The sequence below is a fragment of the Rhabdaerophilum sp. genome (assembly GCF_046092605.1).
Classification (GTDB): domain Bacteria; phylum Pseudomonadota; class Alphaproteobacteria; order Rhizobiales; family Beijerinckiaceae; genus Rhabdaerophilum.
Window position 1 is genome coordinate 1 of record NZ_JBJTDY010000008.1, and the last position, 56,309, is coordinate 56,309.

Consider the following 56,309-nt stretch of genomic DNA (forward strand, 5'->3'; position numbering starts at 1 on the left):
CCGGGCGGCTGCTCGCGTTGCACCCAGAGGGGTCAAGGTTCGATGCCGATCAGGGGTTAATGTTCAATGCTGATTGACACCCTGGCGGCGCGGCCGAGCGCCCTGAAGGTCGACCTGGTCCTTTCGAGGGGGCCGTTCATAATGGGAAGTCGAATGAAAATGCACTATGCTGCTGCGGTCACTCTCGCCCTTCTGGTGTCTCAGACGGCACTGGCCAGCCCGGAGTTGGCCCGGAGCAAGAATTGCGTTGCCTGCCATCACATGGAACGTAAGATGATCGGGCCAGCCTACAAGGCCATCGCCGAGCGCTACGCCAAGGATGAATCAGCCGCCAAGGCCTTGAATGAAAAGGTGATCAAGGGCGGCGTCGGAAACTGGGGCCAGACGCCGATGCCCCCGCAATCAAGTCTGACGCCGGCAGAAGCCGAAACTCTGGTAAAGTGGATTCTTTCCCAGCAGTGACAGGTTGTCGGGTCTGCAAGCCTCTGAAATCTCGAACTCTCCGGTAGGAATTGTCGTGTGTGGACGGCTCCCTTGGTTCAGGCCTTGGGTTTGGCTTTGAGTCGAGACAGGGATCGGGGGTCGAGACAGGGACCGGCCATTTGTCGGGCCTGTCGATGCGGGTGATGACCGTTAGCCCCCATGGGGATCGCTTGCCCGCCGGGGCACTGTCAGACGAACCAAAAAAGTCTCGGAAGTCCTCTACCCGCGCATGGATCGGGCCGCGCAAAGTTGACGCCATTCATTGAGAGTGGCGGCTGGGGTGATCCATCGCAGCCGGGACAAGCGCGACTTCGAGCGCGATTTCGGGCGTGATATCGCAGAAGGCTTCATCAAGCCGGAAGCCGCGTCACCCCTGCACCACCTCGATGCCGTTGCACATGGCGAGAGCATCGACCTTGCGCAAGAGCGCGAGAAGATCCGGGTTCATCAGGCCTCCAGCCAGGTTTGAAGCGCGTCGAAAGTGGGTTCGGGGCTTTCGAGGGTTGGCAGGTGTCCGGCATCCTCGATGATGACGAGACGCGATTGCGGCATCAGCCCGTGCATCGCCTCGTGGCGTGGAAGCGGGCAGAGCCGGTCATGCCGGCCCATCAGCACGAGGGCGGGGCCGGCGAACCGCGAGAGCGTCTCTGTCTGATCCGGCCTGTCACGCAAGGCGCGCGATTGCCGGGCGAAGATCTTCGGGCCGAGGCCGAGCGCCATCTCCAAGCAGAGATCGAGCACCGCCGCATTGCGTGGGCCGGGCGCGAGGTAATGCGGTTTCATCTCGTCGCGCATCACGTGTCGGAGATCGCCCGAAAGCGCGCGATCGATCTGCGGCTGGCGGCGCTGGCGGATGGTCTCGCTCTCCGCGAAGGGGTTGGTATCGAGCAGCGCGAGCCTTTCGACGCGCTCCGGCGCCTGCCGGAGGATTTCCATCGCCACGATCCCGCCCATGCTGAGGCCCGCGAGGGCGAAACGCGGCGGCGCCCCGGCGAGGATCAAGCCCGCCAGTTCCGCCATCGTCTCGCCCTCCGTGCAGGGCGCGTGGATCACCATGCGCCGCGCGAGCCGGGCCGGCAGGTCGCCCCAGAGCCGGGCGTCGCACATCATGCCGGGGATCAGCACCAGCGGGGTCATTGCACGCGCCGCGCGCCCTCCTTCAATGTCGCGAGCTTCGCCCAGGCGATCTCGGGATCCACCGAGCCGAAGCCCGCGAAAGTGCCGAAGCCGCAATCGGAGCCCGCGATCACGCGATCCTTGCCGACGATGTCGGTGAAGCGCTCCAGACGCTGGCGCACGAGTTCCGGATGCTCGACGAAATTCGTCGTCGTATCCACCGCGCCGGGCACGAGGATCTTGTCCTCGGGGATGTCCTGCGCGCGGTCGCGGAACACGGTCCATTCATGGCCGTGGCGCGGGTTCGCGGTCTCGAACAGGATATAGCGCGCGGGCACGGCCATCAGCAGCGGGAAGACCTTGGCCATGTCGATATCGCAGCAATGCGGGCCTTCGTAATTGCCCCAGCAGATGTGCAGCCGGATGCGATCCTGCGGGAGGCCCGCCACCGCATGGCGCAGGGCCTCGACATGCAGGCCCGCGACCTGAAGAAAATCCTCGTCCGTGAGATGCGTGAAGAGCATGTGGCGCGAGAGCGCGAGATCGGGGCAATCGAGCTGCAGATCGAGCCCCGCCTCGATGATCGTGCGATATTCCTCGCGCATCGCCTCGGCGAGGGCTTCGAGATAGGCCTCGCGGGAGGGGTAATGCACGTTCTGCAGGAAGAGCGAAATCACGCCCGGCGAGGCGGCATTCATGAAGCCGCGCGCCACGCCATGCACGGCCATCGCGGCCTTCAGCGCGGCGATATCCTTCTGCAATTCGCCCTGCCCCTTCGAGACGACGGGCCCCACGCATTGGGGCCGCGCATATTTCGGCGTGCCGCCCTCGCGCGCGAGGCGTTCGAGATAGGTGGGAAAGAGCTTGAGGTCCGCCGGCGCGTTGCGGGGGCTGTCGCCGGCGAAGCCCGTGTAGCGGTCCTTCACGTAGGTCGCGTAGGAGATCTTCGAGGTCTCGCCATCGGAAACGATATCGACGCCGGCCTCCTTCTGCCGGCGCACCAGTTCCATCACGGCCTCGGTCATCGCGGCATCGAAGGCGGCCTGATCATAGTCCTCGCCGCGCTCGCGGGCGAAGAGGAAATCCACGATCCTTTGCGAGCGGGGCAGCGAGCCGACATGGGTCGAAAGCAATGTCATGGCGCGGCCCTCACAGCAGGCGGCCGGTCGCGCCGGCGGGATCATCGGTGTTGCGCACGCGGTAGAGCGAGGCCTCGCCCGTCATCGAGGGCGCAAGGCTGTGCTGGAGGCCCGGCGGAATGGCGGCGGTATCGCCGGGGTTGAGCACGGTCGAGCCACCCGCCCAGCTCAACCGCCAATGCCCGCGCATCGGCATCAGGATCTCGTGGCGGGGCGTCGAATATTCGTCCGGCGAAATGGAATTCCGCGACAGCAATTCCACCTCGAAGCCCGGCCGATCGCGCAGCCTGCCTTCCGCGCCGATCACCTTCGCGGGCTGGCGATCCGAGAGTGCCACCAGGTCCCAGTAGCGCGCGACGTGGTGGGGGATGACATCCGCCGTGGTTGGCTCGGGATAGGCCTTGAGTTCCGCCTCGGTCAGCAGCGGCATGGGCGGAACATCGGGCGGAAGGCTCTGGCCCTTCCTCGTGTCGTAGAGCTTGCCGTTCCTGCCCAGCACGAGGCCATGATCCTTCGCATCCTCGATGACCTGCGGTGCCCAGATGACGCCGCCGCCGGCATCATCGCCGCCGAGAATGGCCATGATCATCCCGTAATCCTTGCCGATATTCTCGAAGCCGCGGAAGATGCCGGTGGGGATGTTGAAGATGTCGCCTTCCTCCAGCACCACCTCGCCCGCCTTGCCCCAGCGCCCCCAGAAGAAGCGCCAGCGGCCCTTGAGCACGAAGAAAACCTCCGCCGTGCGGTGCGAATGCAGCGAGTTCCGGCATTTCGGCGGCTGGCCTGCCGCGCCGATGTTGAAGCCCGGCGTCTCGCGGATATGCACATGCTGATCGGGGCTTTCCGAAACACCCGCGCCGATGATCGTGAAGTTCTCCTTCTGGTCCGAGCCCGGCGTATGGGCATCGATGAAGGCCGTCTTGCACGGCTTCAGATCGCCATAGCGAACGATGCGGGATTCCATCTGCTGCGGGGTCATCGATTGCGGGGTCATGCGTCACCTGTGTGGAGGAGGATCTGCTTCCAGATCGCGATTTCATCGTAGAGCGCGAATTCCCGGCGCAGCCCGATGCCCTCCGGGCCGAAGGGGCCGAATTCGGCATGGCTGATGCCCATCACATGCACCGGCGCGCCGGTGGGCCGGCCGAAGGCGCCCCAGCCCTCATGCTTGCCGGTGAGCGACCAGCGGATCGCGGCACGCGGGGAGAGCATGTCCGCCTCCATGCCGATCTGATGGTGGATCTCGAAGGTGGCGGAGGGGAAGGAGGCGCGCAGGCCCACCCAGAAGGCGGCCACGGCCTTCCGGCCCAGGGCCTGTTGCGCACCGGGATATTCCCCGATCACCGCGCGATCGTAATGGGTGTGGATGTGGTTGAAATCCGCCGCCATGATGCGCGTGAGCATCCCGGCATAACGAGCGCCCCAGGGGTTCGCATTGCCCCGGCCCCGGTAGACATCCGGCGGATCGGTTTCCGGCGTGAGCGGGCGGCTCGCCTGCTCGATGCCGCCCTCGCGGCGGATCAGCATCCGCGCATATTCCTCCGGCACCATGCCGAGCTGGCGCACGATGCCGCCATAATCGCGCACGAGCCATTCATCGTGGATCGTGTCGTTCCTTGCCGCGCAATCCGCGATGATCCGGATCTGGAAGCGCTTGCTGGTCGCCGGGCCGAAAGCGCCGTCGGCGAGATGCGTGCCGGTGGAGATGATGCGATGCGAGGAGAGAAACCCGTGGGCTTCATCCGCGGAGAAGATCACGTCCTCCGCGAAGAGCTGGCGATCGGGGAATTCGTTCACGGTCGCCATGGTCGCGGCGATCACCGCCTGGTTGCCCCGGCTCACGCCCATGGGCGAGCGCACGGGAATATCGGGCGCGTAATAATGGTTCAGCGTGCCGATGCCGCGATCTTCCCAGATCTCCTTCGTGATATCGATGATGTAATCACGGAAATCCGGCCAGCGGTTCGAAAAAGCGGTCATGGGCGGTATCCTTCGGGAAGACGGGCGGAGCGGCGGATGACGAGCGGCCCATCGATGCGGTGATGATGCGGCTCGGAATCGCCCTCGATCTGGCCGAGCAGGGTCGCGACGGTGGCATTCACCATCGCTTCCACCGGCTGGCGGATGGTGGTGAGGCTGTAGGCGCCCCAGCCGGCCATGGGCACATCGTCATAGCCGACGATCGAGACATCCTCCGGCACGCGAAGACCCATGCGATGCACCAGCTCGTCGATCACCGCGAAGGCCATGTGATCATTGCCGACGAAAATGGCATCTGGCCTTTCGGGCTCGGAACACATCGCGCGGGCGACTTCGGCCGCGCGCTCGCGGGAATATTCGCCATCGACCATCGCGAAGGGTTCGAGCCCCGCCGCCGCCATGCCCTCGCGGAACCCCTCCGCGCGGTCGCGCCCGGTGGAGGAACCCTGCCAGCCCATGATATGCGCGATGCGCCTGTGCCCGCCGGCGATCAGGAATTCCGCGACACGCCGCCCGCCGGCGCGATTGTCGGATGTCACCTCGCTGAGGCGCGGATCGTTCTGCCCGCGATTGAACATCACCACGGGAATGCCCGCGGCCTGGCAGCGCGTGGTGAGATCATTTGTCATCGCGACGGAAGCCGTGATGATGCCATCCACCTGATAATCCAGCAATTCGCCGAGCACCTGACCGACATTCTCCGCCGCGTTCCCCGCCATGAACATGAGGATGTGATAGCCCCGATCCTGCAGCGCGCTCGAGAGCCGCTCCAGCGCCACCGGGTAGAACTGGTTTTCGAGATAGGCGACCACCAGCCCGATGATGCGGCTGCGCCCGGTGATCATCGCGCGGGCCAGAACATTGGGCCGATAGCCGAGGCGTTCGGCAGCCGCGCGCACCTTCGCGGCGGTCTTGGGCGAGGCCGAGGCGCCGGGCGTGAAGACGCGCGACACCGCCGATTGCGACACGCCCGCGAGCCGCGCGACATCGGCGCTCGTGACCTTTTCGAGGGGGCGGGAGCCGGTCATTCCGCGGTCCAGCCTCCATCGATGATGAGATGCGTGCCGGTCATCAGCGCCGAGGCATCGCAGGCAAGGAACAGGATGGGGCCCATCAGATCCTCGATCTCGCCCACGCGCCCCAGCTTGATCTTCGTCAGGATCCACGCCTTGCGCTCGGGGATGGCGAGGGTTTGTTCGGCCAGCGGCGTGCGGATGAAGGTGGGGCAGAGCGTGTTGACGCGGATGCCATGCGCGGCCCATTCCAGCGCCATCGCCTTGGTCATGCCCTCCAGCGCGTGCTTGTTCGCGCAGTAGACCGCGCGATCCGGCCCGCCGATATGGCCCATCTGCGAGGAGACCTGGATGAGCGAACCCGGTTTCTTCGCCGCGATCAGCCCGCGCGCCACCTCACGCGTGAGGAAATAGGCCGCGCGCAGGTTGAGGTTCATCGCGGCGTCGTAATCCTCGGGCGTCGTGTCCAGCGCGGGCGCGTGGCGCGCCATGCCGGCGGAATTGACGAGCACATCGAACGGCCCGGCCTGCGCCACGAAGGCGGCCGTCGCGGCAAGATCGGTGATGTCCAGCGCCTGCGCCTCCGCCTTGCCGCCCGCATCGCGGATGGCCGTTGCAACGGCTTCGAGTTCATCGCGCCGCCGCGCGACCAAAGTCACCGCTGCGCCGGCCTCGGCGAGCGCTGCCGCCGCGCCAAGGCCGATGCCGGAGGAGGCGCCGGTGACGAGCGCGCGCCGGCCGTCGAGCCGGAAGGAGGGGGTGCGGGGAAGCAAAACCGTGCTCATCATTCCGCCGCCACGCCGTAGGGCACGTTCCGGCGGCCATATCTCCGCACGCGGATGTTGCATTGCTCGGCATGGCCCACGAAGCCCTCGAGCATGCAGAGCCGCGAGCCATATTCGCCGATCAGCGCCGCCGCCTCATCCGTGGTGACACGCTGATAGCTGTGCGTTTTCAGAAACTTGCCGACCCAGAGCCCGCCCGTGTAGCGCCCGGCGCGCCTGGTGGGCAGCGTGTGGTTGGTGCCGATCACCTTGTCGCCATTCGCCACATTGGTGCGCGCGCCGAGGAAGAGCGCGCCATAGGAATGCATGTTGGTTAGATACCAGTCATCGCGGTCGGTCATCACCTGCACATGCTCATAGGCCATGTCGTTCGCGACCTGCAGCATCTCCCCGTGGCTGTCGCAGAGGATCACGTCGCCGTAATCGCGCCAGCTGATGGCGGCGGTCTCGGCGGTGGGGAGGATTTTCAGAAGCCGTTCCACTTCGGCCAAAGTGCCCTCCGCGAGGCGGCGCGAATGGGTGATGAGGCAGGCCGGCGAATTGTAGCCATGCTCGGCCTGGCCGAGCAGGTCGGTCGCGCAGAGCTCGGCATCCACCGTGTCATCCGCGATGACCATGGTCTCGGTCGGCCCCGCGAAGAGATCGATGCCGACGCGGCCATAGAGCTGGCGCTTCGCTTCCGCCACGAAGGCATTGCCGGGGCCGACGAGCATATCCACCGGCTTGATCGTCCCGGTGCCGAGCGCCATCGCGCCCACGGCCTGGATGCCGCCGAGCACGTAGATCTCATGCGCGCCGCCCAGATGCATCGCCGCGACGATGGCCGGATGCGGTTCACCATTGACCGGCGGGGCCGAGGCGATGATGCGCGGCACGCCTGCCACGGAAGCGGTGAGCACCGACATATGCGCGGAGGCGACCATCGGGAACTTGCCGCCCGGCACGTAGCAGCCGACCGACTGAACCGGAATGTGCCGATGCCCGAGGATGACCCCCGGCAGCGTTTCCACCTCGATATCCTGCATGCTCGCGCGCTGGGCCTCGGCGAAACGCCGGATCTGCGCCTGCGCGAAGCGGATATCCTCCATGTCGCGCGGGGCGACCCTGGCCATGGCCGCCTCGATCTCGGAAGCGGTGAGGCGGAAGGCGGGAGGCGCGTAATGGTCGAATTTCAGCGCGAGTTCGCGCACGGCAGCGTCGCCACGTGTTTCGATATCCCTCAGGATCGCCTCGACGGTGGCGCGGACCTTCGCATCGTCCTCGTTGCGCTGGTCTGCCGGCTTGCCGGATTTCAGGGAAATGATCGCCATGAACTGCTCCTGGAATGCCTGCCCTCAGAGGGGGTTTTCCGGCGGGGCCGGAGGAATGCGCTCCGCGCGATCGAAGGCCTCCCAGCCCTCGCCCGCGAAAACGTCGCGCCCGAGTTGCGCCAGCACGGCGGCGAAATCGACGAAAACCGGATTATCGGCGATGCGGCCGTCCTCGACCCGCCAGAAATCCATGTAGGAGATGATGACGCGCCTGCCCGTGGGCGGAATGCCCATGAAGGCGCCGGAATGCGTGGCCTCGATCTGCCCGAAGCAGGAGGCCCAATCGCCATCGGCGAGGAACTTTTCGGTCTTGTAGATGCGTTGCGTGAAGGCCGCGCGCAGGGGCAATTGCCAGTTCCGCCGGAATGCCGCGAGCCCCTGCTTCACCCCGCAGCCCACATTGCCGCGCCAGGTGAAATCGGCATGGAAATGCTCGTCCATGCGGTTGGAATTCGCAGCCAACGCCGCTTCCATCCGCTGGATCACGGCAAGCGTCTCGCGCGAACGGGCAAGATGGGCTTCCGCCTCGCTCCTGGCTGGCTTGCTCATGGTCGGCTTGTTCATGGTCGGCTTGTTCATGGCCGGCCTCCCAGCCGCTGGCCGCTGGTCGCATCGAAGAGATGGCAAAGGCCGGCGGGCACGCGGGCCGACAGCGTCGCGCCGATCCGCGCCTGGAAATCCTTCGGCGTCTTGATCGCCGCGAAGGCCCCTCCTCCGAGTTGCAGCGTGACCATGGAGGAATCGCCCAGCAATTCCATCGAATAGACCGGCGCCGTGATCTCGCCCGACACCGCCACCTGCGCGTCCTCGGCGCGGAAACCCAGCGTCACCGGTCCATCCAGCGCAAGCAGGCCCGGAACAGCGATGCCCGGCGCGGTGAATGTGCCGCCCTGTATCCGGCCGGGAATGAGGTTCATCGCCGGGTTGCCGATGAAGGAGGCGACGAAAGTGTTCGCGGGCCGGTCGTAGATCTCGAGCGGCGTGCCCACCTGCTGCACCTCGCCCTTGTTCATCACCACCACCCGATCGGCGAGGGTCATCGCCTCGATCTGGTCGTGCGTCACGTAGATGGTGGTGGTCTTGAGTTCGTGGTGCAGGTTCTTGATCTGCGCGCGGGTGGAGACGCGGAGCTTCGCATCGAGGTTCGAGAGCGGCTCATCCATGAGAAACACCTTCGGCTTGCGCACGATGGCGCGCGCGAGCGCCACGCGCTGGCGCTGGCCGCCGGAGAGCGCCGCCGGCTTGCGATCAAGCAGTTCGGTGAGTTCCACGGTCTTCGCCGCGCGCATCACGCGGTCATGGTGGTCGGCCTCGGGGATCTTCCGCACCTTCAGGGGGAAGCGGATATTCTCGTAGACCGTCATGGTTGGGTAGAGCCCGTAGGACTGGAACACCATGGCGATGTCGCGATCCTTGGGGTCGAGATGGTTCACGAGGCGGTCGCCGATGCGGATCTCGCCTTCGGTGACATCCTCGAGGCCCGCGATCATGCGCATGGTCGTGGTCTTGCCGCAGCCCGAGGGGCCGAGCAGCACGAGGAATTCGCCATCCGCGATATGCAGGTTGCAGCTCCTGACGCCCGTGACCGCGCCCCAGCGCTTCGAAAGGTTGACGAGCCGGATTTCAGCCATGGCTTACACCCTCGCGCCCTGTGCATTTCCCGGAAAACGCATCGAAGATTCATCATCTTGTTTTCGCATGCTTTTCGCGAAAAACCGGTGTCCACTTTTTCGCAGCATGCTCATCCTTTCACCGCGCCGGCCGTGAGACCGGAGACGATCTGGCGCTGGAAGAACATCACCAGCAGGAAGAGCGGCGCCGTCACCGACACGACCGAGGAGACCGCGAACATCACGTTGCCCTCGGTCTGCGTGGTGCCGAGGAAGCTTGCGATCTTGGGGATCATCGTCTGGTTCTGCTTCGAGAGCAGCATCGAGGTGACAACGAAATCGTTATAGGCGAGCAGGAACGAGAACAGCCCCGTGGTGATCACCCCCGGCCACATGACGGGGATGATGACATGCCGGAAAGCCTGGAACGGCGTGCAGCCATCAACCCGGGCGCTTTCATCCAGATCCTTGGGGATGTTGCGGAAAAAGGCCGTGAGCATCCACAGGGTGAAGGGCTGGTTGATCGCCACCAGCACGATGATCGCGGTGGGAAGGTGGCCCCAGAGGTTCCACTGGTAGAAGGGCAGCAGATAGCCCGAGACGAGCGTCAGCGGCGGCATGGCCCGGAAGACCAGCGCCAGAAGCAGCAGCCAGAAGGCGTAAGGGTAGGTCGAGCGGCTGAGCGCATAACCGCCCAGCGTGCCGAAGGTGAGCGAGATCACCACCACCAGGACCACGACGATGAGCGAATTCAGCGCCGCGCGCCAGAATTCCTCCTGCACCCAGGCCCCGTGATAGCCCGCGCCGGTGAAGGCGCTGCCATGTTCGAGGCGCGTCAGCGGGCCGAACAGCGCGTTCTGCCAGCTCGCTTTCGAGAAGAAATCACCCTCGACCTTGAAGCTTCCCCAGAGCGTCCAGGCAAAGGGGAAGATCGCGATCAGAAGCCAGAGGATCAGGAACCCGCCGAGCAGCAGGTTCAGGGTCGCGGGGCGTTTCCGGGCAAGTGCGGCCATGGCTTCCTCCTCACGCCTTGCCGAACTGGCGCCAGGTGCGCACCAGAGCGGGGGATAGCAGAGCCAGCACGCCGGAAATCGTCAGCACCGAGGTCGCCGCCGCCGAGGAGAGCAGCCGCGTCTCCCCGCCGAGATCGGAATAGATGAAATAGGAGAGCGACTGCGCATGCGCGGCCGCATTGAAGCTGACGATCGGCTCGAAGACGCGGAAATTGTCCATGATCTTGATGAGGAACATGAACACCGTCAGCGGCGCGAGATGCGGCAGCACGATGTAGCGGATGCGCTGCCAGCGCGTCGCGCCATCGAGCATCGCGCTTTCCAGCGAATCCTGCGGCACGGTCTGCAGGCCGGCATAATAGACCACGAAAGCGAAGGGCGCGGTGGACCACGTGCCATAGACGATCAGCATGATCCAGGTCAGCGGCGTCGAGGCTTTCAGCGAGAGGTTCGGGTCATTCGCGAGCCATTGCACCGCCGCGCCGATGATGCCGCGGGAATCGACCATCCAGAACAGGATCAGCGCGCCCACGAGCGGCGTCACGATCATCGGCAGCAGCGAGAAGAAGATCACGGGTCCGCGAAAAAGCCGCGGAATGGCGTTCACCGCCACGGCCACCACGAAGCCGAGCAGGATCGAGAGCGGCGTCACCAGCACCATGTAGGTGAGCGTGAAGGCCAGCGCCCGGTAGAAGGGCAGGTTCATCACCCGGGCGAGGAAATCGCCAATGCCCCGCGCGCCGCTCCACGCCTCGCCGATCTCCGCGAAGGCGAGATGCGAGCGATCCGTGTAGATCGCGAGGCCGACGAACCGCCCGAGCGGCTTCTCGTCGCGCAGCTTCTGCGTGGCAGCCTGGTCGATCACGGTGGATTTCGTGCAGCCGAAGGGCGTGCAATTCTCCACCTCCACCACGACCCGGTCATGTGGGACATGAACCGACTGGATCAGCACCGAGACAATCGGCAGCGCGATGAACAGCGCCATCGCGGTGGCGGTGGGCAGGAAGAAGCGCAGGAATGTCGCGTGTTTCATGCCTCCTCCTTCGCGCCGAAAGAGGCGCGGTCACATTGGCGCGGTCACAGTGGTGCGGTCACAGTGGCGCGGTCACAGTGGTGCGGTCACATTGGCGTGGTCACAGGCGCGCTGTCGCAGTCGTGCGGCAGCCATCCGGCGATGGCCGGAACAGGGCTGAACGGAGGCGATGACGGGCGAGCCCGCCATCGGCCATCGGCGGGGCTTATTTCAGGAAGCCCTTTTCCTTCGCGGCCGTGTTATAGGCCTTTTCGATATCGGCGAGCGTCGTCGCGGCGTCCTTGCGGCCCTGCAGGAAAGGCGCGATGCCATCGCCGAGCGCCGTATGCAGCAAGCCCATATAGGGCAGCATCGGATAGGGCCTCGCGCCCATCGCCATGGTCTGCATCACGCCCTGGTTCACCGGGGCGGGCTTGTAGCCGGCGATCATCCACACGGCCTGGCCCATGGTCTCGTCATTGAGGATGGCGGGCGAGATGCCATTCTTCATCGCGAGGAAAGTTGCGCGGGCATCCTCGTCCGGGATGTTGCGGGCCACCGTCCAGCCATCCCACCAGAGCGTGGTGGCCGGCGTGGCGCCCCCGCCCACGGTCATCGGGGCGCCGACGGCGGTGTTCTCGGCCACCTTGGGATCATTGCCTTCCCTCGCCATGAGCACGCCGGTGCGCGAGCCCCACATGTTCATCATCGCAACGTTGCCGCTCTTCCATTCGGCGCTCGTCTCGTTGTTGTCATGGGTCAGGAAATCCGGGTGCATCAGCTCGGTCAGCGCCTTCATGGTGTTCAGCGCCGCGATGCCCCGGGGATTGTTGATGGCCACTTCCGCCGAGCCCGGCTTGAAGAACTCGCCGCCATGGCCGGTATACATGTTCACGAATTCCTGTGCGAGCGACCAGCCCGCCTTGTAGGCGCCGCCGATCGGGTTCTTCAGGATGCCGCGCTCGCGGATCAGCCTGCCGATGCGGATCATGTCCTCATAGGTCTTGGGCGGCTCGGCCCCGACCTGGGCCAGAATATCCTTCCGGAAAACGAGGTGCTGGGAATTGGCCATGAAGGCCACGGCCATTACCTTGCCGTCGATGGTGATGAGCTGGTTCCGGGGGATGTCCTGCCCGTGAGCCGCAACAAGAGCATCCAGCGGGCGGATGACATTCTCGTTGATGAGCGCCACGATCGACGAGGTGGCGATGATGGCGGACGTGTATTCCGCCGGGTTGCCCTGCATGCCGGGCAGGTTGATGCGTTGGTGATTGGCCGTGAGATTCGATTTCACGGTCAGGTTGCCGGTCTGGCATTTCGCGGCATTGGCGGCGACCGTCCTGATGGCCGGGAATTCGTTGCCGACGATGTTCACGCGGCCGCTGGTGGCGCCGCAATTCACCTGCGCCTGGGCTGCGCCCGCCGCGAGCAAGGCCGCCAGCGACAGAGCCGTTTTCATGGTCTTCGACATGCGCCCGATCCTCCCCTGTGGCGCTGCCGGTCGTTCCCGACTTCCCGGGCCACATTCCGCCGGCAGCCTGTCGGGGAACATGCAAGCATGCTCTGCAATCGTATGCAACCGTAATCTTGAATACGCTTGCAAAATGAGAAACACTGCGCCGGCGCAGCCTGTTGCCCGCCTGTTGAGCGTCTGTTTCCCGCCGCCTCTTCCGTTTCTGCCCGCCGCCAGGGATGTTCCGCATGGTTGCTGATTTCGACCCCTTCGCCTCGCCCGATGCCGCCTTGCGCCGTCGCGTTCACCAGCGGCTCACCGCGCTGGCCGAAGCATCCGAGGGGCGAACCGGCGAGGCGCTGGCTGAGCTCGCGCGGCCGGATGCGACCTGGCGCGTGGCTCATCCCATCAACGCCTGTGCGAGCACGGCGGAGGCGCTGGCCCGCGCATTCGCCCCGCTCAAGAAGGCCTGCCCGGATCTGGAGCGGCGGGATGTGATCTTCGTCGGCGGCAGCTACCAGAACCGCCGCTATCTCGCGGCGGTCGGCCATTATTGCGGCACGATGCGCGGTGACTGGCTGGGCCTGCCCGCCAGCAACCGGCCGATCTATCTGCGCTATGGCGAGGTCTACGAGATCGATGCCGAAGGCGCGGTTCTGCAGGCGAACCTGCTCTGGGATGTGCTCGATATCATGCGCCAGCTTGGCCTCTGGCCCATCGCGCAGCCCCTCGGCAGCCCCGAGATGTGGCCCGCCCCGCTCACGGCCGATGGCGTGCGGTTCGAAACCTCCGATGCAGCCCGATCCGTGGAGAGCATCGCGCAGACCCTCGCCATGCATCGCACGCTCGCCGAATTCGACGACCGCTCGAAGCTCAATCGCGAGAACCTGATCGCCATGCCGCAGAAGGAGCACTGGCACCCGAGGATGATGTGGTATGGCCCGGCGGGCATCGGCACCACGCGCGGGCTCGATGGCTTCGTGGACGGGCACCAACTCCCGTTCCGCATCGCCTTCCATCGCCCGCAAGGCACGCTCGCCGAGGTGCAGGCGGAAAGGGCGCGGCACGGCGCGGGGCATTACATCCGCATCGGTGATGGCCCCTTTTCGGTGACCGGGGGCTGGCCCTCGGTCTATGCGGTGCATGCCGGCGGCGGTTTCTGCGGGCTTCCGCCATCCGGCAAGCCGGTCTTCATGCGCGTCATGGATTTCTACCTGCATCATGAAGGGCTGATCCGCGAGAACTGGGTTCCGCTCGACATGCTCGACCTGATGATGCAGATGGGTTTCGATGCGCTGGGGCGCGTTCGCGAGGTCTTGCGGCGATAAACCCACCTTCGGAAGAAGCCCGCCTCAAGGGGCATCCGATGCAGAATGGATGGCGTTAGAGCATCCGCCCGCCAAGTGGATACCGGTTGGCGGAAAAAGCGGATGCGAAAACAAGAAGAGTGAGCGCCAGATCTGATTCAATCAGATCGGTTTGCGCTCTAGGGTTGTGACGGCATTGCTTCGCGGCCGATCAGGCCCGGTGCCCGTCAGGCTGCCCGCTCGATGGGTTTCGCCCGCTCAATCCGCTGGCGGCGCGCCGGATCATGCAGTGCCTGCCAGAGATCATTGCGGCGCTGGAGGTTGAGCCAGAAATCGGCGCCGTTGCCGAAGACGCGCGCCAGCATGAGCGCCGTATCAGCCGTGATGCCGCGACGGTCGGTGCAGAGTTCGTTGACATGCTTGCGCTGCACGCCCATCGCATCGGCCAGTTGCCCCTGGGTCAGGCCAAGCGGCTCCATGAACTCCTCGCGGAGCATTTCGCCGACGCTGACCGGTTTGCGTTCGGTCATGAGCATGATGTCACCTCACCGGTAGGAATGGTTGTCGAGATAGAGATTGCGGGCCTGGCCGTTGTCTCCATCCCATTCGAAGATCAGCCGCCATTGCTGGTTCACGCGGATGGAGTGCCAACCTTCCAGATGACCGGAGAGTTTCTCGAAATGATTGCTCGGCGGAACCCGCAAGTCGGCATCTGTCATGGCGTCATCGATCAGCTGCAATTTGCGGAATAGACGCTGCTCCAGATCCGCCGGAATGCGCCTGGCATGCCTGTCTTCGACGAAAAAGCCGCGCAGCCATTCATCCCGGAAGCTCTCGATCATGGGGCAATGTACCGCCCACAGGGTCAATTCGCAAGGCCTGCCGATTCGATCATTTCAGGTTAGATCATGGGTCTGTCCGTTGAATCGCGAAGGCCCCCGCATATTGGCCCCGGCTTGCCGGAGGCCGTTTGGTTCGGTTGATCCGCGATCCGCATCCCGGCCGGGAAGGGCGTGAGCTTTCGCCCTCACAACCCCGCCGCCTTGGTGAGGTTGACGCGGAAGCGTTCGCGCCGGCGCTGGTAGCGGCGGGTCATCTCGGCACTGGCATGGCCAAGCTGACGCTGCACATGCGCCTCGTCGATCCCGGCCGAGGAGGCAAGGCCGGCCCGAAGCGAATGCCCGCCGAACAAAGCCGCGCGCTCTTTCTCCGGCAGGTCGGAGCGTATGCCCGCCTTCAGCGCCGTCTGCTTCACGAGCCGCGCGACATGCTTGTCGCCGAGCCGATCAGGGCTGATGCCGCCGTTTTTCGTAGCCATGCGGCGGAAGACCGGGCCATGGGCGACGCGGCCGAGCTTGAGCCAGGTTTCCAGCGCGTGAACCGGGCAGGAGCGCTCGGAGGAGCCCCGGCCGATCTCGACCTGTCGCCAGCCGGTCTTGCCCCGGATGCCGAGCAGCGCGCCATCCTTGACGATCTCGATCCAGCCGCCGGAATCCGTCGTCTGGTCTGGCCCGCAATCGAGGCCGGTGATCTCGGAGCGCCTGAGGCCGCCTGCGAACCCCACCAGCAGGATCGCGCGGTCACGCAAGCCCCGCAGGTCGTTCGGCAGGGTCGCGATCATCGCGAGGATGTCTTCGGCCAGCAGCGCCTCCTTCTGGCGCGGCGGGCGGGCATGCCGGCGGCGGATGCCGGCCATGACATCGGTGATGTGCCGGTCCTGCCGGGGCAGGGGAGTGCCGGCGGAAGAATAGGTGGTGGTGATGGCGGCAAGCCGCCGCTCGATCGTGGAAACGGCCGCTTTCACGAGGCCCTCGCCGGCGGCAGAGGACGCGAGAAACAGCCCGACGACTTCCGGCGACGGCTCGCTTGCATCGAAACCCCTGCGGCGACACCAGCGCGCGAACAGCGCCCAATCCGATTGGTAGGCCTTGCGGGTGTTGCTGCTGGAACGGCTCGCCGCATAGCCGCGCGCGGTTTCCGCGAGCCGCGAAAGGGCGGGCGATGTGGTTTCGGCCGACAGCTCGGGGCGCGCCGAGACGACCAGCGCCGAAACGCTCTCGTTCTCCGCAGGGTCGGGAGCAATGAATTTCGGGTCTGAATCGCCTGAAATCGCCATTCTGGGAGCCTAGACCATTCATGTCCGATAAGGCAAACTTATCGGACATCAAAATGACGAGACAGGCGCGGCGGCAAGAACGGATTTCTTTCGTCCAAGCGCCGTCATGGTGTAGCTTCAATCGATGGAGCTTCAATCGATGGAATCGACCGCTCGCCCCTTGCCTGTCCCTGAAGCTCCCGCGGCCCGAAAGGGGCGGGCCCGAAAAGGGCAGGCGCGCCAAGGGCAGGCGCGCCAAGGAGAAGCGCGCCAAGGAGAAGCGCGCCAAGGGGAGGCGCGCCAAGGGGAGGCCCGGGGAAAGGAAGACCTGCCATCCGCCAAGCCTCTGAATGTCCAACCGCTTCCCCCATGGGTCATCGTCAGTGCTCATGCGCGGCAGGCGAGCACCAACCCGGAGCCGGGCGCCCCTGCTCGGGACGGGGGGGATGATGCCTTCGCCGCCGGCGCCGCGCTGTTTGCCCTTGACCGGGTCCTGCGCGCGGAGCCCGTTTTTCTCGGTGCGCTGCGCATGCGGATCGCGCTGGACGCCGCTGTCGCAGCCTCGCGTCTCCTGCATGCCCGGAGTGACGAGGCCGAGCTGCGCGATATCCTCCATCTCGCCCGCGCCGGAGACGAGCCCGGTTTGGCCGGGCGTGGCCATGTCCTGCTTCGCCGGTTTTGTGAGCGCCCCACGCGCCTGGCTGGTGCCGTTCTTGATGAAATCGGGAGCCTCGGCGGAAGCGACGGCCTCCCTGAATGGCTGGACCTCCTTCGGGCGGATCTCGCGATTGCCGAACGGCTTGGCTGGAGCCGGCCTTTGCCGCTTCATCTCCTCGCGATCCATGATCCCGCGTTCCGGCGCAGCGAGGAGGGGCGGCGCATCCGCATCGGCGAGCCGGGATGGGAGCAGGTTCGCCATGCGGTGATTGCCCGCGCGGCGGTCCATGCCCATCGACGGGCTTTCACCCTCGCGGGCCGCGCCGAAAGGCTGCTCGCCGCCTCCGGCACGCTTCGCACGCGCGACGCAGAGGCCGGACTGGCGCTGATCCTCGGCGATGATTGCGTCGCGCCCTGGCGCATGGCCGTGGAGGGCGGAGCCGCTCCGGGAAAAGGCATGCGTTCGGATCGGGCTGCGCGCCGCTTCTGCCAGAGCCTCCATGCGAAAGGCGCCTTGAGGCTGCTGACGCCCCGCCCGACTTTTCGCCTCTATGGGCTGTGAGATGACGGACCACGGAAATGATCCAGGGTGCGGCAGGGATGGGGTGCGGCAGGGATGGGGCGAAGGCAGGGATGGGGCGAAGACATGAAGCGCCGTTCCGCAGATGAAACCGCATTGCCGCTTGATGCCGAACTCGCCGATCTGCCGCCTGACTTGCGCTGGCGGGAATGGATGGGGCGCGTCGAAGCGGCCATCTTCGCGAGTGCCGCCCCCGTTCCGCGCGAGGCGCTGGCGCGGCTGGTGGGCGCGTCCTGCGTGCTCGACGAGCTGATCGCCGACATTCGCGATGAGCTGAAGGCCCGGCCCTATGATCTGGTCGCCATTGCCGGGGGGTGGCAGCATCGAACCCGGCCACGCTTCATCGCGGCCATACGCGGTGCGAGCCGATCGCCCGAAAGGAAGCATGTCGATCTGTCGAGATCCGAACTGGAGGTGCTGGCATTGATCGCCTGTCGCCAGCCGATCAGCCGCGAACGGCTCTCCGAGCTTGCCGGCCGGGCCGTCAGTCGTGACACCCTTGCCTGGCTCAGGCAGCAGGACCTGATCACGACGGGCCCGCGCCTCGCGCAAGCCGGCGCGCCCGCGACCTATGTCACGACACAAGCCTTCCTGGAGCGTTTCGGGCTGAATACGATCGGGGAGTTCAGCGAGCTGGCCGACCCGTCAGAGACAGCGCAGATCTGAAACCTTGAAGACAAGGCCCGCTTGACGGCATCGGCTTCCGAGGTTTCCGGGCGCGTCCTCTTTTCCCGGTGGAAGGCGCTCCGCCGGAGCTGCCCCCGCATCGCGGTCTTCTGCCCGAGAATTCAGGGAATGATCGATATCCAACAGTAGCTTAAGGAATGACACGCCCAAGTTGAGCATAATCCCGCTTGTGCTTAGCCCGATCCATATGCCAGAAAACGGCGTCGAAATATCGAAAGGGTCGGTCAGGATGAGCGTCGAGAACATGTTTCGGCTCGATGGTGACGTGGTTTTGGTCACGGGGGCGGGTGCCGGCATTGGCCGTGCGATTGCGAAGCTTTTCGGCAGCGTTGGTGCATCGGTGGTGGTGAGCGACCTCAAGGCGGAAACGGCCGAGGTCGTGGCGCGGGACATCGTGGCGGCGGGCGGAAAAGCGGTCGGCATCGCCTGCAATGTCACGAAAGAGGAAGACCTCGTCGCCGCGGTCAACACCGCGGTCCAGCGGTTCGGTCGCCTCACGATCCTCGTGAACAATGCCGGCGGCGGCGGGCCCAAGCCCTTCGACATGCCGATGAGCGATTTCGAATGGGCCTATCAGCTCAATGTCTTTGCCCTGTTCCGCCTCACGCAGCTGGCCGCCCCGCATATGGAGAAGGCGGGCCATGGCGCGGTGCTCAACATCTCCTCGATGGCCGGCGAGAACAAGAACAAGCGCATGGCCTCCTATGGCTCTTCCAAGGCGGCGGTGAACCACTTGACGCGCAACATTGCGTTCGACCTCGGGCCGATGGGCATTCGTGTCAACGCGATTGCTCCGGGCGCGATCAAAACCGATGCGTTGGCCAAGGTGCTCACGCCGGAGATCGAGAAGACGATGCTCAAGCACACGCCGCTCGGCCGGCTCGGCCAGGCCGAGGACATTGCGAATGCCGCTTTGTTCCTGTGCTGTCCGGCCTCGAGCTGGGTGAGTGGACAGGTGCTCACGGTTTCCGGCGGCGGCGTGCAGGAACTGGATTGAGGATTTCCGGATGCGCGCCGGGCCGGAATGGTTCATCTGGATCGAGACCCTTGGCATCTTGTCCTTCGCCATCAACGCGATGATCGTCGCGAAGGGCAAGAACCTATCGACCTTCGGCTATTTTCTCTGTGCCGTCGCCGCGGCGCTCGGCGGCGGCACCTTGCGCGACATCCTGCTTGGCCCTTCCGCGCAGCCCTTCTTCTGGGTGGCCTTTCCCTTCTACATCGTGGCGATCTTCGTGCTCGCCATCGCCTATGCCAATGTCGGTATCCTTCAGGCTGCCATCGCCAAGCGCGATTTCCTGATCAAGGAAAGCGCGGAAGCGATTGCGCTGGCTTCGCTGGGGACGCTGGGAGCGGCGAAGACCTTCATCGTGCTGGGCCCGCAGGTCGCGCCCACGGCTCTGGGGCAGATGCAGCTCTGGATCCTCTGTGCCTTCTTCGGCGCGATGAGCGCGGCCTTCGGCTCGATCATCCGCGACATCATCATCAACGAGTTTCCCGGCTCATTGCGGCCGGGTGTCTGGGTGATCGAGGCCCTGTTCCTGGGCTGCGGGCTGCTGGCCTTTCTGCGGATGCAGGATGTGCCCGCGCCCTGGGCCTTGCTGGCGGGCTTCCTGGTCACGCTTTTCATCCGCCTCTGGATCGTCGTGGCGCCCCATCGGGCGCAAGTCTCTTGATCATCTGCCAAATCTCTTGATCATCTGCAAGAAGAGCGGAGTTTTCCATGAAAATCGCGATGTTCTACGCCAAGGACTACGAGAAGCCGCAATTCGAGGCGGTGAACGCCCGGCACGGGCACGAGATCACCTATATTGCCGCGCCGCTGAATGCCTCCACCGCGCCGCTCGCGAAGGGCTGCGATGCCATCTGCATCTTCGTGAACGACACTTGCGATGCCGCGACCATCGCCATTCTGGCGGCCGGTGGCGTGAAACTGGTTCTTTGTCGTTCGGCCGGGTTCAACCAGGTCGACCTGAAAGCCGCGAAGGCCCATGGCCTGACCGTGATGCGCGTGCCGGCCTATTCGCCGGAATCCATCGCCGAACACGCCGTGGGGATGATCCTCTCGCTCGTGCGCAACATGCATCACCAGTATAACCGCGTTCGCAACGGCAATTTCTCGATGGATAACCTCGTGGGGTTCACCCTGCGTGGGCGGGTCGCGGGCATTGTCGGCACGGGGAATATCGGCCGGGCGACCGCGCAGATCCTCAAGGGCTTCGGCTGTTCGCTGCTTGGCTCCGATCCCTACCCGAACGAGGAGATGAAGACGATCGGCATGGAATATGTCGAGCGCGACGAATTGTTTCGCCGCTCGGATATCGTCGTGCTCACCGCGCCGCTCACGCCCGAGACGCACCACATGGTGAATGCCGAGACGCTGAAGCTCTTCAGGAAGGGCTCGGTGCTGATCAATACCGGGCGCGGCCCGCTGATCGACACCAAGGCGGCGATCGTGGCACTCAAGAACCTCGAAACGCTGTGGTATCTTGGCGTCGATGTCTACGAAGACGAGGCGGGCCTGTTCTTCGAGGACCTCTCGGCCGAGATCGTGCAGGACGACACCCTTCAATTGCTGATCGCCCAGAAGAACTGCCTTGTCACGCCCCATACGGCCTGGCTGACGCAGGAAGCGCTGACCGACATCGCCGAGCAGACCCTGGGCAACGCCACCGATTTCGCGGCGGGCCGGCCCGACCCTGATCGCACCGTGAAACTTCCCTGATCACCCCCAAGCCCCGAGGTCTTCCAATGCCTTCCTCCTTCGATGCCTTCGCCGATTTCCGAATGACCGACCACAAGGTGATCATCACCGGCGGCGCACAGAATATCGGCGCGGGGATTGCCAAAACTCTCGCCGGTGCCGGTGCCAAGGTGATGATCGCCGATCTCAACGGCGATCTTGCAAAAAAGACCGCCGCGGAAATTGCTGCCGAAACCGGCTCGGATTGTCGCGGCATGGCCTGCGACGTCACGAAATCGGAGCAGATCGACGCTGTGGTCGCTGCGGCCGCCGCGGCCTTTGGCGGCATCTCGACGCTCGTGAACAATGTCGGCTGGGGTGGCCGCCACGAAGACCCGACCGCGATCTCCGATGACGAGTTCATCGCCTCCTACAAGCTCAACACGCTCAGCGCCTATCGCATGAGCATGGCCTGCCTGCCGCATCTGCTGAAGGAGAAGAACCCGAGCATCACCAATTCCGGCTCGTTCTCCTCGGCCACGCCAGCCTATGACATTCTGGCCTATGGCACGGCCAAGGCGGCCCTGAACCAGATGATGGTCTCGATCGCGCACATGCTCGCGAAGAAGGTGCGCGTCAATTCCATCCTGATCGGCACGGTGATGACGCCGGGCTATGCCGCTGCGGGCATCGACCCCGCCATGCAGGAAAAGCTGCGCCATCCGGATAATCTCACCGGCCGGCCCGGCTCGCCGCAGGATGTGGCGAATGCCTTCCTCTGGCTGTGTTCGCCGGCTGCCGGCTGGGTGAGCGGGCAGACCATCAATGTCCATGGCGGCGGCGGCGTGGTGCGCCTCTTCGGGCATTGAGGGCCGGCATGCGCCCGCCCTGCCCTGCGCCCATCAGAACATGCGCGGTCCTGCCCTGGCTGTTTCTGGCCTCGCTGTTTCTGGCGGGCGTCGCGGTCGCGCAGCAGGCAGGTGGAGCCATTCCCCTGGCCGCGCAGGCTGATGGTGCCCCGATCGAGCGCGTGGATGTCGTTCTCGTGCGGGGCTCGGACAACCCGGCGCGGGATCAGGCAGCCCTGGCCCGGCTTCGGGAAAACATGCAGGCTCTGGTCGGGCGTGGCTATTCGCGGGCCTTCATCGAGCGCCAGCTTGCCACGCCGCGCGGTCGGCTGGGCGTGGGGCAGATCAGCCATCGCCTCTTGCCGGGCCGCTCGCCGGGAAGCCTCGCGGTCGTGATCGAGCTGGACACCGCGATGCCGACGACCGCCATGGGCGCACAGGGGCTTCTGGCGGGTGACGCGCGATCCTTCCCGGTGCTCTATCGCAGCGACCGGGCCTTCTTCACCGCGATCATCAGCGGCGGTCTCGGCGCCTATTCGGATCTCAATCCGTGGTTCGGAAATCCCGCGCTTTTCACGGCCGGCAGCCCGATCGCGCGGAAGCGACCGGGGCGCGCGCCGGGCTGGACCGAGGGCTATACCGATCTCGGCTTCGCGGGCGCGGCGCAGCTTGGCGATACGCCCTTCTATGCCTATGGCGCGCTGACAGCGCTGACCTCATGGTCCATCGGGCAGGACATCTACCGCAACGATACCCGCACCTGGACCGATCTCGAACGCGCCTATGCCGGCCTGCTCTATGTCGATCCTGAAACCGGTAACAGCTTCAACATCAGCGCCGGGCGGCAGAACGTGACGTTGAATGATGGCTGGCTCGTGCATTTCGTGCGCGGCAACGCCAATATCGGCAAGCGCGGCGGCACTTATCTCGGCCCCCGCAATGCCAGTGATTTTTCTGTCGTTGCCGATGCGAAACTCGGCCCCTGGACTGCCAAGGCGTTCTGGATCGACCCGGACGAGTTGCCCAGCATCGATTCCCGCGCGAGCTATCTCGGCGCGAACCTGCGCTACACGTTCCGGCCCGGCCTCTCCGTGGATGCGACCTACATCACCGTGGCGCGATCCACTGGCTCGCTGATCGCTCCCGGTGGCGTTCGCCTGCCGCGCGAGGGGCTCAACACCTATGCCGGGCATTTCCGCTGGGAGCGGCCATTCGGTGCGGATGGCTTCTGGCTCGCGAGCGAATTCGCCTATCAGGACCATGAGCGCTTCCGGATGTCGGCCCATGCGGCCTATGGGCTCATCGGCTATCAGGCCGCGTATCTGCCGTGGTCGCCGAGCCTTTCCTATCGCCTGTCCTATGCCAGCGGCGATAATCCGAATTCCACAAGCTACAACCGGTTCGATCCGCTGCTTTCCACCGGCCTCGGCAACTGGCTGCAGGGCATCAGCTTCGGCAAGCTCACCTCGAATTCCAATCTCTCCGTGCATCGCCTGCAATTCAATCTCGTGCCGATGCCGACGCTCAACGTGACCTTCGACTGGCATATCCTGCGCGCCCCGGAGCGGAACAATCTCGGAGCAAATCCGGCGCTTTCGACCCTGACCTCCAGCGATATCGGGCAGGAATTCACCCTCACCGGCCGCTGGGCCATCAACCGCAATCTCTTCCTGCAGACGATCGGCTCCATCGCTGTTCCGGGCAAGGCGCTCCGCAATGTCGGCGCCACCCGGAACTGGACCACATTGCAAGCCAGCCTCTACTGGTCCTTGTGAGAGGAATTCCCCGTGGGTGACATGAATGTGCCTTTGCCGCTTCTGGCTACGCTTCTCTTCAGCATGATGGGGCCCATCGCGCTGCTGCCGCTTTTCGCGAAAGCAACGGGTGGGGCCGATGCGGGCCTCCAGAGGAAGATCGCTGTTCGCGCGGCAATCTTTGCCATTCTGGCCTTGGCTGTTGCTGTCTTCGTTGGAGCGAAGATCATGCAATCGGCCGGCACGTCGCGTTCCTCCCTGATCATGGCCTCCGGCGTGATCCTGATGCTGACCGCGTTACGGAACATCTTTGGCGCCAGCGCGCCTCCATCAACCCCCGCCGAACCACCCGGCATGGTCCTCGCCCTGACACCTGTCGCCATCCCCGGAATTGTCACGCCGATGGGCGTCGCCATTCTCATCCTGTTTGCAAGCTACTTTCCTGAAATGGTCGACCGGCTGGCCATTCTCGCCGTTGTTACCGGCATCATGCTGGCGAACCTGCTGGCGATGCTCTCGGCACAATGGTTCATGCGCGTTGTCGGCCCAACCCCTTTGATCGTGCTTGGCGCGATCTTCGGGGTGCTTCAGGCCGCGATGGGCGTGGAGATGATCGTCTCGGGCCTCGGCATGTCGCGCCTTTTCGGGCATTCCTGACGGCGTGATTCATGCCCCGGCCCGTGCCGGGTCGAGGTGAAGCCGGCGCGGTCAGGGCCTGGCAACCGGCTTGTGACGATGGCCCGGCAGGTATTCGACCCCTCCGCCACCCCCGCGCACCGGCTGCGGATAAAGCAACATCAGCTCAAGGATTTCAGCCGGCATCGCGGTGGAGACGTTGAGGCCCAGTTCCGTGGCGAATTCGGAGAAAATCGGGAAATCATGGGTCCATCGCCCCTCGGTCAGGGCCGTTGCGATCTCGAAACACCGCTCCTCGTCGTGCCGCCCGGCAAGCAATCCGGCCACCGCATCGCGGATCTGGCGCAGGGCCTTGCTGGCAATATCCGCCTTGATCAGGGTTTCGTCATCCAGATCGGCCGGCTCCTTCTGCTGAACGACCTTCAGGAAGGTGGCGGCGGGATATTCCCCGATCTGCGGATCGATCGGCCCCAGCACGGCATGGGGAGACAGCACGATTCCGGATGCCGCGAGTGCGATGAGCGTTCCGCCGGACATGGCATAATGCGGCACGAAGACGGTGACCGGCGCGTTGCGCGCCTTCAGGGCACGCGCGATCTGCAGAGCCGCAAGCGCCAATCCGCCCGGCGTCTGCAGGATCAGATCGAGGGGCACGTCCGGATCGGTCAGCTGGATGGCACGCAGCACCTCTTCGGAATCGTTGACGTCGATGTAGCGCAGCAGCGGAAAGCCGAGCAGGCGCATCGTCTCCTGCCGGTGAACCAGCAGGATGACGCGGGACCCGCGGCGTTTTTCAAGCCGCGCGATCAGAAAACGCCGGCGTGTATCAAGATAGCGCTGCAACAGCAGCGGCTGGAGCAACGAGATCGCCAGGAAAACCCAGATTGCATCGCTCCAGCTCATGGGCTCTCCCTCGCCGGAAGGGCCGGGAATGCCCATCCGGGCGGCGCAGCGCGCAAACGACCCGCGGGGCGTCGCCTTCCCCGCATCTATCGATCAGTCGAGCAGAAGCGGAAATCGCTTTCCTTGACCTGGCGCAGAGAAATTCGCACGTTTCCGGCACAGAATGCAGCGTTCAGCTCTGTCGGAAGGAGGGTTTCATGCCGAACGGGAGCAGGGCCGGCGCGATGCGTCATTCCAGATTCGCCAAGGTTGCGTTCGAGGACATGCTCGTCTTTTTTGATGGCACCCCGGCTGCGCAAAATGCGCTTTCCTACGCGGAGGAGCTGGCGCCAGAGGGGAACATCACGGCGCTGCAGGTGAGCATCATGCCGACATTCTTCGCCGGCGATGTCAGCGGCGATGCCTGGGCCATGGCGCAGGAGCAGGCTGAGCGGGAGGCTCAGGAAACGGAGAGCGCCCTGAAGGCGATGCTGCAGCGCAAGGGGTCACGGGCCGAATTGCGCCGGGCGAAGGCGATGGCCGATGATGACGGGCGCGTGATTGCAGGCCAGACGCGCTATGTGGATGGCGCGATCTTCGGCTGGCCTCACGCCCAGGCCGAAAGGCCTGTGAACGAATTCGAGGGCGTTCTTTTCCATTCCGGGCGTCCCGCCTTGATTGTCCCGGAGAAATGCTCTCTCCGGGGAAGCCCGCGCTCGATCATGATCGCGTGGAGCGCAACCCGCGAGGCCAGCCGGGCGGTTCACGATGCCCTGCCGCTTCTCGCGGCCGCAGAGTTCGTCCGGGTCGTTGTCGTGGCTGACGACTGGTCCGAGCGCGAACAAAATCCCGGTGACGACATGGCCCGGCACCTCGCCCGCCATGATGTCAAGGTCGAGGTAAAGCATGTTGCGACGGACGGAAAACCCGTCTCGGAAATTCTGCTCGACGAGGCGCGCTTCCAGGGCGCGGAACTGCTCGTGATGGGTGGTTACGGTCATTCCAGGACCGGCGAGTGGCTTCTGGGCGGCGTGACGCGCGAAATCCTTCACCGGCCGACCGTCCCGCTGTTCCTGTCGCATTGATCTGCCATGCTCCGGCGCGGCCTGCGCCGCAGGAGAAAATCGGCGTCAGCCGCAGCAGGAACAGACGGGAAGCACATTGCCTCCGGGGCGATCCGGCCCCCATCCTTTCCGCATCAAGGAAGATGCGGCTGGCATGGGAGTGCTGCGGGCCCTGTCCGAACAGGTGCTCGCTGCGCCAGGCGGTGGAGTTAGAGCACCCGCCCGCCAAGTGGATACCGGTTGGCGGAAAATGCGGATGCGAAAACAAGAAGAGTAAGCGCCAGATCTGATTCAATCAGATCGGTTTGCGCTCTAGAGCACCCGCCCGCCAAGTGGATACCGGTTGGCGGAAAAAGCGGATGCGAAAACAAGAAGAGTGAGCGCCAGATCTGATTCAATCAGATCGGTTTGCGCTCTAGAGCATCCGCCCGCCAAGTGGATACCGGTTGGCGGAAAAAGCGGGTGCGAGAACAAGAAGAGTGAGCGCCAGATCTGATTCAATCAGATCGGTTTGCGCTCTAGGCAGGAACATTTACGATGATCAAGAACATCCGTGATGATCAGGCTCGGCTTCCCTTGCCGCTCTTGGGACCATCTTGCGGAACGATGGTCTGTGTCCCCGGCGCGCGCCCTTTCCGTGCTTCGCGGCGGCCTGCCAGCAGCCAGCGTGCGATCGCGGGCCATTCCGTGGCCAGGGTGTCTCTCCCCATGAAGAGAGCGAGATGCGCGGATCGGGCCTCGCGCAACAGGAACCTCGACGCTTCTCCCCCCACAAGTCTGGCGGCCGCGAAGACCTGGTCAGGGGGTGCGACCATGTCGCTTTCCCCCGCCAGGAGCGCAACAGGACAATCGACCATATCGGGCGCGATGGTCCTGCCCAGCGCGGTCATCTGACCGCGCGCCAGCCTGTTTTCCTGGTAGAGCAAGGTGAGAACCTGCGTGAAATAGGCCTCCGGCAAGTCCAGCGTCCGCTCGTGCCAGCGCAGGAAGTTCCGCAGCGCCCGTTGCCCCCCTGCTTCCCGATCCGGGTCGGTGATCTGCAAGGCCTGCATCGCAATGGCCATGCGGTCCGCGGCTCCGGCCCAGAGTGCGAGCAGGTCGGCCCCCCGGATCACGCCATCTCCGCCCCGTTTCACGGCCTCGAGCAGAAAGGCCGCCGTGGCCCCCGTGGCCCCCGACAATGCGGAAGCGGCGAAGTCGACGGGTGCGCCGGCGAGCACGAGGCGACCGATCTTTCCCGGAAATCGTGCCGCGTAGATCAGCGACAGCCAGCCGCCCTGGCAAAGCCCGATGAGATCCACCGGACCGCCGATCTCATCGATCGCGACATGGAGCGCGGCCAATTGGCTGTCGATCGTCTGGTAGCGGCTCTCCCTGCTCGCCGATGCCCATTCGACCAGGAACAGGCGCTTGCAGCCATGGTCAAGCAATGTCTGAACCAGGCTGTGTCTGGGGGCGAGATCCGCAAGGATCGCATCATGCAGCGCGAAGGGCGTCACCAGAACCGCGGCTTGCCCCGTTCGGGATCGCGAGAAATCTCGCAGGCGAAGTTCATGCAGTTCGAGCGTGACGCGCCCGCGTGTCGTCCACTCGCCTTCCGGCACGAAGCGCGCGCCATCCACCGCATCCGCGGGTTTCGCGCGCTGCTCGCTCGCCGCACCGCCGGAATGCGCGAACCACGGCCAGAACCAGATCTCCCAGGGGTTCATCGTGCTTCCATGCCGGCGAATGGCGGTTCAGGTCGGATCAGGGTGTGATGGCGATCTTGATGACCCCGTCGCGCTGATGGGAGAAGAGCTCATAGGCCTTCTCGATCTCGTCCAGCGAGAAACGATGCGTGACGAGCGGGGTGAGATCAAGCCGTTCGGCTGCGACGATCGCCATCAGGCGGCGCATGCGTTCCTTGCCCCCCGGGCAGAGGGTCGTGATGATCCGGTGATCGCCGAGGCCCGCGGCAAAGGCGCCCAGCGGTATGGTCAGATCACTGGAATACACACCCAGGCTGGAAAGCGTGCCTCCTGGCCTCAGGACACGCAAGGCGGCCTCGAAAGTCGCCTGCGTTCCCAGTGCCTCGATCGAGACATCCACACCCCGGCCATCGGTCGCGGCCATGATGGCCTGCACGGGGTCGGTTTCGCGGGCATTGATCACGACATCCGCGCCCATCCCTTTCGCCACGGCCAGCCTGACCGGCAGCATGTCGACCACGATGATGCGGCTCGCGCCCCGCAGCCGGGCGCCGGCTGTCGCGCAGAGCCCGATCGGCCCCTGTGCGAAGATCGCCACGGCATCGCCGATCTGCACATCCCCGCGTTCCGCGCCGCTGAAGCCGGTGGACATGATATCGGGGCACATCAGCACCTGCTCGTCCGTCAGGGCCGACGGCACGACCGCGAGGTTGGCCATCGCATCGGGAATGCGGACATATTCCGCCTGGCAGCCATCGATCGTGTTGCCGAGCCTCCAGCCGCCCATGGGTTTCCAGCCGTGACGCGTTCCTGCTCCGTCCTGCGAATGGCAGCCGCACAGGCATGCATGGGAATGCCCGCCTGGCGTGATCGCTCCGCAGATCACGCGCTGGCCCTCCTGAAAGCCTTTCACTTCCGCGCCAAGCCTCTCGATGACCCCGACGGGCTCATGCCCCACCGTGAGGCCGCTTTCCACGGGATACTCGCCCTTCAGGATATGGACGTCGGTCCCGCAGATCGTCGTCATCGTGATGCGGATCAGCGCATCGGTTGGCCCGATATCGGGAATGGGCTTTTCATCGAGAACGATGCGACCGGGCTCCACGAAGACGGCGGCTGTCATCTTCTTCATGGGGGATGCTCCCTGCAACGGATCAAGCCTTGCTAGCCCGGCCGGCCGGGCTGGGCATTGCGCTATGTCAGTCTTTTCGTGGCGGCGCGGGTTCGCCCGATCACCGGGTTTTTCAGCTTTTTCACCCCTTCGAGGCCAACGAGCACGGCGAGCGCGCTCCATGCCACGAGCAGCAGATCTTCGGCCTGCAGGGGTGCGAAGCGAAACACCGCGCGGGTTTGCGGCCATATGAGGGACAGCGCGAGCAGGCCGGCAATGGCCGCCAGCACGCTGAAGAGCGTGCGGTTCGGACGCAGGAATGCCCCGCGCAGCGAGGCCCCAAACGCCCGAAAGACGAAGATCAGGCTGATGACATTCAGCACGAGCGTCACGAAAACCAGCGCGCGCAATTCATCCGTGGCCATGCCATTTCGGGCGCCAAGCCAGGCGAATGCGGCCACGGGCAGGAAGGCGACCGTTCCGCACAGACCGGCCCAGCCGATCAGGGAAACCGAGACAAGCCGTTCCTCCGGCTTGCGAGGCGGCCGGGCCATGATGTCCGCCTCCTCCTCCTCGGCTTCGAAAGCCAGCGAACTGACCGGATCAATGACCATTTCCAGGAATGCGATGTGAATGGGCGTGAAAAGGATCGGCATTCCCAGAACGAGAGGGAGCAACGCCATCCCGGCAATGGGAACATGCACGGCGATGATGAACCCCATCGCCTTGCGCAGGTTGTCATAGATGCGCCGGCCCAGCCGGATTGCCTCGACGATCGAACCGAAATCATCGTCCAGCAGAACGATCGACGAGGCTTCGCGTGCGACATCCGTGCCTCGCCCACCCATCGCGACGCCGATATGCGCCGCCTTCAGCGAGGGCGCGTCGTTCACCCCGTCCCCGGTCATGGCGACGATTTCGCCCCGCGCCTTGAAGGCCTCGACGATGCGGAGCTTCTGTTCGGGCGAGATGCGCGCGAAAACCGCGGTCTCGCTCATGATGCGCCGCAATGCGGCATCGTCGAGGCGGTCGAGTTCGGCACCGGTCACGACCACGCCATGCTCCAGCCCCGCCTGGCGCGCGATCTCGCGCGCGGTTACGGGATAGTCGCCCGTGATCATGACGACGTGGATGCCCGCCCGCCGGCAATCCCGAATGGCATCCGGCACGCTGGCCCGCAAGGGATCGGCAAGGCCGACCAGGCCGAGGAAGGCGAATGGAATCCCGGTCTGGGCATGAGGGAGTTCCGGCCCCTCCCATTCCCCCCCTGCGACACCGAGAACACGCAAGCCCCGCGCGGCCATGGCATCCACCGCAGCCGAAATCTCGGCTTTCTGACCCTCGTCCATCGCGCAAAGCTGCATGATCGCCTCGGGCGCGCCCTTGGCCGCCGCGAGTTTCGTGCGACGATCTTCCCGCTCCCATATCTGGGTCATCGCGAGCAAATGCGGCGTGAGCCCGAAGCTGTGCACGAGGCGATTTTCGCCTTCGGCCGCAGGCCCGGCACAGGCGAGGAACGCCCGTTCCATGGGATCGAAGGGCACGGAAGCGCTTGCCAGGCGCCCGATCCGGATGATGCTCGCATATTCGGGCTCGAGCGTCCCGACGGTCTCGTCCCGGCCCAGGCGACGCGATGCTCCGCCCGCCTTCCACAACTCGACGATCGACATCCGGTTTTCGGTCAGGGTGCCGGTCTTGTCGGTGCACAGCACGGTCGTGGCACCCAGGGTCTCGATCGCGGCGCTGCGACGGGTGAGCACGCGCGCCTTCGAGATCCGCCAGGCTCCCATGGCGAGGAAAACCGTCAGCACGACCGGGAATTCCTCCGGCAGCATCGCCATTCCGAGCGCGATGCCGGCAAGGAGCGCGGCCAGCCAGTCTCCGCGAGAAATGCCATACAGAAGAACGACGACAAGGCTGACCATGATGCCAAGGAAGGCCGCGACCCTCACCAGGCGGCGCGTTTCCGCCCGAAGGCGCGGGGCTTCCCCCTCGAGCTTCGCGAGCGAGGCGCCAATCCGGCCGATCTCGCTCGTCGGGCCTGTTGCATATACCGTCGCCAGCCCCGATCCGCGGACCACGAGAGAACCGGAATAGACCCTCGCATGCCCGCTTTCGCCGGGCGGTCGCGGCAGGGGCTCCGCTCCGCTGCCGGCCACGCGCTTGCGGACGGGGACCGATTCTCCGGTCAGCAGGGATTCGTCCAGTTCGAGATGCGTCACCTCGACCAGATCGGCATCGGCGGGAACACGATCACCCTCGGCCAGCAGGATGAGGTCGCCGCGCACAACCCCCCGGCCCGGGATGCGCTGGCGCTGCCCGTCCCGAATGACCAGCGCCCGGGGGCTGGTGAGATCCCGCAGCGCCTCCAGAACGCGCTCCGTCCGCATTTCCTGCACCACGGTGATGGAAAGGGAGAGCATCGCGAAGCAGAGCAGGATCAACGCCTCGGCGCGATCGCCGAGCGCCAGATAGACGAGGCCGCCGGCGAGCAGCAGCCCCAGCATCGGCTCATGCAGGACTTCGATGCAGACACGCCAGAGGCTCCGGGCGCCGGTCTTCGGCAATTCGTTGAAGCCATCGAGGGCAAGCTGCCGGCGCGCATCCTCCGAACTCAGACCCGACGGCCTTTCCATCGCGAAAGTTCCACTCCGATCCGAGGAACGGGCCGCGAATTCGCAAGCCCGAGGTTTCAGTTTATCATTCACCCGCAAAGGCGCGAGGCTCCTTGATGCCTGTCAAGGCGCAAGGGCGGCCCCGGTGGCCTTCTGAAGCATCGGGCGGAATGGCCATGCCGGCAGGATGCGGAGAGGCTCGATCCGAGAGAGAAGCGTTGGAGCCGATGGCGGCAGAAGCAAACCAGCAACCGGTTTTCCGGATCGCGGGCCTCGCGAAGGTCTATCGGTCCGGCGATGTCGAGGTTCACGCCCTGCGCGGCGTCGATTTCGAAGCGCGCGCGGGCGAGTTCGTGGTGATCCTCGGGCCTTCGGGCTCCGGCAAATCCACCTTCCTCAACATCATTGGCGGGCTTGATACGCCGACCTCCGGCGAGGCCTGGTTCAAGGATCACGACCTCACGCGCATGAGCGAGCGCGAGCTTACGCTCTACCGTCGTGACCATGTCGGCTTCGTCTTCCAGTTCTACAATCTCGTGCCCAGCCTGACCGCCCGGGAGAATGTGCAGCTCGTGACGGAGATTGCGCGGAACCCGATGCGCCCGGAGGATGCGCTCGGCCTCGTCGATCTTGGCAATCGGCTGGATCATTTCCCCGCCGAGCTCTCCGGCGGAGAGCAGCAGCGTGTCGCCATCGCGCGGGCGATTGCCAAGCGGCCGGATGTGCTGCTCTGCGACGAGCCGACCGGCGCGCTTGATTCCCGCACCGGCATTCGTGTCCTCGAGGCGCTCACGGCCTCGAATGCCGAACTGGGCACGACGACGATCGTCATCACCCATAATGCCGCGATCCAGGACATTGCCGATCGCGTGGTTCGCTTTGCCGATGGCCGGATCGCATCGAGCATCCGCAACGAGCGCCGGCGAGCGGCCTCGGAAGTCAGCTGGTGAAGCGTGTCCGTCCTCGACGCCAAGCTCCTGCGCGATATCCTGAGGCTCTGGCCGCAGGTTCTGGCCATTGCCTTCGTGATGGCTTCCGGGGTTGCGACCCTGGTGCTTGGCGTGGGGACCTATGCCTCCCTGAACGAAACCCGCAATGCCTATTACGAGCGCAACCGCTTTGCCGATATCTTCGCGCAGGTGACGCGCGCGCCGCGCGCCCTGGCGGAGGAGATCGCCGGCATTCCCGGCATTCAGGCTGTCGAACCGCGCATCGAGAAGATCGCCCTGCTCTCCATACCCGGAATGGAGGCCCCGGCTTCCGGGCTCTTTGTCTCGCTGCCCGATCTCGCCGAACAGCGGCTCAATCTGCTCACCATCCGCCAGGGCCGGGAGCCCCAGCCCGGCGCGGATGGGGAAGTGGTCATCAGCGAGCCCTTCGCCCGGGCGCATGGCTTCGGTCCCGGCTCCAGCTTCGAGGCGATCCTGAACGGCCGGAAGCGGTCGCTTCTCGTGGTGGGGGTCGCCCTTTCGCCGGAGTTCATCTACGCCGTCGGCCCCTGGGACCTGATGCCGGATGACAGGCGCTTCGGCATCATCTGGATGCGCGAGCGCGCTTTGGCGGCAGCCTATGATCTCGAGGGCGCCTTTTCGAGCCTGCACCTGAAACTGGGACCCGGTGCCTCGCAGGCGAATGTCATCGAACGGATCGACGCCATGCTCGCCCGCCATGGCGGCCGGGGTGCTTATGGACGCAAGGACCAGACCTCGCATGCCTTCCTCGATGCCGAGCTGCTGCAACTGCGCGCGATGAGCCGCATCACGCCGCCGATCTTCCTGATCGCCGCGGCCCTGCTGGTGAACATGACCCTCGCCCGCCTGATCGCGCTCGAGCGCCAGCAGATCGGCCTGTTGAAGGCGGTTGGATATTCCGGCGCGGCCATTCTTTCGCATTACCTCAAGTTTGTCGCGGTCATTGCGGTGTCCGGCATCCTCATCGGCGCGATTGTCGGAACCTGGCTCGGGCGTGGGGCGGCCCGCCTCTATGCGGATTTCTTCCACTTCCCGTTCCTGATCTTCCGGATGGACCCGCAGACCTACCTGATCGGTGCCGCGGCGGGGCTGGTTTCCGGTCTGGCCGGTGCCGTCCGGGTATTGCTCGAGGCCATGCGGCTTCCTCCGGCAGTGGCGATGTCGCCACCGGAGCCGCCAGCCTATCACCGCATGTTTTCCGGTTTCCGCTTTGCGGTCCGGCTCCCCGGCAGCCTTCGCATGGTGCTTCGGCACCTGCTGCGCTGGCCGTTGCGAACCGCTTCCGCCATCATCGGGATCGCCCTTTCCACCGCGATCCTGACCGGGACGCTGTGGGTTTTCGGGGCAAGCGAATTCATGATCGACGCAACCTTTCAGCGGTCCGAGCGCCAGGATGCGACCATCAGTTTCGCCGAGGAGCAGCCCCGGCGGTCCGTGCAGGATGTCGCGCGGCTGCCCGCGATCCTCGCGGCGGAGCCCTATCGCATCGTGCCTGTCGAATTGCGTCATGGTCCGCTGCATCGGCGCGTCGCGCTTGCCGGCAAGCCGCCCGATGCGCAACTGAGCCGCGTGCTGGATCAGGAGTTCCGGGTTGCCGCGCTCGATGGGCCCGGAATTGCCCTCTCCGATGCCCTGGCCGGCATCCTGCGCGCGAGGCCGGGCGACGTGGTCGAGGTGGAGCTTCTCGAAAGGGATCGTCGCGTGGTTCTCGTGCCCGTCACGACCGTGATCCAGGGCTATCTGGGCCTCACGGCCTTCATGAACCTCGATGCGCTGAACCGGATCATGCGCGAGCCCGATCTCATCAGCGGCGTTCATGTGCGCTATGATGCCGCCGGCCAGTCCGAACTGTTCGAAAGGCTCAAGCACTTGCCCAAGGCGAGCTTCATCGCGCTCCAGCGCGTCTCCCTCCGGCAATTCCGGGACACCCTGGCGCAGAACCTTCTGACCATGGTCACGATCTATGTGAGCCTGGCCGCGACGATCGCCTTTGGCGTGGTCTACAATGTCGCGCGCATCACCCTTTCCGAGCAGGGGCATGAAATGGCGAGCCTGCGTGTGCTGGGCTTCACGCGGGGAGAGGTTTCCGGCCTGCTCATCGGCGAGATCGCGATCATCGTCCTGGTGGCGCAGCCTCTGGGCTGGGCGATCGGCCATGGTTTTGCCGCCGGCATGGCGCTCGGGTTTTCCAGCGAGCTCTATCGCGTGCCGCTGGTGGTGGGGCGTGAAGCCTATGGGTTTGCGAGCCTTGTGGTGATCGCCGCAGCGCTTCTGTCGGCGCTGGTGGTGCGGCGGCGGATCGACCGGCTGGACCTTGTCGCAGTGCTGAAAACGCGGGAGTGAGGCATGGCCCCGAACTGGACACGCGCGCTGCCCGTCGTCGCGATCGGACTGGCTCTCGCGGCGGCGGGCATGTGGGCGCTCTGGCCCCAGCCCGTGCCGGTGGATGTGCATGTCATCTCACGCGGCCCGATGGAGGTGACGGTCGAGGATGAGGGCATCTCGCGCGTGCGGAATGTCTATACGATCTCGGCGCCCCTGCTCGGCAAGGTCCGCCGCTCGCAACTGAGAACCGGGGACGCGGTGATCAGGGACGAGACCATTGTCGCCCGTATCGAGCCGGTCGATCCCTCGCTGCTCGATTTCCGGTCGCTTCAGGTCCAGGAGGCCGCGGTCGAAGCCGCGCGAGCCGCCGTGGAACTGGCGGCTGCCCAGATGCGGCAGGCAAGGGCGCAGCTGGAATTCGCGCGGGCGGAATTGCAGCGCTCGCAGACCCTTCTCGCCCGCCAGGCCGTGACCGAACGGGCGCATCAGCAGGCCCTTCTCGCGGTCGACACGGCGGAAGCCGCGCTCGCAAGCACCTCGGCCACGCTGGATTTGCGCCGCCACGAATTCGACCAGGCGCAGGCCCTGCGGCTTCAGCCCGGGGAGGACGCCCCTGGCCGCACTCCCTGCTGCATCGAGATCCGGGCGCCCGAGAGCGGTCGCGTGCTGCGTCTTGCGGTCGAAAGCGCGCAGGTCGTCCAGCCCGGCCAGTTGCTGCTCGAGATCGGCGATACCGACGATCTGGAGATCGCGGTGGACCTTGTCTCCCGCGATGCGCTGCGGGTGGCGGAAGGCGGGAATGCGCGCATCGAGAACTGGGGCGGAGAGGGTGCGCTGGCAGCCCGTGTGGCCCGGATCGAACCATCCGGCTTCACGAAGGTTTCCGCCCTGGGGATCGAGGAGCAGAGGGTCAGGGTCGTTCTTGATCTGCTCGAGCCGCGGGATCGCTTCCGGCGCCTGGGGCATGGATTTCGTGTGATTGTCCGCATTTCTGTCTGGCATGGGGAAGATGTCGTCTCCATCCCCCTTGGCGCCCTGTTCCGGCACAAGGACCGTTGGGCAACCTATGTGGTGGAGCAAGGGCGCGCCAAGCTTCATCCCCTCGAGATCGGCGAAAGGAACCTGCGCGAGGCGCAGGTTCTCTCCGGCCTCGGCGCAGGCCAGCAAATCGTGCTCCACCCCAGCGATCGGCTCGCGGATGGCGCCCGCATCACGGTGCGCCGATGAAACCGGGATCGTGCCTCCGGGGCCGCTCGTCCGACGGCCGCGATGCGGTGTCGGCCCTGAATTGACATGAATCAGAGTTTTGGTCGCCCGTTCTGGTATCATGTGTGAAAGATCAACGAGGGAAGTCACCATGAGCAATGGCGGAAATCGGAAGCGGGAAGGAGCATCCCCCGAAGCGGTGACGCATCAGGTGACAGCGGCGCTGGAGCAGAATCTCGCCGGGTTGATGGTCATGCCGCAGCGGCTGATGCAGGCCCAGATTGAAATCCTCGCGGAAGGCATGAATTTCATGAGCCGCCGCATGAAGGCGCAGGCCGCGTTCCTCGGTGAACTGGGGCAGGTTACGAGCGTCGCCAATCTCGCCCAGCTTCAGCGGAATCTCGTCCAGAACATCTCTCGCGACTGGACCGAAGAGGCAAATGAAATCAGTGAGATCGCCCACAGGAACCTGAATACCCTGGTTCGGTTGGCACAAGGAAGCACCGGTGTCGGACCGGGGCTTCGTCAGTTCTCGTGAGCGCATCAACGGCCTGTCCGCGCGGCCTTCCGGTTGCCGCGGCGGTTCGGGCAGCAGGGAGGCCGCGGCCATCGCGGATTTTTATCGTGAAGCATCTGGATCTTGTCTTGCAAAAAGGGGCCCTGGTTCTCATCGCGGATGGGGCCAAGGCCATTCTTGCCCGGAATGAGGGCAGCTCCCGCACCCCCAATCTGGGCGTGATCACGACGCTCCACGCCGATCCGAACCCTCCCGACCGGGAGCATGGCGGGGAACGGCCGGGTCGATTTCAGAAAGGCTCCGGCCGCCGTACGGCCGGCGAAATGCCAGACCGTCACGAGATGGCCGAGACTTCCTTTCTGCGGCATGTGGCGCGCGAGTTCAAGCGCGGGGAAAGGGAAATCCCCGGCAAGGGGCTGGTGATCATCGCACCGCCGAAAGCCCTGGCTGTCCTGAGGGATGAGCTGGGGCAGACGGGAAATCACATCCTGGCCGAGATTCCGAAAGACCTCACCAAGCATCCCCTCCCCGAGATCGAGGCCATGCTCGCCACCTGACGGCACGGAGCGATCGCCCGAGGAAATGCACCCATGACCAAGCGAAATCCCAGGATTCGATCCGGTCGGCCCGTCATTCCGCATCCGTCCCCGGAAGCGGCGAAACCGCTGGTCCCGGTTGCGCGGGAACCTGGCCCGGGTGAAGGCACGCTCGATCGCAAGATGCATGCAGCCATCGGCAGGATGGCCGGCGGCTTCTCGCCCATGGGCCTGTTCGAGGCTTGGACGGATTGGGCGGTTCATCTGGCGGTTTCTCCGGGGCGGATGACGTCGCTTGTCGCCAGCGGGATGAAGGAGGCCGCTTACCTGGGGGGCATTCTGGCCTCAGCCGTGAGCAACCGGGGCGTTTGCGAGCCCTGCCTCCGCGCATTGCCCCATGACAGGCGTTTCAGGGATGAGCGCTGGAGCCAATGGCCATTCGCTTTCCATGCCTCCAGTCTCCTGGCGTGGGAGCGCTGGTGGGATGAAGCGACGCGCGGCATCCATGGCGTCACGTCGCATCACCTTACGCTGCTCAATTTCGTCGGAAGGCAGTTTCTGGACACGCTTTCGCCGTCCAATTTCCCCTGGAGCAATCCTGAAGTGCTGGATGCGACGATCAAGACACGGGGAGCCAACCTCCTGCAGGGGGCGGGCCTCGCGCTGGATGATGCGGTCCGCGCGCTGCACAACCAGCGGCCCGGCGAGGCCCAGGGATACCGCCCGGGCGAGAGCGTGGCACTGACTCCGGGGCGCGTCGTCTTTCGCAACCGGCTGGTGGAAATCATCCAGTATGCGCCTTCGACGCCGACCACCCACCGCGAGCCGGTTGTCATCGTGCCTGCCTGGATCATGAAATATTACATTCTCGATCTGTCGCCGGAAAACTCCCTGGTCAGGCATCTTGTCGATGCAGGTTTCACGGTTTTCATGATCTCGTGGAAAAATCCGGGGCCGGATGATCGCGATCTGGGTTTCGACCATTACCGGCAGCTCGGGGCGATGGCCGCGATCGACGCGGCGACGGCGGTGACGGGCGCCAGCAAGGTCCATGCCGTGGGCTATTGCATCGGCGGCACGTTGCTCGCGGTCGCCGCGGCGGCGATGGCGCGCGACGGCGATGATCGCCTCAAGACCCTGACGCTCCTGGCCGCCCAGACCGATTTCCGGGAGGCCGGCGAGTTGCGGACCTTCGTCGACGAAAGCCAGCTCGCGATCCTGGATGACATGATGGCCGAGAAAGGGGTGCTGGAAGCCTCGCAGATGGCCGGAACGTTTCACCTCCTCCGATCCAATGATCTGATCTGGTCCAGGATGATCCGGCGGTATCTGCTGGGCGTCGCGGAACCGCTCGACGATCTGGCGGCGTGGTCAACGGACGCAACGCGGATGCCTTTCCGCATGCATCAGGAATACCTGCGATCCTTCTACCTCGACAACGATCTTGCCGAAGGACGGATCGAGGCAGGCGGTCGCACGATCGACCTTCAGGATGTGGATACGCCGCTCTTCGCGGTCGGAACGGAGGGAGATTTCGTTGCTCCCTGGAAATCGGTTTTCAAGGTCCACCGGTTGACGAGCTCGGATGTCACGTTTGTCCTCGCGAGCCGGGGACATAATCACGGCATCATTGCCCCGCCGCTTTCGGCCGATCGGCATTATCGGCTGGCGACCGTCGAGCACCTCAAATTGCATGTCGAGCCCGAGGAATGGCTCGCCAGGGCCGAATGTGTTGCGGGCTCGTGGTGGCCGGCATGGTTCAAATGGCTGGAAGCGAAATCCGGCGGAAGGACGGAGCCTCCACCGCTCGGACGCCCGTCAGCCGGCTATCCCGCGATCCTTGACGCACCGGGATCGTATGTGCGGGGCTAGCCCATGGCATGGGTCGTCATGGCAGGATCGCGATGGATGCAATGGCGGGAAAAAGGCGAAAAGCGAACCGTCTTCGTCATTCACCGGGCCATCTGCCTCGATCGGGCCATTTTCTGCATCCATCAGACAGGCGGGGGCGGGTCGCGAGGCCATGCTTCATCTGGGCGCGCCGTGTTTTTTCGACGGTGCCACCCTTGATACAGATCATGGCCCGGTAACGGGTTGTCTCGCACCGTTATCCGGTCAACGCGGGAGGTTGAATGATGACTGCGCAAAAGCGCTCTCTGTCTTCCATCAGTTGTATTCTCCAGGTTTCGGAGGAGGCCCAATCGGCAGCCTTGCCGCTTGCAGCCGGGCTCGCGGAAGTGGCCGGAGCCTATCTGGGCGTGACGGTGATCGCGCCGAAGGCCCATGTCCCCTTCTCGCTGATGGGATCTTCCTATGTCGCGCCGATGATCACCGACATCAACAAGCGCACCTTGTCCGTCGCGGAGACTGTCGCCGCCGAGGCCAACCAGAAGATCAAGGCTCAGGGGCTGGCCGGGCATGTCGTCGTCGATCAGGCGCTGGTGGATGAAGCCGCCGCCCGGGCGGTTCGCAGCGCGCGCGCCAGCGATCTGATCGTGGTGGATCAGCCGAACGCGACGCTCGATCTCAAGGGGCTCGTCCTCGAGGAGGCCTTGTTCCGCTCGGGCCATCCCGTGCTCGTGGCATCGCCCAAATGCAAGCCGGCGACGAGCTTCGAGCGGATCATGATCGCGTGGGACGGGTCCCAGCACGCGGCTCGCGCGGTTTCGGATGCGGTCGGCCTGTTCCCCGGCATCACCCATGCCGATATCGTGATCGTGCTCGGCGAGAAGCCGCTGGACAAGATCCTTCCGGGTGCCGAACTGGCGCATCATCTCGCGCGCAAGGGCATCGAGACGCGTATCGTCGAGGCCCAAGCGGGCGGTCAGCCGGTCGGCCGCGTGCTCGATCAGCATGCCGCGAATACCGGGGCGGATCTCATCGTGATGGGCGGTTTCGGTCATTCCCGCCTGCGGGAATTCCTGTTCGGCGGCGTCACCGTCGATCTCACGCAATCCGCCTGCCGGCCGCTCCTGATGGCGTATTGAAGATCTGGCTTGCTGAAGGCCTGGCGGAGCGAGGAGCCGGAAGCCTCCGGGCCGGGCTGGCTCGCGCCGCCTTGCCCGGAACGCCGATCAGCCCGAAAGAAGGCGCCACGCGGCCGCCTTTCTTGCGGGCTGGAGCAGGGTTCAACCCTTCCGCCAGATCGTGCCGGCCAGCATCAGCAGCCAGGCGAGGCCGAGCGGCGGCAGGGCAGCGCTGAGAAGGCCCAGTTCGGGCGCGAGCGTGCGCAGGCTGTTGAGCACGAAGCCGATGCCCAGCGCGAGGCTCGCGAGGCCGTTCAGCCGCCAGCCCATGCGCGAGAGGCTCACGCCCAGCAGCACCAGCCAGAAGCCGGAGAAGAGCTGCACGCCGAGCAATTCGCCCACGCTGCCGGCATAGCCGTTCAGCGCCGTGTAGTTCACCTCGAGAATCAGCCGCAAAGCGGGGTCGGTCGTGCCGGCATGGAGGCTCGCGAGGGCCGGCATGGCGATGAGCCAGCGCACGATGCCCAGCGTCTTCAGCACTGCGGCCGCGATGCCGAATGCGGCCATCGCATCCACCAGGAGCCCGCCCACGCCATGGGCCAGCGCATGGCGCCGGAGCGCGATGACGAAGGGCACCATGGCCACGGCCGTGAGCAGATAGCCCCAATAGCCCACCTGCAGCGCCATGGCGTTGCGGGCGATGAGCGGCAGCGCCTCCGCGGCCGGGAGGCGCAGGCTCGCCGGCCAGCCGATCGCCTGCCCGAGCACCGTGATCGGCACGAGGAACAGCACGATCTGCGAGAGCGCGAGGAGGATGAGCGCGGATTTTTAAGCGCGCGAGATTGGTGCTGCCAGGGATGCGATGGACAGGGATGCGATGGACATGGGCAGGGTCCTTTCGGGAGGGTTCAGGGGGCGGAGGCGAGCGCGGCTCTCACCGCGTCATCGAGGGGGGTATGCGGCTCCTCGCCGATGAGGCGGCGGAGCTGGCCGTTCTCGAGCGTGAGGCTGGTTTTCCACAGCCAGCGCATTTCCAGCGCCTCGCGCAGGAAGGGCACGAAGGGCGCGCCGAGCCAGAGCATGAACCACGGGAAGGGCCGGATGGGTAAGTTCTTCCGGCCGATCGCCCGGGCCACGGCCTCGGCCATGTCGCGGCCGGTCATGTCGGCATGGCCGGCGAAATGCGCGAGCGTGAAGGTGGGCAGGGTGTGCCGTCGCTCCACCAGCCGCGCGAAGGCTTCGGCGAGGTCGGGCACATAGGCCCAGGCATGGGCGATGCCCGGCGGAGTCAGGGTGCGGATCACCTTTGCGGAAAACCCGCCTTTCGCCATGGCCTGCGCGAACCAGGAATTCGTGATGCCCGGTCCGAAGAAATCGCCGGCGCGCAGGGCGATCACGGGGATGCCATGCTCCTTCGCGGCCTGTTCGAGCATCTGCTCCATCTCCAGGCGCACCTGCCCCTTTCGCGATTGCGGCTCGCGCGCGGCGTTCTCATCCAACCGGGGCGGGGATGCGCTCGAAAAGACATAGACATTCGCGGGGAAGAGAATGGTCGCGCCCGATTCCTTCGCCGCGGCGATCGTATGGGCCAGCATCGGCAGGCCATCCTCGCGCCAGCGCTGATAGTCCGGCGGATTGACGCCATGCAGGATCAGCGTCGCGCCTTCCGCCGCTTGCCGCACGCAAGCCGCATCGAGCGCATCGCCCATCTGCCATTCCACGGGGTAAGGCAGGAGAGGACGATGATCGGCGGGGCGGCGGCTCAATGCGCGGATCGTCCAGCCCCGCTGCGCGAGCGTGACCGCGATGGCCCGCCCGAGGCCCCCGGTGATGCCGAGGATGAGCGCCACGGGCGGCGAGGGAAGCGGGGGTGAAACGGGATCGGTGGGCGACATGAGTCTTCTCCTGGGTAATCTCCTGGGTATTCTTCCGGGAAATCTTCTGACATGCCGGAAAAGATACCGCGGCCGGAATCAAACGAAAATTGTCAGAGTCTGTCGATCAGATATAAGAAAATTGATGATCGGGTTGACGGATCGGACCCTGCTGCGCTCCTTCCCCGCCGTGCTGCGGCGCGGCTCGCTCTCGGCGGTGGCGCGCGCCGAGCCCGATCCGCGCCCTTTTCGATGGCCTTGCCGATGGCCTGTCCCGCTGGATCGAGGCCAGCGCCGGCCCCGATGGTGATCGCTAGAGCATCCGCCCGCCAAGTGGATACCGGTTGGCGGAAAAAGCGGGTGCGAGAACAAGAAGAGTGAGCGCCAGATCTGATTCAATCAGATCGGTTTGCGCTCTAGAGCATTTTCCGACCCGGTGGATACCGGTTGGCCGAAGAAAATGCAATCAAACAATGAGGAATGCGAGCGGGCGGCCTCTTTCCATCCGCTCGGACTCCGCTCCAGCCCGTCCTCTTTCTCCGGTTGACGTGTTTCGAGAACGCTGCCAACATTCGATCGCGTCCTGGACAGACCCGTAACGATGAATGCAGCCGGCTCTCGCGGTCGAGGAGGGAGCATGAGAGCGACGACCCTTCTCGGTATTCTGGGGGTCGCGGCGGTGGGCGGCACCCTGGGCTATCTGCAATGGGCGGCGCTCGCCAAGGCGCGCGTGCCCGAAGGCCTTGCGCGCGCCAATGGACGCATCGAGGTCGAACGGGTCGATGTTTCGACCAAGATCCCCGGCCGCATCGCCGAAATCCGTGTGCGCGAGGGCGATTTCGTGCCGGCGGGAAGCCTCGTCGTGCGGCTCGACGCCACTGAGCTCAGCGCCCAGCACGCCGCAGCGAAAGCGGCAGTGCTGCGTGCGGAGCAGGGCATTTTGCGGGCCGAAGCGGAGGTTGCCAGCCAGGAGGCGAGCCTCACCCTCGCCGAGATCGAAATGAAGCGGGCGGAGGAATTGCTCCAGCGCGCCGTCGCTCCCAGTTCGACCGTCGACCAGCGCCGGGCACAGCGCGACGTGGCGAAGGCGGCCGTGCAGGGGGCGCGGGCGGCGGTGGGTGACGCGCGAGCCGCGCTCGCGGTGGCGAAGGCGCAGGTGGCGCAGATCGAAGCGCAGCTCAGCGAGACCGAGATCGCCGCGCCTGTTGCCGGCCGCGTCGAATACAAGCTCTCACAGCCCGGCGCTGTGCTCGGCTCGGGCGGGCGGATCGTCACCTTGCTCGACCTCTCGGATGTCTTCATGACGATCTTCCTGCCGACACGGGATGTCGGACGCATCGGCCTCGGCGATGAAGCGCGGATCGTGCTCGATGCCGCGCCCGAATTCACCATCCCGGCGCGCGTTTCCTTCATCGCGGCGGAGGCGCAGTTCACGCCGAAATTCGTCGAGACCACCAGCGAGCGCGACAAGCTGATGTATCGGGTCAAGCTCGCCATTGATCCGAAGCTGCTCGAGACCTATCGTGATTATGTGAAGGCCGGGCTCACCGGTAACGGTTATGTGCGCGTGCAGCCTGAGGCCGCCTGGCCCGATCGCCTGAAGCCCCGGCTGCCGGATGCCCGCTGAGGCGAGCGCGACCCGGGGGATGGCCGCGGCGGGGGTGGCCGTCAGCGTCGAGGCGGTCTCGCATCGCTACGGCGCGAAGACCGTGCTCGCCGAGGCGAGCGTGACTTTTCCCTCGGGGTCGATGACGGCCCTGGTCGGGCCGGACGGGGCCGGGAAGTCGACGCTTCTGTCGCTGATCGCCGGCTCGCGCCGCCTGGTCAGCGGCGAAATCCGCGTGCTGGGGGCGGATATGCGCCAGGCGCAGGCGCGGGATGGCATCGCCCCGCGCATCGCCTTCATGCCGCAGGGACTCGGCAAGAACCTCTACCCGACGCTTTCGGTGGTCGAGAATATCGATTTCTTCGGTCGACTCTTCGCCCAGAGTGCCACGGAGCGCCGGGCTCGGATCGAGCGGCTGCTCGCCGCCACCGGGCTTGCGCCCTTCCCCCATCGGCCCGCAGGCAAGCTTTCGGGTGGCATGAAGCAGAAACTCTCGCTCTGCTGCGCTCTGGTCCACGAACCCGATCTGCTGATCCTCGATGAGCCGACGACCGGCGTCGACCCCCTGTCCAGGCGGCAATTCTGGGCACTGATCGATGCCCTGCGCGCCGAAAGGCCGGAAATGACCGTGATCGTCGCCACCGCCTACATGGAGGAGGCGGCGCGGTTCGAGCGGCTGGTGGCGATGGACGAGGGGCGCATTCTGGCGGCCGATACCACGGCGGCCATTCTGGCGAGGAGCGGCACGGCCCATCTCGAACAGGCGTTCGTTGCGCTGCAGCGGCCCGAGCGGCGCGGTTCGACCGAGCCGCTTGTCATCCCGCCGCGCCAGGAGGATGGCGGCCCGCCGGCGATCATGGCTGAGGATCTGACCCAACGCTTCGGCGATTTCGTAGCGGTCGACCACGTTTCTTTCCGCATCGAGAGGGGCGAGATTTTCGGCTTCCTTGGTTCGAATGGCTGCGGCAAATCGACGACGATGAAGATGCTGACGGGCCTGCTTCCGGCCACCTCGGGGCGCGCCGAAATGTTCGGCAAGCCCGTCGATGCGCGCGATATCGAGACCCGGCGGCGGATCGGCTATATGTCGCAGGGCTTTTCGCTCTATGAAGAACTGAACGTGGTCGAGAATCTGCGGCTGCACGCCCGACTCTATGGCCTGAAGCCGGACGAGGCATCGGCCCGCATCGCCACGACCCTGGGGCGCTTCGACCTGTCAGATGTGGCGGAGGCCCGCCCGAACAGCCTGCCGCTCGGCATCCGCCAGCGCCTGCAGCTCGCGACGGCCTGCCTGCACCGTCCGGAAGTGCTGATTCTGGACGAGCCGACCTCGGGGGTCGACCCTGCCGCGCGCGAGTTGTTCTGGCGCCTGATTGTCGATCTTTCCCGGCAAGAGGGTGTGACGGTTTTCGTCACCACGCATTTCATGAACGAGGCGGAGCGCTGCGACCGCATTTCGCTGATGCATGCCGGGCGGGTGCTGGCCGTCGGCACGCCCGAAAAGCTGGCGGCGGAGCGGGGCGGGGGCTCGCTGGAGGAGGCCTTCATTGCCTGTCTGCAGGCGGCGGATGGCACGCCGGCAGCCCCCGCCGCCAAACCCGCCTTCGCCGAGGCCGCATCGCCGCCACGCTCGCCGCCACGCTCGCCGCCACGCTCGCCGCCCGCGCGAAGCCTGCTCGCGCGAAGCCCGCTCGCGGCGTCCTTCGGGCGCATCCTGGCCTTTGCCCGGCGCGAGACGATCGAATTGCTGCGCGATCCGGTGCGGCTCGCCTTCGGCCTGCTCGGGCCGCTGTTCCTTCTGATCACGCTGGGTTACGGCATCTCCTTCGATGTCGAGCGGATCGCCTTCGCTGTTCTGGACCGCGATCGCAGCGTCGAGAGCGCCACGCTGACGCAGGCCTTTGAAAGCTCGCGCTATTTCCGGGCGGCAGAGCCTCTGGGGGGTGATCGCGAGGCGGAGGCGCGGCTCGGGGCCGGTCGGCTGGGGCTGGCGATCGACATCCCGCCCGGCTTCGGCCACGATCTTCGCCAGGGTCGCGCGCCCGAACTGGGGATTTTCATCGACGGCGCCGTGACCTTCAGCGCCGAGACTGCCCGTGGCTATGCGAGCGGCGTGATCGGCACTTTCCTTCGCCGCCTCGCCCGGCAGGAAGGCCCGCCGCTGCCTGAGCCGATCATCGATGTCGTGCCGCGCTTCCGCTATAATCAGAGCTTCCGCTCGGTGGTCGCCATCGCGCCGGGCGTGATCATGATGCTGCTGGCGATGATCCCGGCGATGATGACGGCGCTTGGTGTGGTGCGCGAGCGCGAGATCGGCTCGATCATCAACCTTTCGGTCTCGCCGGCATCGGTGGGGGAATTTCTGCTCGGCAAGCAGATCCCCTATCTTTTTCTCGGCTGTGTCAGCGCCATGATGCTGGTCACGCTGATGGTCGGGCAATTCGGGGTGCCGATCCAGGGCTCGCTGTCGGCTTTCGCGCTGGGCGCGCTGCTCTATGTCTTCGCGATGACGGCCTTCGGGCTCTTGATCTCGGCCTTTGTGCGCAGCCAGGTCGCCGCCATCTTCGCCAGCGCCATCATCACCACCACGCTCGCGCTGAATTTCTCCGGCTATCTCTACCCGCTTTCCGCGCTGACCGAGTCCGGCCGGATGATGGCCCATGCCTTCCCGGCGGCCTGGTTTCAGACGATCAGCCTCGGGACGATCACGAAGGGTCTGGGCTTTTCCGCCTTCACCTTGCCCTATCTGATGCTCTGCGCCTTCGGCCTTCTTTTCCTGGCGGCAGCCGGGCTTTTTCTTCGCAAGCAGGAACGCTGATCCGATGCGCCGCTCGCTGATCGCCATCTGGGCTCTCGGCCTCAAGGAACTGGCGAGCCTTCGGCGGGATATCGTGCTCGTGCTGCTGATCGTCTGGGCCCTCAGCGGCTCGGTCTATTCGGTGGCGACCGGCCTCAATATGGATGTGGTGAATGCCGCGGTCGGCATCGTCGATGCCGACCGCTCGGCCTTGTCGTACCGGCTGCGCGATGCCCTGCAGCCGCCTCTGTTCCAACCGCCCGCAGACCTGGCGGCGGAAGAGGTTCAGGCCGCCTTCGATACCGGCCGCTTCACTTTCATCATCGAGATTCCGCCAGGTTTCGAGGCCGACCTGCTGAGGGGGCGCAGGCCGCAGATCCAGCTCAGTGTCGATGCGACCGCGATGAACATCGCCGGGATCGGCACCATGGATATCCAGGTAATCATCCAACAGGAGGTGGCAGCCTATCTGGCGGCGCGTGGGGTAACCCTGGCGGGCGAGAGGGTCAGCGCCGTGGCGCGCGTGATGTTCAACCCCAATCTCGAAGGCGTCCGCACGCTCGCGATCATGGAGATCCTGCAGAACATCACGGTTCTCGCCATCATCCTCGTTGGCGCGGCGGTGATCCGCGAGCGCGAGCATGGCACCATCGAGCATCTGCTGGTGATGCCGGTCCGGCCCACGGATATCGTGCTGGCCAAGATCTGGGCGAACGGGTTTGTGATCCTCCTGGCCGTCTGGCTGTCGCTCGAGGTGGTGATCCGCCGGTTGCTCGCGGTGCCGGTGGAGGGGTCGGTGGCGCTCTTTCTTCTGGGCACGGCGATCTACCTCTTCGCGGCGACTTCGCTTGGCATCCTGCTGGCGACGATCGCGCGTTCGATGCCGCAATTCGGATTGCTCGCCATTCCGCTCTTCATCGCGCTGAACCTCCTCTCGGGCGCGACGACTCCCTTGGACAGCATGCCCGAGGCGCTTGTGCGGATCATGCAGTTCTCGCCCACCACGCAGTTCATCGCCGCTTCCCAGGCCATTCTCTATCGTGCGGCCGGGCTCGAGGCCGTCATCGGCCAGTTCCTGGCCGTCGCGGCGACAGGAGGGCTCTTTCTGGCGCTGGCTCTGGCGCGCTTCCGCGCGATGCTGACAGCGCAAGGGTAGAGGCCCGGTCCTGTTTCCGGCCTGTTGACGCGGCTTGATGACCGCCGGCCCCGATGGTGATCGCTCGAGCATCCGCCCGCCAAGTGGATACCGGTTGGCGGAAAGAGCGGATGCGAAAACAAGAAGAGTGAGCGCCAGATCTGATTCAATCAGATCGGTTTGCGCTCTGGCGCATCCGCCCGCCAAGTGGATACCGGTTGGCGGAAAGAGCGGATGCGAAAACCAGAAGAAAGAGCGCCAGATCGGATTCTGTCAGATCGGTTTGCGCTCTAAACCTTCCTCGCCCGCATCCGCGCGTGAAGATCGCGCAGGAAGGGGATGGTCTCGAACTGGTCGGGCTGCACGGAATCCCAATCCACCCCCGCCGGGCGCGGGGCCTCGTTGCCGGTGCGGATGAGCTCGCTTTCGGTCGCGATGAAATCGAGCGGGCTGTCATGCGCCTGCATCACCACGCGCGGCTCGGCGACGAGCTGGCTCGAATGGATGGTCGTGGCCATGGGCGTGCCGGGGCGGATGATGCCCAATTCGCGGAAGATGCCGGTTTCAAGGTCCGCGAAGCCCGCGCCCTTCCCCGTCCGCCCGCCCGGGCGCGTGACCGCGACCGACCCGACCACGCAGAAATCGAGCGGCTCCACCGCCTCGAAATCGATGCGCTCGCCATGCATCATGTAGCCTTCGGAGGTGGCCGCGAGCTCGAAGCTCACGCCCTTCTCGCGCAGCCTTGCAGGGTCGATCCGCAGATACGGAAAACCTTCCGTGAGATAGGGCACGGGGGCGTAGAGCACCTTGCCATCGAGCAGCGCGCGCAGCCGCACGGGGATCTGCGGCGGATCGGGGTTGCATTTCACCGTCCGCGCGGCCTGCCATTCCGGCGTCTGGGCGAGACGCCAGGCCGCGAGATCCGCGCCGACGAAATTCGGGATGACGCTCCAGACCGGGCCGATGCCGAACCCGCTCCGCTCCAGCCCCTGCCACACCTCTTCGCGCACATGATCCTTGGTTTCGTTGCGCCCCGCCCAGCGGCCCTTGCGATCATCCGTCATGCGAGGGCCGCCTCCAAATCCGCGAGTTTCGCCGTCCAGCCAACGATGCCGCCCTGCGCCGGGATCATCTCGAGAGTCGCGGCCTTGAAGGCGGGAAAATAGCTCTCGGTCGCCTCCTCGATCAGCAGGCATTCATAGCCCCGATCATTGGCCTCGCGCATCGAGGTCTGCACGCAGACCTCGGTTGTCACGCCCGCGAAGACGAGATGCGAGATGCCCCGCGCTTCGAGCATGGCCTGCAGATCCGTGCGGTGGAAGGCGCCCTTCCCCGGCTTGGCGATCTCGATTTCGCCCGCAACCGGCGCGCATTCCGGCAGGATGGCGTTGCCCGCCTCGCCCCGCACGAGAATGCGACCCATCGGGCCCCGCTCGCCGATCCTCAGGCCGGGCGCGCCGCGCGAGAGCTTCGCCGGCGGGCAATCCGAAAGGTCGGGCCGGTGCGATTCCCGGGTATGGATCACCGGCCAGCCCCTCGCGCGGAACAGGGCGAGCAGCCGCGCGACCGGCGCGATCGCCGGGCGCAGGGTCGAGACGTCGTTGCCGAGCGCCTCGCCGAAGCCGCCGGGTTCGAGGAAATCCCGCTGCATGTCGATCACGATCAACGCGGTGCGTGCCGGCGGCAGGGTGAACGGGCCGGGCCGGGCTGGAACGGTGATCGCGTCCATCAATGCCCTCCCCCGGCCATATGCGCGCCGATGGTGGCGCGGTCGGTCTTCCCGATCTCCTCGACATAGGTGATCTGCCCGCCGGACATCACCGCCACGCGATCCGAGAGCGAGAGGATTTCGTCGAGATCCTCCGAGACGAGCAGAACCGCGGCACCCCGGTTGCGCTGATCCATGATCTGCGCGCGGATTTCCGCGGCTGAGGCGAAATCGAGCCCGAAGCAGGGATTTGCCACGATCAGCACCTCGACATCGCCCGAGAGTTCCCGCGCGAGCACGCTGCGCTGGACGTTGCCGCCCGAGAGCGCCGCGATGGGCGCATCGGGGGAAGGCGTCTTCACGCGGTATTTCGCGATCAGTTCTTCCGCCTGCTTGCGCATCGGCGCGGGCGAAAGCCACCATTTCAGCGACGCGATGGGCGGGCGATCAAACGAGCGGAAGGCCATGTTCTCCGCCACCGACATTTTCGGCACCGTGGCGTTCTTCAGCGGCTCCTCCGGCAGCCCGAACACCTTCAGCCGCGCCATGCCCGCGCGGTTCGGCAGGTAATCCTCCCCGTGGATGGCGAGCTGGCCCAGCCGCATGGGGCGCTGGCCGGAGAGCACCTCCACCAGCGCGCTCTGGCCATTGCCCGAAACGCCGGCGATGCCCACGATCTCGCCGGCGCGGATCTTCAGGTTGATCGCCTCGATGGCCGGGCGGCCGTCATCGGCATCCGCGAAAACCCCGGCAATGTCGAGCGCCACGGGCTTTTTCTCATGCGCCACGCGGTCGGCGCGCTCGCGGATGGGCGTGTCGCCGATCATCATCGCGGCCATGCTCTCCAAGGGGGTGTCCTTCACCACGCCCCGGCCGGCGAAGGCGCCCTTGCGCAGAACCGTCAGATCATCGGCGAAGGCCGTGACCTCGCGGAACTTGTGGGTGATCATCAGCACGGTCACCTCGCCGCGCCGGGTCATGTCGCGCAGCAGGCCGAGCACCTCGTCCGCCTCGCCCGGCGTCAGCACGGAGGTCGGCTCGTCGAGGATGATGAATCGCTGGTCGAGATAGAGCTGCTTCAGGATTTCGAGCTTCTGCTTCTCGCCCGCCGAGAGCAGCGAGACCGGCCGGTCGAGCGGCGCGCGGAACGGCATGCGATCGAGAAAGGCTTCGAGCGCGCGATTCTCTTCCGCCCAGTGGATGATGGTCCGGCCATGCGGGCGCGAGACAACGAGGTTTTCCGCGCCCGTGAGCGACGGCACCAGCGTGAAATGCTGGTAGACCATGCCTATCCCTGCTTCCGCCGCTTCCTTCGGGTTGCGGATGGCGCGTTCCCTGCCATCCACCAGCACCTGCCCGGAATCGGGCTGGTAGAACCCCATGATGCATTTGACGAGCGTGGATTTGCCCGCGCCATTCTCGCCGAGCAGCGCATGGAAGGAGCCCGCCGGCACCTTCAGCGACACATCATCCAGCGCCACCAGCGCGCCGAACACCTTGCGCATGGCGATGGCTTCGAGGCCGATGGCGCGGCGGGCGGGCTCGGCGATCATGGCAGGCCCGCGATCAGCATGGCGGAATTCGCGACCGCGCCGAACACGCCGCCCTGCATCGTCACCATCTTGATGGCGGCCTCGTGGTTGCCCTTGTCGGTCGCGCCGCAGCAATCTTCCAGAAGCAGGCATTCGAAGCCGCGATCATTCGCCTCGCGCATGGTCGTGTGCACGCAGACATCGGTGGTGATGCCGGCAAGGATGATGTTCTGGATGCCGCTCTGGCGCAGGATCATTTCAAGGTCGGTCGCGCAGAACGAGCCCTTGCCGGGTTTGTCGATGATGGTCTCGCCCGGCAGCGGCGCCAGTTCCTCGATGATCTCCCAGCCCGGTTCGCCGCGCACGAGGATCTTTCCGCACGGGCCGGGATCGCCGATGCCTGCGCCGATGCGCTGCGAGCGCCAGCGCTTGTTTGCCGGCAAATCGGAAAGATCGGGCCGGTGCCCCTCGCGGGTATGGATGATCCGGTAGCCCCTGGCGCGCATGGCTTCGAGCACGCGGCGGATGGGCGCGATGGGCGCACGGGTGAGCGAAAGATCATAGCCCATGGCATCGACATAGCCGCCCTTGCCGCAGAAATCGGTCTGCATGTCGATCACGATCAGCGCGGTGTTCGCGGGGCCGAAGGCGCCGTCATACGGCCAGGGATAGGGGTTGGCGGGAATCGTGGGCATGGCGTCTGTCCTCACCGCGTGAGTGCCAGTTCGCCCGGCGCATCCCGCAGCGCCTTTTTCGAGCCGGCCGAGCCGATCATCAGGAAAAGCGTGAGGATGTAGGGAGCGGCGTTGAAGAAATAATAGCCCTGCGTGATGCCGATGGCCTGCAAGGAGGGGCCGAGCGCCCCCGCCGCGCCGAAGAGCATCGCGGCGTAAAGGCAGCGGATGGGGTCCCAGCGCGCGAAGATCACCAGGGCCACGGCCATCAGCCCCTGCCCGGAGGAGAGGCCCTCGTTCCAGCTTCCGGGGTAGTAGAGCGAGAGGAACGCCCCGCCGATGCCCGCGAGGAAGCCGCCGGCGGCGGTCGCCATCAGGCGGATCAGCATCACCGGATGGCCGAGCGCGCGCGCGGCCGCCTCGCTGTCGCCCGTGACGCGCAGGATGAGGCCGGGCCGCGTATTCCTCAGCGCCCAGGCGAGGAAGAACGCGAGCGCGATGCCGATGAGGAAGAGCGGGTTGATCTGCAAGGCCTGCTCGATCTGCGGGTTGCTGCTCCAGAAACCGAGCGGAATCGAGGACAGGCGCGGCGCGGTGGGCTGGATATAGGCCTTGCCGAGAAAGAACGCGATGCCGAGGCCGAAGAGCATCAGCGCGATGCCCACGGCGATGTCGTTCACCTTCGGCAGCCGGCAGATCAGCGCATGCAGCGTGCCCATCATCATCCCCGCCAAGCCCGCCACGAGCAGGCCCAGCCAGGGCGAGCCCGTATGGTAGGAGATCGCATAGCCGCTCATCGCGCCGAGCACGAGCGTGCCTTCGAGGCCGAGATTGATGCGGCCCGAACGCTCCGTCAGCATCTCGCCGAGCGCCACGAACAGGAAGGGCGTCGAGACGCGGATCGCGCCGCCGACCATCGCCGCGAGAACCGTCACGAGGGCCGCCGAGCCATCCATCAGGTGCGCTCCATCCGGGCCGCGGGGTTGAAGAGGCGGAAGCGGCCATAGAGCGTTTCGCTCGCGAGCAGCACGAGGAAGGTCATGCCCTGCAGAAGCAGCACGCTCGCATCCGGCAGGCCCATGCGGCGCTGGATGATGCCGCCCGCCGCCGCGATGCCGCCGAACAATATCGCCACCGGAATGATCGCCAGCGGGTTATGCCGCGCGAGAAACGCCACGAGAATGCCCGTGAAGCCATAGCCGGCGGCAAGCGAGGCATTCGCCTTGCCATGCACCGCGGCCACCTCGAAATAGCCCGCGAGGCCCGCGCAGAGGCCGGCGATCATCGAGGCGCTGACGATCAGTTTTCCCACCGGCAGGCCCTGCGCCAGAGCCGCGCGCGCGTTGCCCCCGGCGATGCGGCAGGCAAAGCCGTAGGTCGTGCGCTGCATCAGCACGTAAAGCAGGATGCAGGCGAGCACCGCCACCGCGAGGCCCCAATGCACATCGATGCCCGGCATCTTGCCGATCATCGCCTCGCTGCCGATCGCCTTGGTCGAGGGCTTGTTCGGGTCGGCGGGATCGCGCAGCGCGCCTTCCACGAAGAAATTCATGATCGCGATGGCGATATAGGAAAGCAGCAGGCTCGAGATCGTCTCGTTCACGCCGCGATGATGGCGCAGGCCGCCCGCGATCCCGATCCAGATCGCACCGATGGCCATCGCGGCGATCAGCATCAGCGCATGCATCAGCACCGCGTTCGTGGTGCCGATCAGCGGCACGGCGATGGCGGCCGCCGCGAAGCCGCCGAGGACGAGCGCCCCCTCCCCGCCGATCATCGTGAGGCCGAGCCGCGCGGGGATCGCCACCGCCAAAGCCATCAGCATCAGCGGGGCGGCGCGCAGCAGCGTGTTCGACCACGAGAACGGCGTGCCGAACCCGCCGAGCCAGATGAGGCTGTAGAACTGGACCGGCGACTTCCCGAGGATCAGCAGGAAGATCGAGAACAAGCCGGCCGAAATCACCAGCGCCAGCAGCGGTATCGCCACGGCCTCCGCCCCGCCGAGCCAGCGCGCGGGTCGTTCGCGGCCCGGTTGGCGCGCGATTTCGGAGCCGACGGGGATGGAAACGGGCTGGTGCATGGCGATAGACCCCGGAACGGGCGCGGTCCTGCGCCCCGCTCAGGTGATCGAGCCGACCACGCCTTCCGCGAGGAAGTTCATGCCGTCGAGCACGCGATCGAAATTGTCGTAGCTCGCATTGGGCAGCACCACATTGCCCTTGTTGTCCTTCACCGGCCCCTTGATGATCGGCTTGTTGGCCTTGAGATCGGCGATCGCCGCCTCGGCTGCCTTGCGCGCCGGCTCCTCGGCGCCGGCCCCGAAGGCGGTATTGCGCACCATGTCCTTGTCATAGCCGCCGAACACCATGTTCGGCACCGGCTGGCCCTTGGCGATCGCGTCGGCGAAGATCCTGTAGATCGTCTCCCACTTGTATTCCGCGCCGGTGATGAAGCCCTTCGGCGCCAGCGGCGCCTGGCTCGCATTATGGCCCAGAGACTTGATGCCCCGGCGCTCGGCGGTCTCGATCACGACCTTCGGGCTGTCGACATGGCAGGTGAGGATGTCGCAGCCCGCCCCGATCAGCGCATTCGCGGCTTCCGCCTCGCGCACGGGCAGGGCCCAATCCCCGGTGAAGATCACCTGCAGCGTGGCGTTCGGGTTCACCGAGCGCGCGCCCCAGAGCACGGAATTGATGTTGCGCAGCACGCTGGAAATGGGCTTCGCGGCCACGAAGCCGATTCTGTTCGTCCGGGTGGAGAGGCCCGCCGCGACACCGTTCACGTAATGCGCCTGATCGAGATAGCCGAAATAGCTGCCCGCATTGTCCGGGTGCTTGCCCTTCTCCCAGAGCGGGGCGGCATGGCGCAGGGTGACCTTCGGATGCTTCTTCGCCACATCCACCATGAAGGGATTGAAATAGCCGAAGGAGGTCGCGAGAATCAGGTTCGCGCCTTCGAGATTGATCATGGATTCCATGGATTTCGCCACGGCGGCCGTTTCCGGCACGTTCTCTTCCTCGATGATCTTCACACCGGGCGTGGCCTTGAGCACCCCGATGGAGACCGCATGCGCCTGGTTCCAGCCGAAATCATCCTTCGGGCCGACATAGACGACGCCGATCGTCACGCCCGATTGGGCCTGCGCGAGGCCGGGAAAACCAAGCGCGGCGGCGGCCGTGCCCGCGGCGGCGCCTTGCAGGAATGAGCGGCGGGAAAAGGTATCGAACGGCATGGTATCGAACGGCATGGCTATGGCACTCTGGAACAGATCGCCAGCGCCAGCGGCTGGCTTGCCCGTCAAGCGAAGCAACGGTTGTGCCATCCGCCGTCAAACCCGGCGGCGGCCATGATCGCGCCGCCCGCGGGCGGCGCGGGCGGCGGAATCGATCCCCCAGCGTTGCATAGAATTTGGCGGTGCCTGCCTGCCGCATCATGCCGATGCACAATTGATGAGCAGATTCTTCAGGTCGGGCCGAGCTCAGGCCGCGGCCTTGCGCGCGGGTTTCGCCTGCCGCCACACGAGAAACCGCAGATAGGCGCGTTCCAGCAGAGCGAGCATGAAGGGAATGCGGGCGAACTGCCCCAGCGGCCAGAAAAGCGGCACGTGCCGCCACATCAGCGCGAAGGCCGCGGCACCCGAATGCAATTGCCCCCCGGCATCCCGCGCATGGAAGCGGGCGAGCAGCAGGGCGGGGTCGATCGGGCAGGCGGCATCCGGCGCGTGAAGATCGATGAAGGCGATGTTTCCGCGCCAGTCCAGCGCGCGCATCACCCGGATTTCCCGCGCGCAGATCGGGCAGGCCGAATCGAACCAGACGGTAACGGGCCGCGCGCTCATCGGTGAGCCGCCGCGCGGCGCGTGTCGCGCGCGAAGAGATCGGGCTGCATCGCTTCCGCGCCGATCCCCAGCTTCGCCACGAGATCGGGGATGCGCTCGCGCAGGCCGAAAAAGCCCTTCGTGGCATGCGGCCAGGTGAGCGCATCCTCGCTGCGGCGGATTTCGGTGAGCGCAATGCCCGATCGCGCCAGAGCCGGGCGCAGGCGCGCGAGTTCCTCGCCCATCGCCCCCACCGGCGCATAGGCGGTGAGGATGCGCTCCACCCCCAGCGCGCGGCAGCGCCGGGCGAGATCATCCGCCCGCAGCGCCTGCAGAGGCTCCGCCTCGACGCCGAAATGCGTGCTGGCGCGGGTCGCGGCATCGGCCATCGCGCTTTCCGCGAAGGCGAGGGCCAGATCCGAAACCGCGAAAGCCGATCGCGCGGCGGTCGCATGGCAGGCGAAGATGCCACGGATCTCGGCCGAAGCGAGCGGCAGGCTCTCGGGGTGGAGGTCTTCCTCGGTCAGCAGCAGCAGGGCGGGGCCGGCGGGCGCGGCATCATCCGCCGGGCGCGCGGGTTTTGCGGCGGGCAGCGGCGGCTCTTCGAGCGCGATGGCCTCGCGCGCGAGGCCCTTGGGGCGGAAGCGCCCGCCCGTATGCTCGGCGATGTTGTCGGGCCGCGCGAGATAGGTCTTGCCGCGGGTGTGCAAGCCGCCGACCCAGCGCCAGGAGAGGGTATTGGAGGCAGGGTCGCCATCAATGAAATGCCGGAAGGTGAAATCCGCGCCGAGTTCCCAGGGCAGGCGCAGCGTGAAGATCCAGATCGAGGCCAGCCACATGCGCGTATGGTTGTGGAGATAGCCGGTCTCGCGCAATTCCTCCACCCAGGCATCGAAGCAATCGATGCCCGTGCGGCCCTCCACCGCCTTGCGATAGGCGCGGGCGAAGCCGCCCCCCTCCCCGACAGCCGCCTGCTGGCCGGAAAGCGCCGCCTGATACCGGCTCCAGATTTCGGGTCGGGTTTCGAGATGGCCCTTGAAATAGCCGCGCCAGAACACCTCCTGCACGAATTTCTCGGCCGCCTCGAGGCTGTGGCGTCGCAGCACCCGGTCGAGCACCTCACG

At 65.6% G+C, this 56,309-nt stretch carries 52 protein-coding genes (1 of these 52 running past the window's edge); 22 read left to right on the plus strand and 30 right to left on the minus strand.

Going from position 1 to position 56,309, the window contains the following annotated elements:
• Window positions 1–66: 66 nt before the first annotated feature.
• Window positions 67–462 (plus strand): c-type cytochrome, encoded by a 396-nt coding sequence (locus ACKODO_RS00510; RefSeq protein WP_408981500.1) that lies wholly within the window; start codon window positions 67–69, stop codon window positions 460–462.
• Between the two features lie 301 nt (window positions 463–763).
• Window positions 764–952, plus strand: coding sequence for a hypothetical protein (locus ACKODO_RS00515; RefSeq protein WP_408981501.1), 189 nt, complete (start codon window positions 764–766; stop codon window positions 950–952).
• On the opposite strand, the gene ACKODO_RS00520 is transcribed toward ACKODO_RS00515, so the two are convergent.
• The 12 genes from ACKODO_RS00520 to ACKODO_RS00575 all read right to left on the minus strand — a co-directional run bounded on the left by ACKODO_RS00520 (window position 931) and on the right by ACKODO_RS00575 (window position 12,932).
• On the minus strand, window positions 931–1,620 hold the full coding sequence (locus ACKODO_RS00520) for an alpha/beta fold hydrolase (RefSeq protein ID WP_408981502.1): 690 nt from the start codon (window positions 1,618–1,620) through the stop codon (window positions 931–933). The two genes, ACKODO_RS00515 and ACKODO_RS00520, sit on opposite strands and share 22 nt — an antisense overlap.
• The gene (locus tag ACKODO_RS00525; protein WP_408981503.1) at window positions 1,617–2,738 is read right to left on the minus strand and encodes a cobalamin-independent methionine synthase II family protein; all 1,122 of its coding nucleotides are present in this window, start codon (window positions 2,736–2,738) and stop codon (window positions 1,617–1,619) included. Before ACKODO_RS00525 ends, ACKODO_RS00520 begins: the two co-directional genes overlap by 4 nt.
• Window positions 2,739–2,748: 10 nt before the next feature.
• A complete protein-coding gene (locus tag ACKODO_RS00530) occupies window positions 2,749–3,717 on the minus strand; it encodes a cupin domain-containing protein (protein ID WP_408981552.1) in 969 nt (322 codons plus the stop codon).
• Between the two features lie 11 nt (window positions 3,718–3,728).
• Complete coding sequence (locus ACKODO_RS00535) at window positions 3,729–4,718, minus strand: ester cyclase (protein WP_408981504.1); 990 nt, start codon at window positions 4,716–4,718, stop codon at window positions 3,729–3,731.
• Complete coding sequence (locus tag ACKODO_RS00540; RefSeq protein ID WP_408981505.1) at window positions 4,715–5,746, minus strand: LacI family DNA-binding transcriptional regulator; 1,032 nt, start codon at window positions 5,744–5,746, stop codon at window positions 4,715–4,717. The genes ACKODO_RS00535 and ACKODO_RS00540 overlap by 4 nt, the downstream gene beginning before the upstream one ends.
• Window positions 5,743–6,516, minus strand: coding sequence for an SDR family NAD(P)-dependent oxidoreductase (locus ACKODO_RS00545; RefSeq protein WP_408981506.1), 774 nt, complete (start codon window positions 6,514–6,516; stop codon window positions 5,743–5,745). The genes ACKODO_RS00540 and ACKODO_RS00545 overlap by 4 nt, the downstream gene beginning before the upstream one ends.
• Window positions 6,516–7,826: a histidinol dehydrogenase gene (gene hisD / locus ACKODO_RS00550; protein ID WP_408981507.1), complete on the minus strand. Its 1,311-nt coding sequence runs from the start codon at window positions 7,824–7,826 to the stop codon at window positions 6,516–6,518. The genes ACKODO_RS00545 and hisD overlap by 1 nt, the downstream gene beginning before the upstream one ends.
• 24 nt (window positions 7,827–7,850) lie before the next feature.
• Window positions 7,851–8,405, minus strand: a complete 555-nt coding sequence (locus ACKODO_RS00555) for an ester cyclase (protein WP_408981508.1) — start codon at window positions 8,403–8,405, stop codon at window positions 7,851–7,853.
• The gene (locus tag ACKODO_RS00560) at window positions 8,402–9,457 is read right to left on the minus strand and encodes an ABC transporter ATP-binding protein (RefSeq protein ID WP_408981509.1); all 1,056 of its coding nucleotides are present in this window, start codon (window positions 9,455–9,457) and stop codon (window positions 8,402–8,404) included. The genes ACKODO_RS00555 and ACKODO_RS00560 overlap by 4 nt, the downstream gene beginning before the upstream one ends.
• Before the next feature lie 110 nt (window positions 9,458–9,567).
• Window positions 9,568–10,449: a carbohydrate ABC transporter permease gene (locus ACKODO_RS00565; protein WP_408981510.1), complete on the minus strand. Its 882-nt coding sequence runs from the start codon at window positions 10,447–10,449 to the stop codon at window positions 9,568–9,570.
• Between the two features lie 10 nt (window positions 10,450–10,459).
• A complete protein-coding gene (locus ACKODO_RS00570; protein ID WP_408981511.1) occupies window positions 10,460–11,482 on the minus strand; it encodes a carbohydrate ABC transporter permease in 1,023 nt (340 codons plus the stop codon).
• Window positions 11,483–11,687: 205 nt separating this feature from the next.
• Window positions 11,688–12,932: an ABC transporter substrate-binding protein gene (locus tag ACKODO_RS00575; RefSeq protein WP_408981512.1), complete on the minus strand. Its 1,245-nt coding sequence runs from the start codon at window positions 12,930–12,932 to the stop codon at window positions 11,688–11,690.
• Window positions 12,933–13,162: 230 nt separating this feature from the next.
• On the opposite strand from ACKODO_RS00575, the gene ACKODO_RS00580 reads away from it, so the two are divergent.
• The gene (locus ACKODO_RS00580; protein ID WP_408981513.1) at window positions 13,163–14,242 is read left to right on the plus strand and encodes a hypothetical protein; all 1,080 of its coding nucleotides are present in this window, start codon (window positions 13,163–13,165) and stop codon (window positions 14,240–14,242) included.
• A gap of 206 nt (window positions 14,243–14,448) precedes the next feature.
• On the opposite strand, the gene ACKODO_RS00585 is transcribed toward ACKODO_RS00580, so the two are convergent.
• From ACKODO_RS00585 to ACKODO_RS00595, 3 genes are all read right to left on the minus strand, one after another.
• The gene (locus ACKODO_RS00585; protein WP_408981514.1) at window positions 14,449–14,757 is read right to left on the minus strand and encodes a HigA family addiction module antitoxin; all 309 of its coding nucleotides are present in this window, start codon (window positions 14,755–14,757) and stop codon (window positions 14,449–14,451) included.
• 9 nt (window positions 14,758–14,766) lie between these two features.
• Window positions 14,767–15,063 (minus strand): type II toxin-antitoxin system RelE/ParE family toxin, encoded by a 297-nt coding sequence (locus tag ACKODO_RS00590; protein WP_408981515.1) that lies wholly within the window; start codon window positions 15,061–15,063, stop codon window positions 14,767–14,769.
• Between the two features lie 185 nt (window positions 15,064–15,248).
• Complete coding sequence (locus ACKODO_RS00595) at window positions 15,249–16,337, minus strand: tyrosine-type recombinase/integrase (RefSeq protein ID WP_408981516.1); 1,089 nt, start codon at window positions 16,335–16,337, stop codon at window positions 15,249–15,251.
• Window positions 16,338–16,476: 139 nt separating this feature from the next.
• Between ACKODO_RS00595 and ACKODO_RS00600 the strand changes: the two genes are divergently transcribed.
• The 8 genes from ACKODO_RS00600 to ACKODO_RS00635 all read left to right on the plus strand — a co-directional run bounded on the left by ACKODO_RS00600 (window position 16,477) and on the right by ACKODO_RS00635 (window position 24,182).
• Entirely contained in the window at window positions 16,477–17,535 is a 1,059-nt protein-coding gene (locus ACKODO_RS00600) for a DUF1403 family protein (RefSeq protein ID WP_408981517.1), read from the plus strand.
• 84 nt (window positions 17,536–17,619) lie between these two features.
• Window positions 17,620–18,219, plus strand: coding sequence for an SMC-Scp complex subunit ScpB (locus ACKODO_RS00605; RefSeq protein WP_408981518.1), 600 nt, complete (start codon window positions 17,620–17,622; stop codon window positions 18,217–18,219).
• Between the two features lie 250 nt (window positions 18,220–18,469).
• On the plus strand, window positions 18,470–19,237 hold the full coding sequence (gene hdhA, locus ACKODO_RS00610; protein WP_408981519.1) for a 7-alpha-hydroxysteroid dehydrogenase: 768 nt from the start codon (window positions 18,470–18,472) through the stop codon (window positions 19,235–19,237).
• Between the two features lie 10 nt (window positions 19,238–19,247).
• Window positions 19,248–19,916, plus strand: a complete 669-nt coding sequence (locus ACKODO_RS00615; RefSeq protein WP_408981520.1) for a trimeric intracellular cation channel family protein — start codon at window positions 19,248–19,250, stop codon at window positions 19,914–19,916.
• A 47-nt stretch (window positions 19,917–19,963) separates the two neighbouring features.
• A complete protein-coding gene (locus ACKODO_RS00620; RefSeq protein ID WP_408981521.1) occupies window positions 19,964–20,965 on the plus strand; it encodes a 2-hydroxyacid dehydrogenase in 1,002 nt (333 codons plus the stop codon).
• A gap of 26 nt (window positions 20,966–20,991) precedes the next feature.
• Entirely contained in the window at window positions 20,992–21,792 is an 801-nt protein-coding gene (locus ACKODO_RS00625) for an SDR family oxidoreductase (RefSeq protein WP_408981522.1), read from the plus strand.
• Between the two features lie 8 nt (window positions 21,793–21,800).
• A complete protein-coding gene (locus ACKODO_RS00630; protein ID WP_408981523.1) occupies window positions 21,801–23,546 on the plus strand; it encodes an alginate export family protein in 1,746 nt (581 codons plus the stop codon).
• A 21-nt stretch (window positions 23,547–23,567) separates the two neighbouring features.
• Window positions 23,568–24,182 (plus strand): MarC family protein, encoded by a 615-nt coding sequence (locus ACKODO_RS00635; RefSeq protein ID WP_408981553.1) that lies wholly within the window; start codon window positions 23,568–23,570, stop codon window positions 24,180–24,182.
• 51 nt (window positions 24,183–24,233) lie between these two features.
• Here the strand turns inward: ACKODO_RS00635 and ACKODO_RS00640 are convergent, their stop codons facing one another.
• Entirely contained in the window at window positions 24,234–25,064 is an 831-nt protein-coding gene (locus ACKODO_RS00640) for an SDH family Clp fold serine proteinase (RefSeq protein ID WP_408981524.1), read from the minus strand.
• A gap of 197 nt (window positions 25,065–25,261) precedes the next feature.
• On the opposite strand from ACKODO_RS00640, the gene ACKODO_RS00645 reads away from it, so the two are divergent.
• Complete coding sequence (locus tag ACKODO_RS00645) at window positions 25,262–26,128, plus strand: universal stress protein (protein WP_408981525.1); 867 nt, start codon at window positions 25,262–25,264, stop codon at window positions 26,126–26,128.
• 539 nt (window positions 26,129–26,667) lie between these two features.
• On the opposite strand, the gene ACKODO_RS00650 is transcribed toward ACKODO_RS00645, so the two are convergent.
• The 3 genes from ACKODO_RS00650 to ACKODO_RS00660 all read right to left on the minus strand — a co-directional run bounded on the left by ACKODO_RS00650 (window position 26,668) and on the right by ACKODO_RS00660 (window position 31,542).
• Window positions 26,668–27,816 (minus strand): DUF3141 domain-containing protein, encoded by a 1,149-nt coding sequence (locus tag ACKODO_RS00650; protein WP_408981526.1) that lies wholly within the window; start codon window positions 27,814–27,816, stop codon window positions 26,668–26,670.
• Between the two features lie 37 nt (window positions 27,817–27,853).
• Window positions 27,854–28,927 carry an NAD(P)-dependent alcohol dehydrogenase gene (locus ACKODO_RS00655; protein WP_408981527.1) on the minus strand — a complete coding sequence of 358 codons (1,074 nt, stop codon included), beginning with the start codon at window positions 28,925–28,927 and terminating at the stop codon, window positions 27,854–27,856.
• 62 nt (window positions 28,928–28,989) lie between these two features.
• Complete coding sequence (locus ACKODO_RS00660; protein ID WP_408981528.1) at window positions 28,990–31,542, minus strand: cation-translocating P-type ATPase; 2,553 nt, start codon at window positions 31,540–31,542, stop codon at window positions 28,990–28,992.
• A gap of 206 nt (window positions 31,543–31,748) precedes the next feature.
• On the opposite strand from ACKODO_RS00660, the gene ACKODO_RS00665 reads away from it, so the two are divergent.
• From ACKODO_RS00665 to ACKODO_RS00695, 7 genes are all read left to right on the plus strand, one after another.
• Window positions 31,749–32,471: an ABC transporter ATP-binding protein gene (locus tag ACKODO_RS00665; protein ID WP_408981529.1), complete on the plus strand. Its 723-nt coding sequence runs from the start codon at window positions 31,749–31,751 to the stop codon at window positions 32,469–32,471.
• A 3-nt stretch (window positions 32,472–32,474) separates the two neighbouring features.
• Entirely contained in the window at window positions 32,475–34,835 is a 2,361-nt protein-coding gene (locus tag ACKODO_RS00670; RefSeq protein WP_408981530.1) for an ABC transporter permease, read from the plus strand.
• Between the two features lie 3 nt (window positions 34,836–34,838).
• A complete protein-coding gene (locus ACKODO_RS00675; protein ID WP_408981531.1) occupies window positions 34,839–36,044 on the plus strand; it encodes an efflux RND transporter periplasmic adaptor subunit in 1,206 nt (401 codons plus the stop codon).
• A 178-nt stretch (window positions 36,045–36,222) separates the two neighbouring features.
• A complete protein-coding gene (locus tag ACKODO_RS00680) occupies window positions 36,223–36,561 on the plus strand; it encodes a phasin family protein (RefSeq protein ID WP_408981532.1) in 339 nt (112 codons plus the stop codon).
• 107 nt (window positions 36,562–36,668) lie between these two features.
• On the plus strand, window positions 36,669–37,097 hold the full coding sequence (locus tag ACKODO_RS00685) for a host attachment protein (protein ID WP_408981533.1): 429 nt from the start codon (window positions 36,669–36,671) through the stop codon (window positions 37,095–37,097).
• Window positions 37,098–37,130: 33 nt separating this feature from the next.
• Window positions 37,131–38,948 (plus strand): PHA/PHB synthase family protein, encoded by a 1,818-nt coding sequence (locus tag ACKODO_RS00690; RefSeq protein WP_408981534.1) that lies wholly within the window; start codon window positions 37,131–37,133, stop codon window positions 38,946–38,948.
• A 263-nt stretch (window positions 38,949–39,211) separates the two neighbouring features.
• The gene (locus ACKODO_RS00695; protein WP_408981535.1) at window positions 39,212–40,063 is read left to right on the plus strand and encodes a universal stress protein; all 852 of its coding nucleotides are present in this window, start codon (window positions 39,212–39,214) and stop codon (window positions 40,061–40,063) included.
• Window positions 40,064–40,204: 141 nt separating this feature from the next.
• Here the strand turns inward: ACKODO_RS00695 and ACKODO_RS00700 are convergent, their stop codons facing one another.
• Together ACKODO_RS00700 and ACKODO_RS00705 are read right to left on the minus strand one after the other, a co-directional pair.
• On the minus strand, window positions 40,205–40,834 hold the full coding sequence (locus tag ACKODO_RS00700; RefSeq protein ID WP_408981536.1) for a hypothetical protein: 630 nt from the start codon (window positions 40,832–40,834) through the stop codon (window positions 40,205–40,207).
• A gap of 116 nt (window positions 40,835–40,950) precedes the next feature.
• Entirely contained in the window at window positions 40,951–41,937 is a 987-nt protein-coding gene (locus ACKODO_RS00705) for an NAD-dependent epimerase/dehydratase family protein (protein WP_408981537.1), read from the minus strand.
• A 616-nt stretch (window positions 41,938–42,553) separates the two neighbouring features.
• On the opposite strand from ACKODO_RS00705, the gene ACKODO_RS00710 reads away from it, so the two are divergent.
• Genes ACKODO_RS00710 through ACKODO_RS00720 form a run of 3 tightly spaced genes read left to right on the plus strand, consistent with a single transcriptional unit; the run spans window position 42,554 to window position 47,475 of the window.
• On the plus strand, window positions 42,554–43,543 hold the full coding sequence (locus ACKODO_RS00710; protein ID WP_408981538.1) for an HlyD family secretion protein: 990 nt from the start codon (window positions 42,554–42,556) through the stop codon (window positions 43,541–43,543).
• A gap of 19 nt (window positions 43,544–43,562) precedes the next feature.
• Window positions 43,563–46,340 carry a ribosome-associated ATPase/putative transporter RbbA gene (gene rbbA, locus ACKODO_RS00715; RefSeq protein WP_408981554.1) on the plus strand — a complete coding sequence of 926 codons (2,778 nt, stop codon included), beginning with the start codon at window positions 43,563–43,565 and terminating at the stop codon, window positions 46,338–46,340.
• A 4-nt stretch (window positions 46,341–46,344) separates the two neighbouring features.
• Window positions 46,345–47,475 carry an ABC transporter permease gene (locus ACKODO_RS00720; RefSeq protein ID WP_408981539.1) on the plus strand — a complete coding sequence of 377 codons (1,131 nt, stop codon included), beginning with the start codon at window positions 46,345–46,347 and terminating at the stop codon, window positions 47,473–47,475.
• A gap of 269 nt (window positions 47,476–47,744) precedes the next feature.
• Here ACKODO_RS00720 and ACKODO_RS00725 read toward each other — a convergent pair whose 3' ends face one another.
• The 9 genes from ACKODO_RS00725 to ACKODO_RS00765 form a co-directional block, all read right to left on the minus strand.
• Window positions 47,745–48,518 (minus strand): 5-formyltetrahydrofolate cyclo-ligase, encoded by a 774-nt coding sequence (locus ACKODO_RS00725; protein WP_408981540.1) that lies wholly within the window; start codon window positions 48,516–48,518, stop codon window positions 47,745–47,747.
• Window positions 48,515–49,183: a cysteine hydrolase family protein gene (locus ACKODO_RS00730; protein ID WP_408981541.1), complete on the minus strand. Its 669-nt coding sequence runs from the start codon at window positions 49,181–49,183 to the stop codon at window positions 48,515–48,517. The genes ACKODO_RS00725 and ACKODO_RS00730 overlap by 4 nt, the downstream gene beginning before the upstream one ends.
• On the minus strand, window positions 49,183–50,715 hold the full coding sequence (locus tag ACKODO_RS00735) for an ABC transporter ATP-binding protein (RefSeq protein WP_408981542.1): 1,533 nt from the start codon (window positions 50,713–50,715) through the stop codon (window positions 49,183–49,185). Before ACKODO_RS00735 ends, ACKODO_RS00730 begins: the two co-directional genes overlap by 1 nt.
• Complete coding sequence (locus tag ACKODO_RS00740) at window positions 50,712–51,389, minus strand: cysteine hydrolase family protein (protein ID WP_408981543.1); 678 nt, start codon at window positions 51,387–51,389, stop codon at window positions 50,712–50,714. Before ACKODO_RS00740 ends, ACKODO_RS00735 begins: the two co-directional genes overlap by 4 nt.
• Window positions 51,390–51,400: 11 nt before the next feature.
• Window positions 51,401–52,324 carry an ABC transporter permease gene (locus ACKODO_RS00745; protein ID WP_408981544.1) on the minus strand — a complete coding sequence of 308 codons (924 nt, stop codon included), beginning with the start codon at window positions 52,322–52,324 and terminating at the stop codon, window positions 51,401–51,403.
• Entirely contained in the window at window positions 52,324–53,448 is a 1,125-nt protein-coding gene (locus ACKODO_RS00750) for an ABC transporter permease (protein ID WP_408981545.1), read from the minus strand. Before ACKODO_RS00750 ends, ACKODO_RS00745 begins: the two co-directional genes overlap by 1 nt.
• Window positions 53,449–53,487: 39 nt before the next feature.
• The gene (locus ACKODO_RS00755) at window positions 53,488–54,615 is read right to left on the minus strand and encodes a BMP family ABC transporter substrate-binding protein (RefSeq protein ID WP_408981546.1); all 1,128 of its coding nucleotides are present in this window, start codon (window positions 54,613–54,615) and stop codon (window positions 53,488–53,490) included.
• Window positions 54,616–54,846: 231 nt separating this feature from the next.
• On the minus strand, window positions 54,847–55,206 hold the full coding sequence (locus tag ACKODO_RS00760) for a thiol-disulfide oxidoreductase DCC family protein (protein WP_408981547.1): 360 nt from the start codon (window positions 55,204–55,206) through the stop codon (window positions 54,847–54,849).
• Window positions 55,203–56,309, minus strand: partial view of an FAD-binding domain-containing protein gene (locus ACKODO_RS00765; protein WP_408981548.1) — the 3' portion only. Its footprint extends 186 nt past the window's final position; 1,107 of the gene's 1,293 nt are visible here — the last part of the coding sequence; its start codon lies off the right edge, out of view — the gene reads right to left on this strand; the stop codon is at window positions 55,203–55,205. Before ACKODO_RS00765 ends, ACKODO_RS00760 begins: the two co-directional genes overlap by 4 nt.

Excerpts from the sequence above, each read along its gene's own strand:
- ACKODO_RS00590 (WP_408981515.1), bottom strand. The coding sequence starts at position 15,063 with ATGATCGAGAGCTTCCGGGATGAATGGCTGCGCGGCTTTTTCGTCGAA.
- ACKODO_RS00565 (WP_408981510.1), bottom strand. The coding sequence starts at position 10,449 with ATGGCCGCACTTGCCCGGAAACGCCCCGCGACCCTGAACCTGCTGCTC.
- ACKODO_RS00690 (WP_408981534.1), top strand. The coding sequence starts at position 37,131 with ATGACCAAGCGAAATCCCAGGATTCGATCCGGTCGGCCCGTCATTCCG.
- hisD (WP_408981507.1), bottom strand. The coding sequence starts at position 7,826 with ATGGCGATCATTTCCCTGAAATCCGGCAAGCCGGCAGACCAGCGCAAC.
- ACKODO_RS00745 (WP_408981544.1), bottom strand. The coding sequence starts at position 52,324 with ATGGATGGCTCGGCGGCCCTCGTGACGGTTCTCGCGGCGATGGTCGGC.
- ACKODO_RS00620 (WP_408981521.1), top strand. The coding sequence starts at position 19,964 with ATGAAAATCGCGATGTTCTACGCCAAGGACTACGAGAAGCCGCAATTC.
- ACKODO_RS00510 (WP_408981500.1), top strand. The coding sequence starts at position 67 with ATGCTGATTGACACCCTGGCGGCGCGGCCGAGCGCCCTGAAGGTCGAC.
- ACKODO_RS00595 (WP_408981516.1), bottom strand. The coding sequence starts at position 16,337 with ATGGCGATTTCAGGCGATTCAGACCCGAAATTCATTGCTCCCGACCCT.
- ACKODO_RS00705 (WP_408981537.1), bottom strand. The coding sequence starts at position 41,937 with ATGTCGCCCACCGATCCCGTTTCACCCCCGCTTCCCTCGCCGCCCGTG.
- ACKODO_RS00520 (WP_408981502.1), bottom strand. The coding sequence starts at position 1,620 with ATGACCCCGCTGGTGCTGATCCCCGGCATGATGTGCGACGCCCGGCTC.
- ACKODO_RS00730 (WP_408981541.1), bottom strand. The coding sequence starts at position 49,183 with ATGGACGCGATCACCGTTCCAGCCCGGCCCGGCCCGTTCACCCTGCCG.
- ACKODO_RS00535 (WP_408981504.1), bottom strand. The coding sequence starts at position 4,718 with ATGACCGCTTTTTCGAACCGCTGGCCGGATTTCCGTGATTACATCATC.
- ACKODO_RS00760 (WP_408981547.1), bottom strand. The coding sequence starts at position 55,206 with ATGAGCGCGCGGCCCGTTACCGTCTGGTTCGATTCGGCCTGCCCGATC.
- ACKODO_RS00640 (WP_408981524.1), bottom strand. The coding sequence starts at position 25,064 with ATGAGCTGGAGCGATGCAATCTGGGTTTTCCTGGCGATCTCGTTGCTC.
- ACKODO_RS00580 (WP_408981513.1), top strand. The coding sequence starts at position 13,163 with ATGGTTGCTGATTTCGACCCCTTCGCCTCGCCCGATGCCGCCTTGCGC.
- ACKODO_RS00660 (WP_408981528.1), bottom strand. The coding sequence starts at position 31,542 with ATGGAAAGGCCGTCGGGTCTGAGTTCGGAGGATGCGCGCCGGCAGCTT.
- ACKODO_RS00635 (WP_408981553.1), top strand. The coding sequence starts at position 23,568 with ATGAATGTGCCTTTGCCGCTTCTGGCTACGCTTCTCTTCAGCATGATG.
- ACKODO_RS00605 (WP_408981518.1), top strand. The coding sequence starts at position 17,620 with ATGAAGCGCCGTTCCGCAGATGAAACCGCATTGCCGCTTGATGCCGAA.
- ACKODO_RS00570 (WP_408981511.1), bottom strand. The coding sequence starts at position 11,482 with ATGAAACACGCGACATTCCTGCGCTTCTTCCTGCCCACCGCCACCGCG.
- rbbA (WP_408981554.1), top strand. The coding sequence starts at position 43,563 with ATGGCCGCGGCGGGGGTGGCCGTCAGCGTCGAGGCGGTCTCGCATCGC.
- ACKODO_RS00555 (WP_408981508.1), bottom strand. The coding sequence starts at position 8,405 with ATGAACAAGCCGACCATGAACAAGCCGACCATGAGCAAGCCAGCCAGG.
- ACKODO_RS00710 (WP_408981538.1), top strand. The coding sequence starts at position 42,554 with ATGAGAGCGACGACCCTTCTCGGTATTCTGGGGGTCGCGGCGGTGGGC.
- ACKODO_RS00625 (WP_408981522.1), top strand. The coding sequence starts at position 20,992 with ATGCCTTCCTCCTTCGATGCCTTCGCCGATTTCCGAATGACCGACCAC.
- ACKODO_RS00530 (WP_408981552.1), bottom strand. The coding sequence starts at position 3,717 with ATGACCCCGCAGCAGATGGAATCCCGCATCGTTCGCTATGGCGATCTG.
- ACKODO_RS00735 (WP_408981542.1), bottom strand. The coding sequence starts at position 50,715 with ATGATCGCCGAGCCCGCCCGCCGCGCCATCGGCCTCGAAGCCATCGCC.
- ACKODO_RS00675 (WP_408981531.1), top strand. The coding sequence starts at position 34,839 with ATGGCCCCGAACTGGACACGCGCGCTGCCCGTCGTCGCGATCGGACTG.
- ACKODO_RS00645 (WP_408981525.1), top strand. The coding sequence starts at position 25,262 with ATGCCGAACGGGAGCAGGGCCGGCGCGATGCGTCATTCCAGATTCGCC.
- ACKODO_RS00695 (WP_408981535.1), top strand. The coding sequence starts at position 39,212 with ATGACTGCGCAAAAGCGCTCTCTGTCTTCCATCAGTTGTATTCTCCAG.
- ACKODO_RS00540 (WP_408981505.1), bottom strand. The coding sequence starts at position 5,746 with ATGACCGGCTCCCGCCCCCTCGAAAAGGTCACGAGCGCCGATGTCGCG.
- ACKODO_RS00600 (WP_408981517.1), top strand. The coding sequence starts at position 16,477 with ATGGAATCGACCGCTCGCCCCTTGCCTGTCCCTGAAGCTCCCGCGGCC.
- ACKODO_RS00630 (WP_408981523.1), top strand. The coding sequence starts at position 21,801 with ATGCGCCCGCCCTGCCCTGCGCCCATCAGAACATGCGCGGTCCTGCCC.
- ACKODO_RS00655 (WP_408981527.1), bottom strand. The coding sequence starts at position 28,927 with ATGAAGAAGATGACAGCCGCCGTCTTCGTGGAGCCCGGTCGCATCGTT.
- ACKODO_RS00725 (WP_408981540.1), bottom strand. The coding sequence starts at position 48,518 with ATGACGGATGATCGCAAGGGCCGCTGGGCGGGGCGCAACGAAACCAAG.
- ACKODO_RS00545 (WP_408981506.1), bottom strand. The coding sequence starts at position 6,516 with ATGAGCACGGTTTTGCTTCCCCGCACCCCCTCCTTCCGGCTCGACGGC.
- ACKODO_RS00650 (WP_408981526.1), bottom strand. The coding sequence starts at position 27,816 with ATGAACCCCTGGGAGATCTGGTTCTGGCCGTGGTTCGCGCATTCCGGC.
- ACKODO_RS00755 (WP_408981546.1), bottom strand. The coding sequence starts at position 54,615 with ATGCCGTTCGATACCATGCCGTTCGATACCTTTTCCCGCCGCTCATTC.
- ACKODO_RS00720 (WP_408981539.1), top strand. The coding sequence starts at position 46,345 with ATGCGCCGCTCGCTGATCGCCATCTGGGCTCTCGGCCTCAAGGAACTG.
- ACKODO_RS00560 (WP_408981509.1), bottom strand. The coding sequence starts at position 9,457 with ATGGCTGAAATCCGGCTCGTCAACCTTTCGAAGCGCTGGGGCGCGGTC.
- ACKODO_RS00585 (WP_408981514.1), bottom strand. The coding sequence starts at position 14,757 with ATGCTCATGACCGAACGCAAACCGGTCAGCGTCGGCGAAATGCTCCGC.
- ACKODO_RS00575 (WP_408981512.1), bottom strand. The coding sequence starts at position 12,932 with ATGTCGAAGACCATGAAAACGGCTCTGTCGCTGGCGGCCTTGCTCGCG.
- ACKODO_RS00615 (WP_408981520.1), top strand. The coding sequence starts at position 19,248 with ATGCGCGCCGGGCCGGAATGGTTCATCTGGATCGAGACCCTTGGCATC.
- ACKODO_RS00750 (WP_408981545.1), bottom strand. The coding sequence starts at position 53,448 with ATGCACCAGCCCGTTTCCATCCCCGTCGGCTCCGAAATCGCGCGCCAA.
- ACKODO_RS00525 (WP_408981503.1), bottom strand. The coding sequence starts at position 2,738 with ATGACATTGCTTTCGACCCATGTCGGCTCGCTGCCCCGCTCGCAAAGG.
- ACKODO_RS00665 (WP_408981529.1), top strand. The coding sequence starts at position 31,749 with ATGGCGGCAGAAGCAAACCAGCAACCGGTTTTCCGGATCGCGGGCCTC.
- ACKODO_RS00740 (WP_408981543.1), bottom strand. The coding sequence starts at position 51,389 with ATGCCCACGATTCCCGCCAACCCCTATCCCTGGCCGTATGACGGCGCC.
- hdhA (WP_408981519.1), top strand. The coding sequence starts at position 18,470 with ATGAGCGTCGAGAACATGTTTCGGCTCGATGGTGACGTGGTTTTGGTC.